Source organism: Bifidobacterium sp. C0047B3, from assembly GCF_056590535.1.
On the sequence record NZ_JBWPWH010000001.1, the window covers coordinates 1 to 57671 of the forward strand.

Annotated in this window: 30 protein-coding genes, 1 tRNA gene, 1 pseudogene and 1 riboswitch (1 of these 33 running past the window's edge); of the genes and pseudogenes, 24 read left to right on the top strand and 8 right to left on the bottom strand. The window is 44.0% G+C overall.

Translation table 11 applies throughout. The annotated features are described in order from the left end of the window. A pseudogene (locus tag AC1EKT_RS00005) lies at window positions 1–390 on the top strand (glycoside hydrolase family 25 protein); the annotation flags it as partial. Here AC1EKT_RS00005 and AC1EKT_RS00010 read toward each other — a convergent pair. Continuing rightward, window positions 376–2472, bottom strand: a complete 2097-nt coding sequence (locus tag AC1EKT_RS00010; RefSeq protein ID WP_481615812.1) for a hypothetical protein — start codon at window positions 2470–2472, stop codon at window positions 376–378. The pseudogene AC1EKT_RS00005 and the gene AC1EKT_RS00010 overlap by 15 nt on opposite strands. Before the next feature lie 93 nt (window positions 2473–2565). Beyond that, window positions 2566–3498 carry a glycosyltransferase family 2 protein gene (locus tag AC1EKT_RS00015; protein WP_481615813.1) on the bottom strand — a complete coding sequence of 311 codons (933 nt, stop codon included), beginning with the start codon at window positions 3496–3498 and terminating at the stop codon, window positions 2566–2568. Between the two features lie 271 nt (window positions 3499–3769). On the opposite strand from AC1EKT_RS00015, the gene AC1EKT_RS00020 reads away from it, so the two are divergent. Beyond that, a complete protein-coding gene (locus tag AC1EKT_RS00020) occupies window positions 3770–5938 on the top strand; it encodes a DUF6541 family protein (protein ID WP_415683666.1) in 2169 nt (722 codons plus the stop codon). 26 nt (window positions 5939–5964) lie between these two features. Here the strand turns inward: AC1EKT_RS00020 and AC1EKT_RS00025 are convergent, their stop codons facing one another. Then, a complete protein-coding gene (locus AC1EKT_RS00025; RefSeq protein ID WP_415687535.1) occupies window positions 5965–7137 on the bottom strand; it encodes an acyltransferase family protein in 1173 nt (390 codons plus the stop codon). Window positions 7138–7210: 73 nt separating this feature from the next. Between AC1EKT_RS00025 and AC1EKT_RS00030 the strand changes: the two genes are divergently transcribed. From AC1EKT_RS00030 to AC1EKT_RS00055, 6 genes are all read left to right on the top strand, one after another. Next, window positions 7211–8056, top strand: a complete 846-nt coding sequence (locus AC1EKT_RS00030) for an ABC transporter permease (RefSeq protein WP_481615814.1) — start codon at window positions 7211–7213, stop codon at window positions 8054–8056. Further along, window positions 8056–9342 (top strand): ABC transporter ATP-binding protein, encoded by a 1287-nt coding sequence (locus AC1EKT_RS00035; protein WP_481615815.1) that lies wholly within the window; start codon window positions 8056–8058, stop codon window positions 9340–9342. The genes AC1EKT_RS00030 and AC1EKT_RS00035 overlap by 1 nt, the downstream gene beginning before the upstream one ends. 77 nt (window positions 9343–9419) lie before the next feature. Next, the gene (locus AC1EKT_RS00040; RefSeq protein ID WP_415683673.1) at window positions 9420–11159 is read left to right on the top strand and encodes a glycosyltransferase; all 1740 of its coding nucleotides are present in this window, start codon (window positions 9420–9422) and stop codon (window positions 11157–11159) included. Next, window positions 11159–12127, top strand: a complete 969-nt coding sequence (locus tag AC1EKT_RS00045; RefSeq protein ID WP_481615816.1) for a glycosyltransferase family 2 protein — start codon at window positions 11159–11161, stop codon at window positions 12125–12127. Before AC1EKT_RS00040 ends, AC1EKT_RS00045 begins: the two co-directional genes overlap by 1 nt. A 115-nt stretch (window positions 12128–12242) precedes the next feature. Continuing rightward, the gene (glf, locus tag AC1EKT_RS00050; RefSeq protein WP_481615817.1) at window positions 12243–13484 is read left to right on the top strand and encodes a UDP-galactopyranose mutase; all 1242 of its coding nucleotides are present in this window, start codon (window positions 12243–12245) and stop codon (window positions 13482–13484) included. A 238-nt stretch (window positions 13485–13722) separates the two neighbouring features. Further along, window positions 13723–13807: transfer RNA gene (locus AC1EKT_RS00055), tRNA-Ser, on the top strand. Between the two features lie 99 nt (window positions 13808–13906). On the opposite strand, the gene rfbB is transcribed toward AC1EKT_RS00055, so the two are convergent. Continuing rightward, window positions 13907–14998, bottom strand: a complete 1092-nt coding sequence (rfbB, locus tag AC1EKT_RS00060; RefSeq protein WP_480033346.1) for a dTDP-glucose 4,6-dehydratase — start codon at window positions 14996–14998, stop codon at window positions 13907–13909. A 205-nt stretch (window positions 14999–15203) separates the two neighbouring features. Here rfbB and AC1EKT_RS00065 point away from each other — a divergent pair, with 205 nt between their 5' ends. From AC1EKT_RS00065 to AC1EKT_RS00080, 4 genes are all read left to right on the top strand, one after another. After that, on the top strand, window positions 15204–16289 hold the full coding sequence (locus AC1EKT_RS00065; protein WP_481615818.1) for a DMT family transporter: 1086 nt from the start codon (window positions 15204–15206) through the stop codon (window positions 16287–16289). A 117-nt stretch (window positions 16290–16406) separates the two neighbouring features. Continuing rightward, window positions 16407–17420, top strand: a complete 1014-nt coding sequence (locus AC1EKT_RS00070) for a ribose-phosphate diphosphokinase (protein WP_481615819.1) — start codon at window positions 16407–16409, stop codon at window positions 17418–17420. 139 nt (window positions 17421–17559) lie between these two features. Further along, on the top strand, window positions 17560–17898 hold the full coding sequence (locus AC1EKT_RS00075; protein ID WP_415687520.1) for an ACT domain-containing protein: 339 nt from the start codon (window positions 17560–17562) through the stop codon (window positions 17896–17898). Between the two features lie 48 nt (window positions 17899–17946). Further along, on the top strand, window positions 17947–19311 hold the full coding sequence (locus tag AC1EKT_RS00080) for a DUF711 family protein (RefSeq protein ID WP_481615820.1): 1365 nt from the start codon (window positions 17947–17949) through the stop codon (window positions 19309–19311). A gap of 380 nt (window positions 19312–19691) precedes the next feature. On the opposite strand, the gene AC1EKT_RS00085 is transcribed toward AC1EKT_RS00080, so the two are convergent. The 3 genes from AC1EKT_RS00085 to AC1EKT_RS00095 form a co-directional block, all read right to left on the bottom strand. Further along, a complete protein-coding gene (locus tag AC1EKT_RS00085; protein WP_481616226.1) occupies window positions 19692–20480 on the bottom strand; it encodes a peptide ABC transporter permease in 789 nt (262 codons plus the stop codon). A gap of 114 nt (window positions 20481–20594) precedes the next feature. Next, entirely contained in the window at window positions 20595–21590 is a 996-nt protein-coding gene (locus tag AC1EKT_RS00090) for an HhH-GPD family protein (RefSeq protein WP_415687846.1), read from the bottom strand. Window positions 21591–21623: 33 nt separating this feature from the next. After that, window positions 21624–22271, bottom strand: a complete 648-nt coding sequence (locus AC1EKT_RS00095) for a tRNA (cytidine(34)-2'-O)-methyltransferase (protein ID WP_415687514.1) — start codon at window positions 22269–22271, stop codon at window positions 21624–21626. Between the two features lie 311 nt (window positions 22272–22582). Between AC1EKT_RS00095 and rpoB the strand changes: the two genes are divergently transcribed. The 9 genes from rpoB (at window position 22583) to thiD (ending at window position 48658) form a co-directional block, all read left to right on the top strand. Further along, window positions 22583–26131, top strand: coding sequence for a DNA-directed RNA polymerase subunit beta (gene rpoB, locus AC1EKT_RS00100; protein ID WP_481615996.1), 3549 nt, complete (start codon window positions 22583–22585; stop codon window positions 26129–26131). A 70-nt stretch (window positions 26132–26201) separates the two neighbouring features. Beyond that, window positions 26202–30221, top strand: coding sequence for a DNA-directed RNA polymerase subunit beta' (locus tag AC1EKT_RS00105; protein WP_415683688.1), 4020 nt, complete (start codon window positions 26202–26204; stop codon window positions 30219–30221). Between the two features lie 566 nt (window positions 30222–30787). Then, window positions 30788–32059 (top strand): AMP-dependent synthetase, encoded by a 1272-nt coding sequence (locus AC1EKT_RS00110; RefSeq protein ID WP_481615821.1) that lies wholly within the window; start codon window positions 30788–30790, stop codon window positions 32057–32059. A 384-nt stretch (window positions 32060–32443) separates the two neighbouring features. Next, window positions 32444–32785, top strand: coding sequence for a type II toxin-antitoxin system RelE/ParE family toxin (locus AC1EKT_RS00115; RefSeq protein ID WP_480033364.1), 342 nt, complete (start codon window positions 32444–32446; stop codon window positions 32783–32785). Continuing rightward, entirely contained in the window at window positions 32785–33135 is a 351-nt protein-coding gene (locus tag AC1EKT_RS00120) for a helix-turn-helix domain-containing protein (RefSeq protein ID WP_415687865.1), read from the top strand. Before AC1EKT_RS00115 ends, AC1EKT_RS00120 begins: the two co-directional genes overlap by 1 nt. Window positions 33136–34045: 910 nt before the next feature. After that, window positions 34046–35800, top strand: coding sequence for a SpaH/EbpB family LPXTG-anchored major pilin (locus AC1EKT_RS00125; RefSeq protein ID WP_481615822.1), 1755 nt, complete (start codon window positions 34046–34048; stop codon window positions 35798–35800). Between the two features lie 504 nt (window positions 35801–36304). Then, a complete protein-coding gene (locus AC1EKT_RS00130; protein WP_481615823.1) occupies window positions 36305–37708 on the top strand; it encodes a class C sortase in 1404 nt (467 codons plus the stop codon). Between the two features lie 142 nt (window positions 37709–37850). Further along, the gene (locus tag AC1EKT_RS00135; protein ID WP_481615824.1) at window positions 37851–47543 is read left to right on the top strand and encodes a hypothetical protein; all 9693 of its coding nucleotides are present in this window, start codon (window positions 37851–37853) and stop codon (window positions 47541–47543) included. Window positions 47544–47737: 194 nt separating this feature from the next. Then, on the top strand, window positions 47738–48658 hold the full coding sequence (thiD, locus tag AC1EKT_RS00140; protein ID WP_481615825.1) for a bifunctional hydroxymethylpyrimidine kinase/phosphomethylpyrimidine kinase: 921 nt from the start codon (window positions 47738–47740) through the stop codon (window positions 48656–48658). A 260-nt stretch (window positions 48659–48918) separates the two neighbouring features. On the opposite strand, the gene thiM is transcribed toward thiD, so the two are convergent. After that, window positions 48919–50496, bottom strand: coding sequence for a hydroxyethylthiazole kinase (gene thiM / locus AC1EKT_RS00145; protein WP_481615826.1), 1578 nt, complete (start codon window positions 50494–50496; stop codon window positions 48919–48921). Next, window positions 50486–50597, bottom strand: a riboswitch (TPP riboswitch). Its footprint overlaps the gene before it by 11 nt. A gap of 568 nt (window positions 50598–51165) precedes the next feature. Here thiM and AC1EKT_RS00150 point away from each other — a divergent pair. The 3 genes in view from AC1EKT_RS00150 to AC1EKT_RS00160 are tightly spaced (at most 43 nt apart) and all read left to right on the top strand, a layout consistent with a single transcriptional unit that may run on beyond the window. Continuing rightward, window positions 51166–51963 (top strand): hypothetical protein, encoded by a 798-nt coding sequence (locus AC1EKT_RS00150; RefSeq protein ID WP_481615827.1) that lies wholly within the window; start codon window positions 51166–51168, stop codon window positions 51961–51963. 43 nt (window positions 51964–52006) lie between these two features. Further along, window positions 52007–56722 carry a PD-(D/E)XK nuclease family protein gene (locus AC1EKT_RS00155; protein WP_481615828.1) on the top strand — a complete coding sequence of 1572 codons (4716 nt, stop codon included), beginning with the start codon at window positions 52007–52009 and terminating at the stop codon, window positions 56720–56722. A gap of 2 nt (window positions 56723–56724) precedes the next feature. After that, window positions 56725–57671: the start of an ATP-dependent DNA helicase gene (locus tag AC1EKT_RS00160; protein WP_481615829.1), read on the top strand. 3331 nt of this gene lie beyond the right edge of the window; the window shows 947 of its 4278 coding nt (coding positions 1–947); it begins with the start codon at window positions 56725–56727; the stop codon falls past the right edge of the window.

The window sequence follows — 57671 nt, forward strand, 5'->3', positions numbered from 1 at the left end:
CCTGTTGCTGAAGAGGAGAACATGGGTGGCGGCTGGTGGCGTCAGCGTTGCCAGAATGGTGATGTTTGGACGCATGGTAAGGATAAGAAGTTTGTGATTCAGTTTGAGCTTCGTGATTCTTACTATGATCATCGTGGCGCCGGTTGGCTTGGTGCTCCTGTTGCTGAAGAGGAGAACATGGGTGGCGGCTGGTGGCGTCAGCGTTGCCAGAATGGTGATGTTTGGACGCATGGCACAGACAAGAAGTTCGTTATCATGTTCAATCTTCGCAAGGATTATTATGCGCGCGGTGACTTTAAGAAGGTCGGCGCACCTGTAGAAGACGAGCATAATGATGGCAATGGCTTATGGCATCAAAAGTGCCAGAAGGATGTTCTAGAAGCCCACTGATAGCATTTGGCTCCATGCAATAAAAGCATCTGGATTCGTGTATTGTATTTCATTCGCAGCTTCTGTGTGATTTGCAAATACAAGCAAGAATCCTAATACTATCGTTAATGTAGTGCATGCAACGATTAGAGTTTGAGTAGACATTTGGTTCCTATTCAATTCGATATTGTTGCATGCATTTTCTTTATCTAATTGCAACTGCGCATCTTGATTAGCTGAGCAATTTCTTCTAGCAAAACCAATAGATGCAATAATCATAAGAATTATTATTGAATCGCAATAATAACGGTAAAGGCTGCCGCCTAAGCAGTAGTTTACGTAGATTAACATAATCGAGAATGTTATTCCGCTTAAGCACATTATGTATTCGATTTTTTGCATATACTTGCGTCTTATTAAGAAAATGCCCCAAATAAGTGGTATTGATAGCAGACCAAATGTCATGTGATTAAAGAAACTATTTCCATAATCCGAAATGTTTGAGCTGGTTATTGTAATATACGGGAATTCCGTATCTATGCTTAGTGGCTTTATAAAGAAGTTTATTAACAAGTCTTTGATTTTTAGAGGGTCAAAGGCTATACGATTAAATCGCAAGTCAAAATTTGTTAATTGTTCTTCGTTACCAAAGTTAAAGAATGAACCAAAACGCAAGTAGTTATATACTAAGATTCCAGCAAAGCCAGCTATTGCAGGAGTTAAGAAGCTTAAAGCTGCAGATACTTTATTTACTACACTTCTGGAGTTGTTAAGCAGTAAAGCAATGAACAATGGTGCTATAAACGCAACTGTTGAAATGCAAGAATTTGGTCTACAACCGCATTGCAAAGCTAAGCTTAATCCAGCTAAAGCAAATAATGCGTACTGAGCAAATTTAGTCTTAAGTCTTACGGCTTTCAATGATGCGTAAACAAATAATGTTCCGAAAAATATAGCGCTTACCATAGGAATGTAGTAAATCGATGCAGATGCTTGCAGATAAAAAACAAGGCATCCAAATGGTAAGGCTGCTCCTATAAGCAGCATTGAGCAGTAGTTTATTCGTACTTCAAAGAATGTTATTATTTCTTTCCACAATGCAAATAATGCTGGTATTGTAATTGCTGCAAATAATGTTGTGACCATTATTGCGCTCGGCATCCAAGCTGGGAACAAAGCGTTAAACGGCAAATAAGTTAAAATAAACGGTACTATTCCAAAGTAGCAATAATATTTGCCATTATGCAGCACAACATCCCATATTGCAGGAGTTCCCTCGCGCACTAATTGCATTCTTTTGCCAATGCTAAATGGGTTTGTTGAATGCAATAAGCCATTTGGTGGGTCTTGTAGCAAAGATAGTGATCCTTGTTTCCAAGCTTTTAACTGCTCTGTATATGGGTTTCCGTCTATAAAATCGTATTTATCGTAAGAGAGTGGGACGCGTATTCGATTATAAGTGTTTAATCGTAGCCAAATATACAGTGAGAATCCGGTTACTATTGCGCACAAAGCCCAAAAAATTATGGTTTGAGCTCGATCTCCTTGAGTATAGGCTATTTTGTGCCATTTTTTCTTACGTATAGTTATAATCGCGGATCCAAAAACGAATAATATAGCCCATTTCGCATAGTTTATGTGCAACTTGTATTTTGGATTAATTGTTATATTTTTAACAACGATTCCGTTTGGCGTTTCATTAAAGTGTAATTTTATTTTGTTTAGTTTTCCGTGACTTTCTAAACGTACTTTAGTTGTATTGAATTTTCCTGTTGTTATTTTAAATTGGCTAGCTAAAGCGTATCCAGGAGCTACACCAAAGTCTTCTAATTCTACGCTTCCAGTTACATAATAAACTGGTTTTGTCTGTTGTAGCGAAATCTCTAATGTTTTGCTGTACGTGTTTAAGTTTGTGAATTCTACATCTGCGCCATTTTTAGATATATGTACGCCGTCATTTTTGTATTTTGCATATATTTCATCACGGTTTGCGTTTGTAGAGTCTTCTGCTTGTTCAGCTTTTACTTCTTTTACTGTGTTTAAATTTATGCTTTGTGTTTTAAATCCTAATTCGGATGCTTGAAATAAGTTACTAAAAAACATTAGTGTTATTAGTCCGCTTATAACAAAGCACACTATATATGGCAAATAAGTTTTTAGTTTAGGATTGTTTTTTATGACGGCTCGCACAGGTTGCTACTTTCTATTTCTTTTTATGTAATCAAAAAGGTTTACTTGTTCTATAAAACGTTTGCGCTCATTTTTGGCTAAAATCTCAAGAATAATTCCGGAAATAAAGAATAGTAATCCTGCAATAATTAGCATTACAGCACCAATTAGAGTAGGGAAGCGTGTTACTAGGTGTGTGCGCCAAAATTCTATGAATGGAAGCATGCATGCTCCTACTCCGCACAGTGTTATTATTACGCCAAGTGTTCCAAAGAAAGGCATTGGTTTGTATTCGCGAATCATGTGAAAAATAGTTGAGAGCACTCGAATACCGTCTCCAACTGTGTCTAGCTTGCTAACTGATCCTTCTGGGCGGTCTCGATACTGAATCGGCATTTCGTACAGTTTTATATTGTTGTTAAGCGAATGAATTGTCATTTCTGTTTCAACTTCAAATCCGCGCGAAAGTACAGGATAAGTCTTTACGAATGAAAAAGAAAAAGCGCGGTAGCCTGTCATAATATCAGTTACTTTTGCGTGGAAAAGCGTGTTGATTGCGCCTCTAACTAAACGATTGCCAAAGTTGTGGAATGGTCGCTTGTTTTCTTGAAAATATGTTGAACTTAAACGGTCTCCAATAACCATGTCATATCCGTCAACAATTTTTGCAACCATAGCTGGTGCCGCTTCAGCAGGATATGTGTCGTCGCCGTCTGCCATTACGTAAACATCTGCGTCTATGTCTTGGAACATTGCACGAATCACATTGCCTTTGCCTTGTCTTGGCTCTTTACGAACCACAGCACCTGCTTCTTTGGCTATTTTTGCAGTATTGTCCGTTGAGTTGTTGTCGTACACGTATATTGTTGCTTCTGGCAATGCAGTTTTGAAGTCTTGTACAACTTTTTTAATAGTAATTTCTTCGTTGTAGCATGGTATAAGCACTGCGACGGAAGTCATAATGTATCCCCTCATAACTGTAAATGGCGTGTGCTTTGGGTTTTAAACAACCTTTTTAGTTACTGGCACATCAATGTTATTTTACTCATTGTTGTGGATTGTGCGCTTGTTTACAAAAGTTGCATGCTGTGCTGCGTGTACAAACTAATAATATTCCGTTGTGCATGTTTTAAACTTTGTAACATTATTTTACGGTGAGGGAACGCGATACAGTGAATAGTAGCAAATTGTAAACAGTAGTACTCGTTGTAAAAGAAAGGGCCTCTAAATCATGGTAGGTTCTAAAGTTTTAACATTAGCCATGTTCTTATCATCGTTTATTTGTATGGCAATATTTCTTTACCTACCAGGATTTTTAGTTTTAAAAAGTCTTCGCAAAAGCAAAATGGTGAGCCTATTTTTTGCTCCTGCGATTACATTGGCTTTTTATGGCATCTACGAGATTTTACTAAGTAAAGCAAGTGTTTACGGATCTTGGATCACAATAGTCTTGCCAATTACTTTTGTGTGCTTGTCATCTTATGTTGTGCCTATTCTTCTGCGCAAATGGCCATTAAAAAAAGATTCAAAAAGCGATAACAATAATGTACAAGCGGATGCTGCAGATCAAGCTGTAGAGCTTGCAAATAAATCTGCAATGGATTCAAATGGAAATATTGTAAATCGTGCATTGCACTCAAAGTGGGCAATTGCATGGCTGTATGTAGCAGTAAGCGCGGTAATTGTTTTTATTATTTTTCTTATAGAAATTGGCGGATTGTCTACATATTCACAGCTTTACGATAACGCTTGGCATATGAGTATTATTCGTAAATTCCTAACTGTTGGAGACTACTCAACTCTTAATTCGGGGAACATCATTGCAACAGTTGGCTCAAAGTTCTATCCAACAGGTTGGCATTCGCTAATGGCATTAACGGCGTCTGCTACTGGAGCTTCAATACCTGTAGTAATCAATGCGGGAATTGTGCTGATTCTTACTGTTGTGTACCCAACTTCTATGTTTATGCTTGCTAACGCGCTTTTTGCAAAGCACAAGCGATTTGTTTTAGCGATGTCTTTAACTCCTTTGCTTTTTGCCATTTTCCCATGGCGATTCTTAGTATTTGGATCTTTGTATTCCAATCTTTTATCTTTTGCTATTTTGCCTTTAGCAATCGTTTTATGCATAAAATTATTGCAACCAGAAGATTCTTTGCGAAATCGCTTAGAAACATTTGCATTTTTGTTTGTTGTTTTAGTTGGAATAGCAGTTACACAGCCTAACTCAGTGTTTACAATGGGCGTACTTGTTGCGCCATATATGTTCTATTGTGTTCCGCAATATATTGCTCAATTTGTGCAAAACAAAAAGCAGCGCACATTGTATTCGGGTATTGCGATTGTGCTGCTATTTGTTGCAATTGTTGCTGTGTGGTTTGGATTGTATAAAGCGTCGTTTATGCAGCGCACTGTTACATGGCAATGGCCTGCTATTGAGCGCAAAATTCAATCTGGTATTGATGTTTTATTTGTTGGATTCCACAATGCTGAACCGCAAATTTTCTTAGGATTGCTTGTCATTGTTGGAATTATTTACACAATATTTCATCGTGAGTTTTTGTGGATTAGCTGCGCGTACGCAATCATGTGCGTTTTGTATATGCTTGCTGCTGCAAGCGATGGGCGCGCAAAGGCGATTCTAACTGGATTCTGGTATCACGATTCCTACCGTCTAGGAGCTTCTGCCGTATTCTTTGGCGCTGCTTTAGCTGCATTGGGTATGTGCGTATGCTTTGACGTTATACGCAAAATTAGCGACGGTGTGCTTGCGGATTATTCTCAAAACAATAATCGCAAGATTTTAGCTGTGGTACTTTCGTGCGCATTATTGTTTATAAACTATTTCCCAACCTACTATCTTTCTGGTAGAGATGGCAAAGTTATTACTGCGTTTGGTGCAATAGTACGTGATGTTCGTTTTTGGAATCGCGTAGAAAAACCTAAGAGCTATGATGCAAAAGAATCTGCTTTTGTAAAGAAAGTTTTGAAGATTGTTCCTAAAGGCTCGTTAGTTCTTAACCAGCCGTATGACGGCAGCATATACGCTTGGGGTGTTGACGGCTTAAACGTGTACTACAAGGCGTGGGAAGGCAACTGGATGGGTGCTCCTACAGAAGATAACATGCTTATTTCTGCTCGCCTTAACCGTATTAACAAAGATTCTAAAGTATGCGCTGCTGTAAAGCGCGCAAAGTCTAGTTATTTGTTGATATTAGATAGAAGTGACTATAAAGTTGATGAATCCGATTCCAACTATATGAAGTCAATGTATGCAAGCTACGAGATTAAAAAGTGGAAGGGCATTGACAAAGTCAATGATAAGACTCCAGGTTTTAAGTCTATTCTTGCGCAAGGCAATATGCGATTGTACAAGATTACAGCTGATTGTAGCGAGTAATCTTTTAATCTAAAATGCATAAATGGCTATGCGGCAGATTTGGCACTTAACTTGCAAACTGCTGCATAGCTTAATTTGCATAGCGGAGTAACAGCAATCTTATAAAGCACAAAGCTTATTGCAAGCAAAATAACGTACGATATTACAATAAGCAATGCGTTGCAAGCTACCTCGTATGGCATAGCGCGATTTGCCAGAGGCGTGTGGAATACGGCGTGCCAAAGCAAAGGTTTTATTAAAAAGTTCTCGTGAATTAAATAAACTCCAAATGTAGCAGGAGATACTTTGGCTACGATTGTGCCGAATTTAGAATATGTAACTGTAGTTCTGTTAAAGCGTTGTGCACAATACAAAAACCATGTGGCTCCAACGATTACAGAAAGCAGGGGGGATGCTCCTGGGCCTGCAATAAAAAGATTGCCAGGGTAATTAAGCACTCTTGTAAGAATAAATCCTCGTTGAACAGCGCAAGTGCCAATAACGCACAATGCGTAGCATAGTAATGTGACAGCGCAAGCCGTTAATACGCTTATATTAGCAAGATGATTTTCGTATTTGCGAATAAACGCGCCAATCATGTAAATCGAAAGCAAATACGCTACATCGTTAAAGTATGGAATTTGAGGATTAGCAAACTTCCACAGCAGTGTTATTACAATAACAATCGCTATAAGCCCAATTGTCTGCTTTTGGTTTAAAGCATTAAAAACAATATTTACGTAGGGCGCAATCAGCATAAGAACAAAGAAAGCAGTAATAAACCAATAATTGTTAAAAATGATTGGGAAAAGCGATCCAACTACGTTTCGAGTGGAAAGATAACCGCATAATTCTTTAGGCAACATTGCGCGCATTAATCGCGATAATAGCGCGTAAACAGCTACGCCTAATACTGAGTAGAAGAATACTTGCGTCCACAATTTTGCCAGTCGGCCAGTTTGCTTAGAAAGCATTCGTGAAAAATCGTTATTGCTCAAAAAGTATGCAGAAATAAGCACAAAAAGAGTAACGCCAATTTGGCCGCTCATAATAAGTGACTCATGGGCTGCAAAGCGCAAAGAAGTGTGGGGAAGCGTAACGCTTTTACCATCTGCGGCAAAAAAATGCGTAGCAACAATAAGCAACATTGCAATAATTCGAAGCCATTCAAAACGCCAATCGCGCATCGGTGCGGCTGCAGCTGTTTTTTGCTGGTTCATAATAATCCTCATAATTCTGTGCGCAGTAAAGCAGGTTAAACAAATAGTATCTAACTGATAAAATATATATCTTGTGAAAAACATTGTAGATAAGTTGCGTGAAAGATACCACTATTCGTGGGTGGTTCTTAAAGAATTGGTAAAAACAGACTTTAAGTTGCGCTACCAAGGTTCCTTCTTGGGTGTTGCGTGGTCGGTTTTGCGCCCACTCATGCTGTTTTGCGTAATGTATGCAGTGTTTGCAAAGTTTTTGCGAATGTCGGATGGCACGCCAACCTATCCAGTTGTGCTTTTGCTTGGCATTAGCGCATGGCAGTTCTTTGGCGAGGCCACTTCGATTGGTTTGCGCGCGGTGGTAGACCGTGGAGATTTGCTGCGTAAAATCCATTTTCCAAACTACATTGTGGTGGTTTCGGCAACTGTTGGAGCGTTAATCAGTTTTGCAATAAATCTTGTTGTTGTTATTATTTTTGCAATATGCTCGGGTGTGCAATTTACATGGTGGCTGCTGCTAGTGCCGCTTAATTGTATTCAACTTTACGTTCTTGCGCTAGGAATAACCCTGCTTCTTTCTACAATGTACGTGTATTTTAGAGATATTGCACATTTGTGGGATGTTGCTCAACAAGTTCTTTTCTATGCTATGCCAATTATTTATCCACTTAGCATGGTTATTGGTAATAACTCTTTAGGAAGATGGGGAACGGTTATTGCAAAAGTGCAGTTACTTAACCCTATTGCACAATGTATTCAAGATTTGCGCCACAATCTTGTAGCACCTCTTACTCAGCCTACTGTGTGGAATCTTGTCGGTTCTCCGCTATTAATGATGGTTCCAGTAGTGCTAACTGTACTTTTGTGCGTACTTGGCGTATACACGTTCCGCAAGTACAATCGTAAGTTTGCTGAGGTGATGTAATGAGCGAAGTCAATTTAGAAAATACTAAAGCAGTGCAAGATATTCAAGAAGATATTCAAGAAGACGATTCTCGCCCAGTTGTGCTTTCTGTTGATCATGTTGGAAAATATTTTAAACTACCAACCGAGCAGGCAAGTGGCTTAAAGCAGGCGTTTATTAATTGGACGCGCGGAATTAAAGGATACAAAGAACAGCATGTTCTGCGCGATATTAATTTTACAGTGCGCAAAGGCGACTTCTTTGGCATAGTTGGCCGCAATGGAAGTGGAAAGTCCACTTTGCTTAAGCTTATTTCGGGAATTTACGTTCCAGACTCCGGTAAAATTCGTGTAAATGGTAAATTAGTGCCATTTATTGAGTTGGGCGTTGGATTTAATCCAGAATTAACTGGTCGCGAAAACGTGTTTTTAAATGGAGCACTATTAGGTTTTACGCGCTCGCAAATAGAAAACATGTATGACGATATAGTGCATTTTGCAGAACTTGAAGAGTTTATGGATCAAAAGCTTAAAAACTACTCTTCTGGCATGCAAGTGCGTCTTGCATTTTCAGTTGCAATTCAAGCTCAGGGAGATATTCTAGTGCTTGACGAAGTTCTTGCAGTGGGAGATGAAGCTTTTCAAAGAAAATGCGATGAATATTTTGCAAAAGTCAAAAAAGATGCTAACAAAACAGTTATCCTTGTTACGCACGATATGAACGCAGTAAAGCGTTATTGCAATAAAGCTGTTCTTATTAAGAATGGCGAAGTGATTGTTAACGGAGATAAAGACGATGTTGCAAATCGTTACACTCTAGAAAATCTTTCTAGCCAAAATGGCGGAGAAAGTGAAGATAGTTATGCTGTTGGCTTGAATGAGCGAGTGCCATTTATGCGCATTGTTCCTTTGAGTAAGCAGTTGCTTAATTGTAAAGAAAAATTCCGTTTTGCTGTTGAATATGAATTCAACGAACCTGGAAAATATTTTATAGCTGTAGCAATGCACGACATAAAACGTGGAGGAATCACGTATGATTCTGGAGCAGATAAAATTGAGCTCGAAGGAACAGGAAGACAAAAAGTTGAATTTGAAGTGCCTCTTAAAATTTTAAATAATGGCGAATTTAAGCTGGTTGCCTCTCTTCGTACTAGAAGCAAAACTGAGCCTGGATTAACAGATATGGTTGCGTTTACTAACGACAGTAATTCGTGCATGTTTGCTGTAAGGGATAATCAAAATAAAGATTATGCACTGCTTAATGACAATGCAATGACTTTTACTTGCTTAAAGCATTGTAAATGTTAGCTTTATTTGTAGTTAGCTTACACGTGTTTAACAAAGACTTATAACAAAAACAAGCTAAAATTAAGGGTGTTTTGGTAATGAATTTCTTTAATCTAGATGTTAATGCAAAAGCTTATATAGAATCCTTAAGCGAGCGTCAACGCAGGCTTATTGTGGGCGCTATAAACTATCATTCACTAACTGCACCGTCTAGAACTTTGCAATATCAAGTTTACATGGGTCAAAAATGGCAGTATCCGCGATTGACTGATTTTTCAGTTTTTGACGGTGCTTGTACAAAAAACGAAGGATTACAACCAATCGCAACTTTTAGTGCACAATCAACTGTTAAAACTAATAGCGAATACACAAAAGAATTTTGGAATGAAGGCAAGCTATTTAAGGATAATGACGTTAGGTATTTGTTGCTGACACCAGATGACGCAACTGACGATGATGTGATGTCTCACTGGGCTTCTGATACGTTAAAGCAGCACATTTACAAAGAGTGTGAATTACACGCACCTTCTATGTTTGATGTTGTTAGGGAAGTAATGCGTAAAAAACGCGAGTGTGATTCGAAGAAACTTGTTGAAGAGTATTGTCCTTGGAATAAAAAGAAGTTTGATTATGTTGCAAATGCTCACCAAAGAGAAATTGCAAAACAAGAAAATTGGGATTTATCAAGCATAAAAGATGCTAAATTGGACTGTATTTCTCCTGCTAAAAGAGTTGAAGGAGCTAAAAAAGCTATTATTATAGGTTTGCATTGGTTGCAAGCTGGTGGTGCAGAAAGATGGGCTGTAGAAACAATAAAACTTGCTAAAAAAGCTGGTTTTATGCCAATTGTTATCACAGATAGAGACGGTCACCAGCCGTGGATTACAAAAGATTTCTGTGATGATGCTCTTGTGTTACCACTTACTCCACCAATTAGAGAATATTGGGCGGATGTTCCACTCTTAAGATCTTTGTTTGAGCAATTTGACATTAAAGCAATAGCAATACACCATTGCCAATGGCTTTACGACCATATTTGGTGGGTTAAACAATTCTTCCCAGAAACACATATTATTGATTCGCTGCATATTGTTGAATACATAAATTGTGGAGGATATCCGCACGAAGCTGTAACACACGATAAGTGGATTGATTTGCACCATGTTATTTCTCCACAACTTGAAAATTGGTTACATAATGTGCATGGTATTGAATCTTCCAAGATTGTTGACGCTCCACTTATTGGTCTTACTGCTGGAATTGGAAACGATTGCGTATCGCCGAGAAAAAATAAAAATGTTCTGAATGTTGCTTTTGTTGGAAGAATTGCAAGACAAAAACGTCCAGAAGCGTTTGTTCTTGTTGCAAAAGCTTTAAACAAAAAATATCCAGGAAAATTCCACTTTATTTTGCATGGAGATGGTGAATTAGACACATTTGTTTCAGAACTTATATCTAGGTATGGTCTTGAAAACGTTATTGAGCGCAGATCTATGAAAATTTCAGCTCAAAAAACGTATGATGATGCGGACGTGCTACTTATTAGCTCTGTAAACGAGGGTATTACGCTTACAACTATTGAAGCGCTTTCTAATGGAGTTCCAGTAATTTCATCGGATGTTGGGTCGCAAAAAACTGTTATAGCAAAAAGTGCGTTATTGCCAAGAATGACTTCTAGTTTTGTTAAAGCGTCTGTAAAGGAATTGTTTAAGATTATGGAGAATGATTCATATCGTTCATTATTGTTAAAAGAAGAAGTTGAAAAATTGCGCAATTTTGCAAAACTCGAATCTGCAGAAACGTTATTTACTAAGTTATTTGAAGAATGGAGCAAGTAATGTCAAATGCTCAAGTAGTGGATGCTAATAAATCAAAAGATAGCGTTAATGTTGCGGCTGTTGTAGTAACTTTTAACAGGTTAGAGAAACTAAAAACCGTATTGGCTTCGTTAGAATCTCAAACGCGACTTCCAAATCAACTAATCATTGTCAACAATGCTTCAACTGATGGCACAGATAAATATTTGCAAGAGTACACTCGCGATTTTGCGAATGGTCATTTGGGGAATCGAGTAAATCTTACTGTTGTAAATTTGCCAGAAAACGTTGGTGGTGCAGGCGGATTTAGTGCTGGTATGCGTAAAGGCTACGAGCTTGGCGCAGATTTCGTGTGGATTTTTGACGACGATGGCTACCCTCAGCCACAAGCTTTGGAAAAGCTTCTAGATGGATTTAATGCTGCCGTAGGTGAGCTTGGTGCGGATGTTCCGTATGCTTGCTCAATGGTTAAGTTTGTTGATGGATCAATATGCGAAATGAACAATCCAGTACCAACGTGGGATTGGGGAAGGCTTATTGCTAAAGGATTTAACAATCTCGTTATGGTTACAAGCTGTTCGTTTGTGTCGGTGCTTATTCCTCGTTGGGTTATAGAAAAGTACGGATTGCCATTTAAAGAATACTTTATTTGGTTCGATGATGCTGAATATACGTTGCGAATTACGCGCGTGTGCCCTGGAGTGCAGGTGCTTGACAGCGTAATCGTGCACGATATGGGCGCGAACAAAGGCGTGAACTTTACAATGATTGACAAAAAGAATGCTTGGAAATTCGCATACGGCGTGCGTAATCAAGCATCTTACCGTTTGCATCACGAAGGTAAAGCAAAATACTTGCTTTTCTGCGCAAATGTAGTTCGTCAAATGCGAAGAGGACATGTTGAGAGAAAGTTGCGCCGCAAAATGATTGGTCAAATGCTAAAAGCAATTAGATTTAATCCAAAAGTTGATTTTCCTAAAAATAAGTAGCGCAACAAGCGAAATGCTAGGTTAATAACTGGGATAAATTAATAACTGGAATAGCTTAATAACGGGAATATATAAAGCATAATTTCAAAATAGACGTATCTTATAAAGGAATAAAATGTACGAAAAAGCAAAATCAGCAACTTACCCAGATTTAGTAGTTGTTGGAGCAGGATTGTTCGGCTTAACTGTAGCTCAGCAAGCAGTGGAGCATGCGGGCGCTCGCGTTGAAATTATTGACGTTCGAAATCATATTGGCGGCAATGCCTACTCGTATTTTGACGAGCGAACGGGAATCGAAATTCACAAGTACGGCGCGCACCTTTTCCACACAAGCAACAAGCGCGTATGGGATTATGTTAATCGTTTTACGTCGTTTACTAACTACGTGCATCGCGTGTACGCAACGCACGACGGCGAAGTTTACCCGTTACCAATCAACTTGGGTACAATTAACCAGTTCTTCCATGCACACTACACGCCGGAAGAAGCGAAGGCTTTGATTGCAAGCCAAGCAGGGGAGTTTGCTGGCAAAGATCCGCAAAATTTGAACGATAAGGGCATTAGTTTAATTGGACGACCTTTGTATGAAGCGTTTATTAAAAACTACACAGCAAAGCAGTGGCAAACGGACCCTTCCGAGCTCCCTGCCGGAATTATTAAGCGCTTGCCTGTGCGATTTAACTACAATAATCGCTACTTTAAAGACACTTGGGAAGGATTGCCTACGGACGGCTACACAGCTTGGATGCAGCGCATGATTGACGATCCGCGTATTCACGTTTCGCTTGGCGTAGACTTTTTTGACGAGTCGCAGCCGTTTAATAAGCGTGCGTTGGCGGAGGCTGGAGTGCCGGTTGTTTATACCGGTCCGGTTGATAGGTATTTTGACTATGCGCTCGGTGAGTTGAAGTGGCGCACTGTGGACTTTAAGGAAGTGCGTTACGAGGAGAGCGACCACTTTGGCTGCCCAGTTATGAACTATTCGGATGCTGATGTGCCATTTACGCGCGCGATTGAGTTTAAGAACTTTAATCCGGAGCGCGAGGAAGTTGTCGGAGAGGCTAGTGGTGAAGCTAGTGGTGATGCTGATTTTGAGCCAGGAAAGAGTGTGAAAGCTGGGGAAACTGTAGTGTGGCAGGAGTATTCTCGCGCTGCAACTCGCGACGATGAACCTTACTATCCTGTGAATACTGATGCAGATAAAGCATTGTACGCGCGCTATGCGGAGCTTGCTGCAGCTGAGCCTCGCACGGTTTTCGGCGGTCGCTTGGGAACTTACAGCTATTACGACATGCACAATGTAATCGACATGGCTTTGCGCGCTTACGAATCGCAAGTAGCGCCGCTGCTTAAGTAGTCTCAACTTTCGTCGCTGTAAAATTTCTGCCGTTTTTTCGTGCAAAAACGACTTTTCCTTTACTCGCGTGTAAAGTTTCTGCCGTTTTTTCGCGCGAAAACGACTTTTCCTTTACTCTCGTGTAAAGTTTCTGCCGTTTCGGCGTGTCAACGCGCGTATTAATTTGCAATATCCCAAATTCGTGGTATTCTATTTAAGTTGTTTGCTTATCAAGCGATTTGGTTGTTAAGTTAACATTGGAGAATTCGCCTAGTGGTCTATGGCGCACGCTTGGAAAGCGTGTTGGTGTAACAGCCTCACGAGTTCGAATCTCGTATTCTCCGCGCCTAGGGTTTCTAGCCAATCGCTAGAAGCCCTTTTTTCATGCCGAAAACCCGATTGCCGCTTAACCTAATTTTGTCACTCAATTTCGTCACCCAAATTCAGTGCCCTAATTCAGCGTAATGCTGCTCAACTTGCGCTTTAATAGGCTTCCATAAATCAGCGTGAGAGTCATACCACGATATTGTTTCTTGCAAGTCTTGCTTCAAATTGTTGTGCTTAGGTTCCCATTTTAATTGCGTTCGAATTTTCGTAGTATCTAGTGCGTAACGCCTATCCTCGCCTATTCTGGGATTTACATACGCTATATTTGTTTCCGGCACGCCCATTAGTTGCATCAAAATCCGCAAAATATTTATGTTGTTAATTTCACAGTTGGCACCGATATTATATGTTTCACCGATTGTTCCACGCGTTAGAACGTGCCATATTGCGTCGCAATTATCTTCAACATAGATCCAATCGCGTATCGAATCTCCTACGCCGTACAATTTTGCTGGCATATTGCACATAATATTTGTAATTTGACGAGGAATAAACTTTTCAATATGCTGTCGCGGCCCGTAATTATTGCTGCTATTCGAAATAGTTGCGCGCAAACCGTAAGTTCTACACCATGCTTTTACCAGCAGGTCGCCTGCAGCTTTGCTTGCAGAATATGGACTAGACGGACAATATGGGCTTGACTCGTCAAATTTAAGCACGCTGTCAATAGGAAAATCTCCGTAAACTTCATCTGTACTTACTTGATGGAAACGAATATTATATTTGTGTGCAAATTTAATGAGTGTATGCGTTCCTAAAATATTTGTGCTTATAAATGGGTCAGAAAACTCGATTGCATTATCGTTGTGTGATTCTGCAGCAAAATTTACGATTGCGTCGATAGCAGGAAGTGTTGTTCCTTCTGCCGTTTTAATTGGATTATGCGGATCTAATAGCTGATCAACTATATTTTCGTCTCGAATATCTCCGCGAATAAAAGCGTACCGGTTGTTTGCAAAATCTTGAGGTAAGTCGTAAAGATTTGCCATATTCCCAGCGTAAGTAAGCAAATCAAGTACCGTAACAGCAACCGTTGTATGATGTTTAGCTATGTAATGCACAAAATTAGAGCCAATAAAGCCTGCGCCGCCAGTAACTAAGATGTTGTGTGGTTGAAAAGTATTACTGCTTGATGCGTAGTTGTGCATGTTACCGCCTTCATATGGCTAGTGCGTCGATTTTGTTGTTTAATACGCGCATTTTGAATTGTAATTTTTTAATACTATACATTTCTCTCGTGTGCGCAAGTAGAGTATGTTTCTCTAAAGTGTTGTTTATAAGCAAATTAGTTGAGTAGATGTGCAATAATTACTGCATGTTTGCTTGTTTTGGGGATGCGAGGTGAATCTAATAATGGTTAAGTTTTCTTGGCGTAGCAGTGCGCGTGATTTGGATTCATCAAATATTGGTGCTACTGGTGCATCTTCAACAAAAAAGCAACAATCTTCAAAATTGCAATCAACAGGTTCAAAGACTTTTGACACATCAAAAGCTGCAGCAAAAGCAATCGAAGGCACTCCAAATAAACCTAATCCAGCGTTAAATCATTCTACAAACGCTATTCTTGTAGGAATATTTTTAACTCTTTTAGGTGGCGCATTTTGGGGTGCAAACGCAACAGTTTCGAAAATCCTCATGTCGACGTATCACGTATCTCCTTTGCAAATCGCTTGCGTTCGTCAAATTGCTGCTGGCATGTTATTTGCCATTACTGCCGCAGCGTGCACTCCGCGAAAGCTTACTGGAGCAGTCAAATCTGGTCGCACATGGATTTCGATGGCGTTTACTGGCGTAGTTTGCGTGCTTCTTACGCAAGTTTCGTATTTATGTACTATTGATTGGACTAATTCTGGCACTGCTACTGTGCTTCAAAGCCTTAACTTACTGTTTGTTTTGGTTTATGTGTGTTTACACACTCGCCGCGTGCCAACTATGCGCGAAACTATTGGAGTTGTGCTAGCTTTTGCAGGAACTGCTTTAATGGCTACAGGTGGTAATCTTTCTTCACTATCTTTGCCTGTTATGGGTTTGCTTTGGGGTCTTGCAGATGCTGCGTCTACAGCGGCGCTTGCTATTATGCCTGTGAAATTGATTGCAAAATGGGGAAATCTGACTGTTAATGGCATTACGTTTATTATTTCGGGTCTGATTATGCTCCCGTTTGTGCGACCGTGGGAAACGATGCCTGCATTAGATTTGCGCGCTCTGCTGCTTTTTACTTTTACTGTTATTGCTGGAACTTTTGGAGCATATTGGCTGTTCTTAGAGGGCATTATGCGAGTCGGTTCAGTTCGTGGCACTTTGCTTGGAGCTAGCGAGCCTGTTACTGCTGCAATTACTGCTGTTATGTTTACTGGAGCTGTTTTTTCGTGGGCAGATTTTGTGGGATTCGGGCTTATTTTCGTAATGATGATTTTGCTTTGCAAGCGTAGTTCTTAATGATTTTAAAGTAACGCGTTAAAATAAAACGCTTGTTGTGTCGTACGAGGCGCACAAGCTGCTAAAATAAAAAGCGACTATGTCGCGCAACACCAGTTTGCAAACGGGAAGGCAATTATGTCAACAATTCTTGAAGGCAATCCAAAAAAGCAGATGATGTTAGTTACGGGTCGCGCATACCCAGAACTTGCTAATGAAACTGCACAGTATCTTGGTATTGATGTGCTTGAGACTACTGCCTACGATTTTGCGAATGGCGAAATGTATGTGCGCTTTACTCAGCCTGTTCGTGGTTCAGATGTGTTTGTGCTTCAAGCGCACACGAGTCCTATTAACAATTGGATTATGGAACAGCTGCTTATGGTCGATTCTTTGCGACGTGCATCTGCTCGCAGTATTAACGTGGTTGCGCCGTTCTTTGGATATTCTCGCCAAGATAAGAAGCATCAGGGACGTGAGCCTATTACTGCTCGCTTAATGTTTGACTTATTCCGCGCTGCTGGCGCCACGCGCATTTTGACTGTTGACATGCACGCAACTCAAGAACAAGGCTTCTTTGACGGACCTGTTGACCACTTGACTGCTATGCCTGTGCTTATTGATTATGTGCGAAACTCTATGAAACTCGACAACGCAACTATCGTGTCTCCTGATGCTGGACGTATCAAAGTTTCTGAGCAATGGGCTGCAAAACTCGGAGATTTACCTCTTGCTTTTATTCATAAAACGCGCGATATTACGCGCCCTAACCATGCTGAAGCTCACGGAATTATCGGTGAGATTAAAGGACGCGATTGCATTGTTGTAGACGATATGATCGATACTGCTGGCACTATTTGCGAAGCTGTACGCACTTTGCGTGAGGCTGGAGCAAAATCTGTTACTTTGGTTGCAACGCATGCTTTGCTTTCCGGTCCTGCTGTTGAGCGTTTGAAAGCTGCTGGCGCTCGCGAAATCATTGTGACGGATACAGTTCCTGTGCCTGAAGAGAAGCGTCTTGATAATATGACGGTTCTTTCGATTGCGCCGCTTCTTGCTGCTGGCATTCGTTCCGTGTTCCGCTCTGGATCGCTTGTGTCGCTTCGCAACGCGCTTCCGGAAGATATGAAGCAGCATAATATTTACGCATAAAAACGTATAAAAGCGCATAAGAATGTATAAAAGCGCATAAAGTGCATAATACATAAAATTAAAACAAATAACCGCATAATTCGCGTTAACGCATAAACTTTATGCATTAACAACGGGTTCAAAACGGCAGGAGGCAAATATGGTCGCCAATAACACAACAGCAGTTGCAGAAAATAATGAATCGCAAGAAGCGTTGCAATCTGATGCTTCCAGAGCGATTATTACAGTCGTTGGCTGCGATACCGTTGGTATTATCGCGAAAGTTACTTCGCATGCTGCCGAGCATAATGTAAATATTTTGAATATTTCTCAAACAATTGTCGACGGATTCTTCAACATGATGATGATTGTTGACGTGTCTACTGTTGATTGCGAATTTGGTGACTTTGCTGCAGGATTAGAAACGCTAGGAAACGAAATTGGCGTGCGTATTCGCTGCCAGCGCAGCAATATTTTCACTGCAATGCACAGAATTTAAAACTCGTAGCAATCTAAAGCAATCTAAGTAAACGTAAGGAAGTACACAATGCTCAACCTGATGGAAGTAAGCGAAACTAATTCGATGATTGAGCAAGAACAGCTCGACGTTCGCACAATCACCATGGGAATTAACCTACTAGATTGCGCTTGCGAAAACTTGCAGGATGTTTGTAACAAAATTGAGGAAAAAATCACACGTCTTGCGAAAGATTTAGTAAAAACCGGTAACGATATTTCGCGCGACTACGGAATTCCAATTGTAAACAAGCGAATTACCGTAACTCCAATTTCGCTTGTTGGAGCGTCATCTTGTAAAAAGCCTGAAGATTTTGTGCAAATTGCGCACGCATTAGACAGAGCAGCACACACTGTTGGGGTTGATTTAATTGGTGGCTATTCTGCGCTTCCAGCAAAGTCGATGACTGCAGCAGACCGCATGCTTATTGAGTCGCTTCCGCAAGCCTTAAGTGAGACGGAAATTGTGTGCTCGTCTGTGAATGTTGGCTCAACGCGAACCGGTATTGACATGGATTGCGTAGAGCTGCTCGGACGCACGATTAAAAAGATTGCTGAAGCTACAGCTGGAAACGATTCTTACGGTTGCGTTAAATTCGTGGCTTTTTGCAATGCTCCGGACGACAATCCGTTTATGGCAGGCGGTTTCCATGGTGTAACTGAAGGCGATGCTGTGATTAATGTTGGCGTGTCTGGTCCTGGCGTTGTTTCGAGTGCACTCGATGCCGCTAAAGGAAAAGACTTTGCTTTTCTGTGCGAAACTATTAAGCGCACTGCGTTTAAGATTACTCGCGTAGGTCAGTTGGTTGCGCAAGAGGCTTCTCGTAGGCTTGGTGTGCCGTTTGGAATTATAGACTTGTCGCTTGCTCCAACTCCTGCAGTTGGCGATTCTGTTGGCGAAGTGCTTGAGAAAATCGGTTTGGATCAAGTTGGTGCTCCTGGCACAACTGCAGCTCTCGCTATGCTAAACGATCAAGTTAAGAAGGGCGGCATTATGGCAAGTAGCTATGTTGGCGGCCTTTCTGGAGCATTTATACCTGTTTCGGAAGATGCAAATATGATTGCTGCTGCGAAGTCTGGCTGCTTGACTATTGAAAAGCTTGAAGCAATGACTTGCGTTTGCTCAGTTGGTCTTGACATGATTGCAATTCCTGGAAATACTTCCGCTGCAACGATTTCTGGCATGATTGCGGATGAATCTGCAATCGGCATGATTAATCAAAAAACTACCGCTGTGCGAATTATTCCAGTAATTGGAAAAGGTGTAGGCGAAATGGCGAACTTCGGCGGATTAATGGGATATGCGCCGATTGTGCCAGTGAATCAAACAAGTTGCGAAGCTTTCGTAACTCGCGGTGGGCGCATTCCTGCTCCAGTACACAGCTTCAAGAATTAGCGTGCGCTTTGACCGAGCTTGAAATCACAGGATTTCAAGCTCGGTCAAAGCGGAAACTCGCTTAAGTTGGAAGTCCGGGGGACTTCCAACGCGAGTTTCGTAGCGAGCTTATTCCTCACGGCTATTGGTAGCCGTTCGGCTGATTTGGCATGTGAAGCACACCGTGCTTCACATTTGAGCCAAATCACGCTTTGAGTGAGCTTGAAATCCTGTTGATTTCAAGCTCGGTCAAAGCGCTGCGCGAGCGTCACCGTTTTTTCGTTACTGGTGCAGTCGTCAGCGCAAATGCCGGAGAACATGCGCGCAATTGGGGACTTACACCCCACATAAGTCCACAAAAACGAGCGCAGCGTTTCGGCAGGTCGTCGCACGCATAAATCCTACTGCACATTAATGATCACTGGCTCGCTGTGAAGCCCTTGTACTCGTTTATGCTCAATGCGCAAAACGTAAGTTCCGCGATTCACTTTCGGCAAATCCTCATCAGCGGTGCAGCCTTTGCCGGAAGTGGAATTAGTGTTCCAAGTAATTTTCTTCTCAAAATGGTCGCCTTTTGCCATAAGAAGAGGTCTCAAAGACACATCGCATACGTCTGAACGCCATACTGCGTGTGATAAGTAGTCAACGCTCTTACTGGCGTCTTTAAAGTCTTTGCTGTCTTTCTTTTTATTATCTTTAGTTGCTTGCTTACCTTGCGTAACTTCTTCACTACTATTAACAGTTAGAACAGCATTCATATCCGATGCGTCAATAAGGCAAGAAGAGTTTCCTTCGTACACAAATCGTTCTGTCAACTCAACGCTACCGCCCATAGGAACAGTTTGTGACTTAGTAGAAAGCTCAAGACGAATATCTTTATCAGTGCAATGAGGTGTTAATCCAACAGGACGAGGGTCTGGCACTGGTTGACGAACAATAGTAACTTCATGACCGGCAATCGCTTTACCAATAGCGGCAATACCCTTGCTCAAGCTAATAACACAAAATATTGCCAACATAAGCAAAAGCAAAAAAGCAATACCGACAACAATCCTGCGGCGACGATACATTCTTCGTTTTGTTGCGTTCATGTTACGTACGGGTTTGCGCATCGGGTTGCTAACCGATGTTTCGCCCGCATTGCGATGCGGCTTACGTGGTGACGTAGTTGGCATTGACATACTTACCATTGTAATACATAAGTCGATGAGATGAACTGTACTCACTACACAAGGTAGACTCTCATACAAAGTAATTAAGCTGTTAATTAAAGAGTTACAAAAGCAGCGTAATGAGTTAGTTACTTAAGGTAATGCTAAAGTGCCATCTGGCAATATAGTGATAAGACTGTCATGATCGAGCGAAGCAATGCATTCGTCAAGTTGTGTTTGATTCGACCATAAATTGTTGATCTCGCAACGTTGCAATACCTGCTGTTTTTTATGTGCTTCACGCAATGCCTGCAAAATAATGCCGCGCACTTGCCGATTAGTGGCGGCAAAATGCTGCTGGGGGCGGGTATGGCGGCCAAGACCTGGAAATCCAGCAGCTTTGAAACGGCACCATGTTTGCAAAGGGCATGCAGTGCATTGCGGAGATCGTGCTGTGCAAATGGTAGCACCAATTTCCATAATTGCCTGATTCCAAACGGATGAAGTGCAGGTAGTGTTGGTGGTGTTAGTAGCGTTAGCAGTGGCAGCAGTAACATGATTATCTTCTGGCAATACTGCGGCAGCAAGCTCGCGGTCAGATTGCGTTGTGCTGCCACCATGCGATTCAGTTCCAGTAAAAGCGCGCATAAGTACGCGGCGAATATTTGTATCAATCACCGCAATGTGCTTGCCATAAGCAAAGCTGAGTATTGCACTTGCTGTGTAATCGCCTACACCTGGCAAGGCAATAAGTTCTTCATAGGTGCATGGCAGCTTATTGCGATATCTTGTTGCTACAACTTGAGCACAAGATTGTAAACGTAACGCGCGTCGAGGGTAGCCGAGGCGACCCCAAGCTGTAATAATTTCAGCACTCGTAGCGTGAGCTAGTGATTGTGCATCTGGCCAAGTTTGCATCCAAGTGAGCCAATAGGGTACAACGCGGCTCATTTGCGTTTGCTGGCTCATTACTTCACATACAAGCACACCCCAAGGGGTAGTGCGCCCAAACCTCCAAGGCAAATCGCGTGCGCAACTATGCCAAAAAAGTGCAACATTATCGCGCGTAAGTGTTGCCAATTCGCGCAATGGCTGAGAAGTTTCTTCGGGGAGATGTTCTTCGGGGAGAGATTGTGAATCTTGTTGCATGCTTAATTATGTAAACGTCGTATACTTTCGTGATTACTTTCCGCCGGCGAAACCGAGCTGCCTCCACGCTTCATACACTGCAATAGAAGCGCAATTTGTAAGATTCAAACTACGCAGCGACGGGCGCATAGGAAGACGCACTTGCTCTGCCACGTGTGGACCAGCCATAACATCCATTGGATCAGGAATATCTCCTGGCTCTGGTCCAAAAAGCAGAATATCGTTCGGCTTATATTCAATTTCAGTGTAAAGTTTCGTAGCATTCGCAGTAAATGCAATAATTCGCGAATTTGGCATTGACTCAACTAAATTCTCAAAATTCGGGTGCAAAACAACGTGAGCCATATCGTGATAATCCAGGCCTGCGCGACGTAATTTAGTATCGTGCAAATTAAAACCAAGCGGCTCAACCAAATGCAAAATAGTGCCAGTTACAGCGCAAAGTCGAATTGCGGAACCTGTATTTCCTGGAATACGAGGTGAGTAGAAGCAAAGATGAGGGGTGTGCGTTTCTGCGCGCGCTGCGTCGTCGGCGCTGAGCATTGCGTCCATAACGCTAATTGGATTTCCATGAGCGTCGGTTACAAGTTCGTCTGGACCATAATTTGATTTGCGGTAGCCGTACTCGTACATTTGCTCTACGCGGCTTGCTGCTTCTTGCGTATTCTCGCTGTTATTCATGCTATTCCTTAGCTTTTTAAGTATCTTTACGTAACTTCGTAATCGTAACGTATTTAGTTTACTCGCAACTTGCACATTACTATTGCGAGCGTTCGTTATTGGTGGGGAAAAGTCCGGAGTTTTTGGTAGAGTAGACAGACTGTGTAAGGTGTGTCATATAGCGGGCATGCTCATGGAACCGAAGAAGGCGCCCGCGCATCGCAACTTGCTTATTTGGCAGTTTCGTTTGCCGCGATTTTCTTTAGTTTTTCAAAGATTAAATAGTTAACTAGCGAGTGATAAAGGAACGTCCATTGGCTGCTGAACAAGCTATGACGAGCACCACGAAAGTCATCGCACGTGCTGACGAACATGATATTAAGTTGCATAAAGCGTCAGATCGTGTGAATTTTGGCTCCATTTGTGAGCCTATTGATGTGCCATACCTCCTCGGCGTGCAAACCGACAGCTTTGATTGGTTGATCGGTTCTGAACGCTGGAAGAAGCGCGTTGCAGAAGATGAAGCAAACGGAACTCACACCGTGCCTCATGTTTCTGGTCTCGACGAAGTCTTCCAGGAGATTTCCCCAATTGAGAACTTTGCTGAGACAATGAGCCTCACATTCTCTGATCCATACTTTGAAGAGCCACGCCACACTGTGCTCGAGTGCAAGGAAAAGGATTACACCTATTCTGCTCCACTTTATGTGAACGCTGAGTTTGAAAACGGCGAAACTGGCGAAATTAAGAGCCAGACTGTTTTCATGGGTGATTTCCCATTGCAAACTCCTCACGGCACCTTCATTATTGGTGGCACCGAACGAGTAATCGTTTCGCAGCTTGTGCGCTCTCCAGGCGTGTACTTCGATCGTACACAAGATCGCACTTCCGACAAGGATGTTTTCGGTGCGAAGATTATCCCAAGCCGCGGTGCATGGTTGGAATTTGAGATCGACAAGCGTGACGTTTTAGGCGTTCGCGTTGACCGCAAGCGTAAGCAGTCTGCAATCGTATTCCTTATGGCTATTGGCATGACGAAAGACGAAATTGCAGATGCTTTCCAAGGCTATCCACTTGTTTTGGATGCGCTCGCAAAAGAGCCTATCGAAACGCAAGACGATGCACTTACCGATTTGTATCGTAAGATTCGCCCTGCAGATACTGCAACTCCAGAAGCTGGTCGCAATCTTCTCGATTCCTTCTACTTCAACACAAAGCGTTACGATTTGGCTCGCGTTGGTCGCTATAAGATCAACCGCAAGCTCGGTATTGAAGCAGATTACAGCGATCGCAGCTTGAACCGCGAAGATATTATCGCAACTATTAAGTACTTGGTAACGTTGCATTCCGGCGAAAAAACCTTCCCAGGTAAGCGCGACGGTCAAGACGTGCAGTTGCGCGTTGATGTTGACGATATCGATCATTTCGGCAACCGTCGTATTCGTCAGGTTGGCGAGCTTGTGCAGAATCAGCTTCGTACTGGTTTAAGCCGCATGGAGCGCGTTGTGCGCGAACGTATGACAACTCAGGATGCGGAAGCAATTACTCCACAGTCCTTGATCAATATTCGCCCAGTAAACGCAACTATTAAGGAATTCTTCGGAACTTCCCAGCTCAGCCAGTTTATGGATCAAAACAATCCTTTGGCAGGCGTTACGAACAAGCGTCGTCTTTCCGCACTTGGTCCTGGTGGTCTTTCTCGCGATCGCGCTTCCATGGAAGTTCGAGACGTGCACCCATCCCACTTCGGACGTATGTGCCCAATCGAATCCCCAGAAGGTCCAAACATCGGTCTTATCGGTTCTTTGGCAACCTTCGGACGTATCAACCCATTCGGCTTCATCGAAACCCCATACCGCAAGGTTATTAACGGTCATGTAACTAACGAAGTCGAATACATGACTGCAGACCGCGAAGCTGAGCACGTTATTGCCCAAGCAAACCAGGAACTCGACGAAAACGGCAACTTCGTTGGCACTCAAGCACTTGCTCGCGTGGACGAAGAAGAAGCAGTCGATGTGCCTGTAAGCACTGTAGATTACATGGACGTTTCCCCACGCCAGATGGTTTCTCTCGGCGCTTCCTTGATTCCATTCTTGGAGCACGATGAAGGCCACCGCGCATTGATGGGTACGAACATGCAGCGTCAGGCTGTGCCGCTTATTAAGTCCGAGCGACCACTCGTTGGTACCGGTTCTGAATGGCGTGCAGCAGTTGATTCTGGCGACGTAATCTTGGCTGAGAAGCCGGGCGTAGTAACTTACGTTTCTGCAGATATTATTCGCGTTATGAACGACGATGGAACTCAGTCCAGCTACAAGCTTTCCAAGTTCCAGCGTTCTAACCAGACTACTTGCTACAACCAAGTGCCGCTTATTAAAGACGGCGAGCGCGTTGAAGCTGGTACAGTTTTGGCAGATGGTCCTGCAACCGAAAAGGGCGAACTTGCATTGGGTAAGAATTTGCTCGTTGCGTTCATGCCTTGGAACGGTTACAACTACGAGGATGCTGTGATTATTTCCCAGCGTCTTGTGCAAGACGATACGCTTTCTTCTATTCACATTGAAGAATACGAAATCGACGCTCGCGAAACCAAGCTTGGTTCCGAAGAGATTACTCGTGACTTGCCAAACGTTGGCGAAGACGCGATTGCAAATCTCGACGAGCGCGGCATTATTCGTATTGGTGCTGAAGTCGAAGCTGGCGATATTTTGGTTGGTAAGGTAACTCCTAAGGGCGAAACCGAGCTTACTCCAGAAGAGCGTTTGCTCCGCGCAATCTTCGGCGAAAAGAGCCGCGAAGTGCGCGATACTTCTTTGCGCGTGCCACACGGCGAAACTGGTACTGTGATTGCAGTTAAGGAAATCACTCGTGAAGACGCTGAAGACGACGGTGACGAGCTTCCAAACGGCGTGAACCAAATGATTCGCGTTTACATTGCTCAGCATCGTAAGATTACGCAAGGCGATAAGCTTTCCGGTCGTCACGGCAACAAGGGTGTTATTTCCCGCATTTTGCCAGAAGAAGATATGCCATTCTTGGCTGATGGTACTCCAGTTGACATCATGCTTAACCCGTTGGGCGTGCCTTCTCGAATGAACTTGGGTCAGGTGCTCGAGCTTCACTTGGGTTGGATTGCTCACGCTGGCTGGGATATTAACTTGGATCCAGACTTGGAAGCAGCTTGGAAGAAGTACGTGCCGCAGGGTGCTGAGCATGGCGATCCATGCACTCCAGTTGCAACACCAGTATTCGACGGCGTGCGACCAGAAACTTTGAAGGGCTTGCTTTCTACAACACTCGCAAATCGCGATGGTGACAAGCTTGTTGGCCCAGATGGTAAGGCAACCTTATTCGACGGTCGTACTGGTGAGCCATTCCCGAAGCCAATTTCTGTTGGCTACATGTACATTTTGAAGCTGCATCACTTGGTTGATGATAAGATTCACGCACGTTCCACTGGTCCTTACTCCATGATTACCCAGCAGCCGTTGGGTGGTAAGGCTCAGTTCGGCGGTCAGCGCTTCGGCGAAATGGAAGTGTGGGCGCTTGAGGCTTACGGTGCTGCTTACACATTGCACGAAATGATGACTACGAAGTCTGATGACGTCGACGGTCGTGTGCGCGTGTACGGTGCTATCGTCAAGGGCGATAACCTGCCACCAGCTGGCATTCCTGAATCATTCAAGGTGTTGCTTAAGGAAATGCAGTCGCTTTCCCTTAATGTTGAAGTGTTGAACGCTGAAGGCGTCGCAATCGACATGAAGGATGAAGAGGACGACCCAGTTTCATCTTCCGACGATCTTGGCTTCAATATTGGCGCTCGACCAGATTCGTCCGCCAAGGAAGATCAGATTGCTGTTGAACCTGAATACCAGTGATTCGGTAACGAACACTACTTTAAGAAATTAAGAAACGTTAAAAACAATTTCATGAGACAGGACGATAAGAGTGCTGGACGTCAACGCATTTGACAAACTGAGGATTGGACTGGCAACCGCCGAAGATATCCGTAGCTGGAGCCACGGCGAAGTAAAGAAGCCAGAAACCATTAATTACCGTACCCTAAAGCCAGAGAAGGACGGTCTGTTCGGTGAGCAGATCTTCGGTCCAACTCGCGACTGGGAGTGCGCGTGCGGCAAGTATAAGCGCGTGCGCTTTAAGGGAATCGTGTGCGAGCGATGTGGTGTAGAAGTTACACGCAGCCGCGTTCGCCGCGAACGCATGGGTCATATTGAGCTTGCAGCTCCGGTAACGCACATTTGGTTCTTCAAGGGTGTGCCAAGCCGTTTGGGCTACTTGCTCGACATTGCACCTAAGGATCTTGAAAAAGTAATCTACTTCGCAGCCTACATGGTTACGAAAGTCGACGAAGAGCAGCGTCACCAAGATCTTCCAGATTTGCAAGACGAATTCGATACAGAAATCGGCAACCTTCGCAAGCGTCGTGATAACGAAATTGAAGCGCGCGCTAAGAAAGTTGAAGAAGACTTGCACGAGCTGGAAGAATCTGGCGAAGGCAAAGGTGCTGCAAGATCTAAGTTGCGCGCTAGCGCAGAGCGCGAAATGTCTGCTATTCGCACTCGCTACGACGAGCAAATTCAGCGTTTGAACGCAGTGTTTGATCGTTTCAAGGGCTTGCGTGCCGGCGATATGGAAGGCGACGTCGACTTGTGGCGTGAGATGGAAGATCGCTATGGCGACTACTTCGAAGGCTGCATGGGTGCTGAAGCTATTAAGAAGCGTTTGCAAGATTTCGATTTGAAGTCTGCTGCCGAAGAGCTTCGCGCAGAAATTGACAACGGAACCGGTCAGCGCAAGGCTCGCGCTTTGAAGCGACTGAAGGTTGTAAACGCATTCTTGACTACTGGAAACAAGCCAGAAGCTATGGTTTTGGATGTAATTCCAGTAATCCCACCAGATTTGCGACCAATGGTTCAGCTCGATGGTGGTCGTTTTGCAACTTCCGATTTGAACGATTTGTACCGTCGCGTAATCAACCGTAACAACCGTTTGAAGCGACTTATTGAGCTTGGTGCTCCTGAAATCATGCTTAATAACGAAAAGCGCATGCTTCAGGAAGCAGTCGACTCGCTCTTCGACAACGGTCGCCGCGGACGCCCAGTAACCGGCGCATCCAACCGACCATTAAAGTCGCTTTCCGACATGCTTAAAGGTAAGCAAGGCCGATTCCGCCAGAACTTGCTCGGTAAGCGTGTTGATTACTCTGGTCGTTCCGTAATCGTCGTTGGCCCAAGCCTTCGCATGCATCAGTGCGGTTTGCCAAAGCCAATGGCATTGGAGCTTTTCAAGCCGTTCGTTATTAAGCGTTTGGTGGATCAGGGCTTCGCTCAGAATATGAAGAGCGCAAAGCGTTTGGTTGACCGTGGTGACTCCGAAGTTTGGGGCGTGCTCGAGGAAGTTATTTCCGAGCATCCTGTGCTTCTTAACCGCGCACCTACACTTCACCGCTTGGGTATTCAGGCATTCGAGCCGATTTTGGTTGAAGGTAAAGCAATCCACCTGCCACCACTTGCCTGCGCAGCATTCAACGCAGATTTCGATGGTGATCAGATGGCAGTGCACCTTCCGCTTTCTGCAGAAGCTCAAGCAGAAGCGCGTACTTTGATGATGGCTTCCGACAATATCTTGAAGCCAGCAGACGGTCACACCGTTACAATGCCTTCTCAGGATATGATTTTGGGTCTTTACTACTTGTCTACCGTAATTGACGGAGCAAAGGGCCAGGGTCGCGTTTTCTCCTCGCTTGCTGAAGCTGAAATGGCTCTCGACAAGCATGAGATTGATATGCAAGCTAAGGTGTTGATTCGAGTTCCTGCAGACTTCGTATTGCCAAAGAATTGGGAGCCTGCTGAGCTTAAGGTTGTTGACCCTGAGCCAGGCAGCCCAGACGTTGTGCGCGAAGAGCGTTTTAAGGACGGAACTGTACTGTTTGCAACTTCTTGCGGACGCATTTTGTTCAACGGAACCTTGCCAGTCGACTATCCGTTCGTAAACGAGCAGGTGCCAAAGGGCGTACTTTCTAAGATCGTCGACGAAATCGCAACCCGCTATTCTACAGCTCAAGTTGCAGCAACGCTCGACGCTTTGAAGGATCTCGGCTTTACTCGCGCTCCTTGGTCTGGCGTAACAATGGCATTCTCCGACATTGTGCTTCCTCCAAATCGCGAGCAAATTGCGCAAGATTACGAGGATCAGGCTGCAAAAATCAACTCTCAATACGATATGGGTCTTCTTACAGACGAAGAGCGTCGTCAAGAGTTGATTAACTTGTGGACTGAATGCACCGACAAGGTTGCAGACGCAATGCGCGAAAACTTCCACGACGACAACAATGTGAACATCATGGTTCAGTCAGGCGCACGTGGTAACTGGATGCAGATTCGTCAGATTGCTGGTATGCGAGGCCTCGTGGCTAACCCTAAGGGTGAGATTATTCCTCGACCTGTTAAGTCAAACTACCGCGATGGCTTGTCTGTGTTGGAGTACTTCATCTCGCAGCACGGCGCTCGTAAGGGCTTGGCAGATACTGCACTTCGTACGGCAGAATCTGGCTACTTGACTCGTCGTCTTGTGGATGTTTCGCAGGAAGTAATCGTGCGCGAAGAAGATTGCGGCACTAAGCGCGGTCTTATGATGAAGATTGCTGATCGCGACGAAAACGGCAATTTGACGCTTGTTAAGGCTGCTGACGGTGGTCCATACTCGCGCTTGCTTGCTGCAGACGTAATTGACCCTGCTGACGGTACGACAGTTTTGGCAAAGTGTGGAGATGCGCTTTCTATGGACGTTTTGCGTGATTTGGTTGCGCACGGCGTTGAGGAAGTTAAGGCGCGTTCTGTGCTTACTTGCGAATCCAAGCGTGGCGTTTGCGCAAAGTGCTACGGCTGGTCCTTGGCTACGAGCCGACTCGTAGACGTTGGTGAGGCTGTTGGTATTGTTGCAGCACAGTCCATTGGTGAGCCTGGTACGCAGCTTACGCTTCGTTCCTTCCACTCCGGTGGTGTTGCTTCGGCTTCTGATATTACTCAGGGTCTTCCTCGTGTTACGGAGCTTTTCGAGGCTCGTACTCCTAAGGGTGAGGCTCCAATTGCTGAGTTCCCAGGCGTTGTGAAGGTTGAGGATACTGATCACGGCCGTCAGGTGACTTTGACTCCAGACGACACTACGATTGAGCCAATCGTTTACCCAGTGACGCGTCGTGCGCCAATGCTTGTAAAAGATGGCGACCATGTTGAGGTTGGTACGCAGCTGATTGAAGGTTCTGTGGATCCTAAGAAGATTCTGCGTATTCTTGGTCCGCGTGCGGCTCAGGTGAACATCGTGGAAGAAGTGCACAACGTGTACCGTTCTCAGGGCGTTGATATTCACGATAAGCACATTGAAGTTATTGTGCACCAGATGCTTCGCCGTATTACGGTGATTGATTCTGGCGATACGGATCTTCTTCCAGGTGAGCTTGTGGATCAAGCAAAGTTCCGCGAGGCAAACTTGGCTGCTGTAAAGAACGGCGGAAAGCCTGCTGCTGGTCGACCAGAGCTTATGGGTATTACCAAGGCTTCGTTGGCTACGGATTCTTGGCTTTCTGCAGCATCGTTCCAGGAGACTACGCGCGTGCTTACTGAGGCCGCCTTGAGCCAGAAGGAAGATGACCTTAAGGGCTTGAAGGAGAACGTGATTATCGGTAAGCTCATCCCAGCTGGTACCGGTTTGGCGCGTTACCGCAATGCTAACGTGGAGCCGGATCCTCAGGTTCGCGACTCTATTTATCCAAACTTTGGTTTGGGTGGTGCAGATAGTACGCCTTCGAACTTCGGTGAGAGCGATATGGGTGATGTTGACTTCTCCAACATTGATTTTGGCGATATGAAGCTCGGCGACGACTTTAATCCAGATGACTTCCTTGACGATCAGGGTGGTCAGAGCGATTATGGCGACGAAGCTGAGTGATTGCGCTGGTGTGCTGCTTGGTGCGTGCTGAGCGCGTTGCGTTTGGTGAGTGCTGAATGGCGCTAATCTGATATAAAAATGGGGCTTCAAGCTTTCGGGCTTGAAGCTCCTTTTTGTTGATGGGCAGCGCGACGACCTGCCTGAGCGCTGCGATTTAGCGCGCGAAGGCAACTCGGAGCGCCGAGCTTGCTTAGGGTTGAAAGCACAGTGTGCTTTCAACGCGAGTTTCGCAAGCGAGCGCGCAATCTGCGCGAGCATTAACTGCGCGCGTAACGCATGTTTCCGATTTTTTGTTACTGGTGCAGTTGGCGTTCTGCGTTAGTAACGTTTAATGCCGTTTTTTCGTTACTGGTGCAGTTGGCGTTCTGCATTAACAACGTATAATGCAGATTTTTCGTTACTGGCGCAGATTGCATACTGCGCGCGTAACGCATGTTTCCGATTTTTTGTTACTGGTGCAGTTGGCGTTCTGCGTTAGTAACACATGAATCATCCTTAAATACCTTTTAACCACAATGCTGTAAATTTATTGCTTATGTATCGTATTCTCAAATAACCTCAGTGGTATGCCTAAAACTAACAATGAAATGATACATATTATAAAAGATGCTGAAATAGAGCATCGATGCATCATACCTATTCACGCAGCTCAAAAACAATATGCATACAGACGCGTGAAAAATGGTACTTTTGTGCGTACTTTTCGCAATCTTTACGCGCAAACTGAGTACTGGCAGAAGCTATATACTTCAGAACGCATACGTCATGTAGTGATTTCTCTGATGGATCTTTATCCGGATTGGAAGTTTACTGTTACGAGTGGGGCAGCTTTATTAGGCTATGATGTTGTTGAAGATTATGACACGCTGTTTGTTGGTAGCAAATACAATTCGCAGAACACTAATTTACAAACACTTCCAACGCAGATTTATATTCGCTCAAAAACTAACAAATCTACGCACGATAATCCGCAATTGCATCGTATTAGCGCAACCGGAAAGGAGCAGGATGCTACTAGCGACGACGTGCGTATTGTGCAGCCGAGTCGCAAGTATGATGGTCAGCTTATTACACTTCCGCATTTAAGCGACAGAGTAAGTTATGAGATTAGAAGTCATATTGTTGACAAAAGTACGCTGCTTTTTGATGCTGCTAACAGTTTGAGTTTTAGGGCTGCTTTGCCGATTTTTGATTCTGCTGCGCGCGATAACGTGAACTTTAACAAGGTTCTTGAGATTTGCGGAAGAAGATACGGTGGAAGAGATGGTGTTGGTGTTGTTAGTGTTGGTTTTAATGGCGCGGTTGGCAATGGTTTTGTCTATAGTGATGTAGCTGGTTTCGGCAGTAATGCGGATCCTATTTTTAGGTTGCGTCGCCTTTGTCTTTTTAAGAATGGTCTAAGCGAGAATGGCGGAGAGTCTTTCGCGCGCGGCACGATGATTGATCTTGGGTTTATGGTGCCTGAGTTGCAGCATGAGTTTGTTGCGCCTAATTCTAGGGTTAAGTATAGGTGTGATTTTTTGTGGAGGGTTTCGGGCGGTGGTCTGATTGTTGGTGAGCTTGATGGGTATGACAAGTATTTTGTTGATTCGACTAATTCTACGCATGCGAATATCAACTTTAATTCTTCGTTTGATACTCAAATGTTGCGTAATTCCTACAATCAGGCCGCTATTAATCGCAATATTGATAGGCAGGCGGAGCGTGAGTCGGTGCTTTTTAGGGAGTGCGGTGTGAGTAAGATTGTGCGCTTTAATTTTGCGGATGTTGTTGGCGTTAAGAATCTTGAGCGGAAGCTTGTTGAAGCTGGTGTGCCGCGGATTATGCGCGTTGGATGATATCGAGCGCGCAATCTGCGCGAAAGCAGGTCGTCAGCGCACGCCAGTCGCAACCTAGTTTCTAAAGCGCAACCACGCAACTCTGCCCTGCCTTCGTCAATCGAGACGAAGGCAGACCTCGCTTGCAGTGAAAGCACACTGTGCTTTCAACCCTGAGCAAGCTCGGCGCTCCGAGTTGCCTTCGCGCGCTAAATCGCAGCGCTCAGGCAGGTCGTCGCGCTGCGTGCGTGTCTGATTTTGCCTACTTTCGGACACTGGCGCAGATTGGTTTCTGCGTTAGGGTTGCTGGTTGCTTGTTTTGACAATGGTTGCTTGTTTTGACAAGATGTATACAAGCGATTATGCTATATATAACATAAACAGGGGGTTGGGGAATTGTTTGATGTGATTTTTTACAGTGATAAGGATGGTGATAAGCCAGTACGTGAGTTTATTAAAAGTTTGGATGTTAAGTTGCGAGCAAAGGTGGTTTCGGATTTGCATCGTTTGGAGATGTTAGGAAGTGACGCAAGGGAGCCGCTTAGTAAGCATGTTGGCAACCATATTTTTGAACTTCGCACTATTTTAGGTAGCAACATAGTGCGTATTTTATACTTTTTTGATGCTAATAAAATTATTGTTGCCACCAATGGGTTTGTTAAAAAGCAGCAGAAAACTCCGCGTAGTGAAATATTGGTAGCTATGCAGAGAAGGGCTGAATATTTTAATAGAAAGATAGGCTTGTGATGAAAAAGCAAGAGTTGCAGGGAACGCAAGTATGGCAGGGAACGAGTGAAGTACAGGAAACGCGAATGAATGATTTGCATGAACTCACGGATGAGCTTATTAAGGATCCTGAATTCAAGAAGGAGTATGATGCTCTTCAGTCGGAAAGAGATTTGACTATGTCGCTTGTGATGGCTAGGAAAAAGGCTGGTTTGACTCAGGCTGAGCTGTCGGAGAAGACTGGTATAAGTCAGTCGGATATTAGCAGGTTGGAAAATGGTTCGAGGAATCCGACTATTGCGCTTTTGAATCGTATTGCAAATGCTTTGAACGCGACTTGTAGGATTGAGTTTGTGCCGAATGCGCGTTGACGTGTTTTAGCACTGTGATTTAGCGCTCAACTTTCCTTGTGTCTTCCAAACGAACTTGTCGGAAATTCCGACAGGTTGAATTTTTGTTATGAATATAAAGAAAGCGTAATGCAGCTTCAAGCAAGAGCAATTAATTATCATTTTTTGGATTGTTGGTCGGCAGATTACGCTTTCTTAAGAAATAAAGAAAGCGTAATCGTTTGCGCGCTTGTGTTGAAAGCCCAGCATAATTTCTAAAGCACAGCCATACTAACCTGCCCTGCCTTCGTCTTTATTGACGAAGGCAGACCTCGCTTGCGTTGAAAGCACACCGTGCTTTCAACCTTGAGCAAGCTCGGCGCTCCGAGTTGCTTTCGCGCGCGCTGTGCTGCGCTCAAGCATGTCGTCGCGCGCGAAAGCACACTGTGCTTTCAGCATTGAGTCGTCGCTACCGCATTGGGTCGCTTTTCGCGCTACGCTTGAGCGAAAAGCGAGTCAATGCGACACGCCGATTTGGTTTTTGAGAAAAAAAATTAAAACGCACAAAAAGCGACTGAGTTAGTAATTTGTCACCCCTAAAACCCGTTAATTTTCAACGATTCTTGTACCGGGGGGGGGGTGGGTGCTTAGAGATATAAACATTTGACTGTGTTATACTGCACGCGATTTTCCGTCTAAATATCGATTAATATTGTATTTACTCATGGTTGAGCGTTATCGCACATTGCGAAAAATAGCTAAATAATGAAGGTTGCAGTTGTATCTGCGTTCGCATCTGTGCGTTTGCACATTTGCTGTCGTCGATGCAATTGTAAGTATGTCATAATGACACAATTGTCATTATGTCATAACCTTTTGTTTAGCTTGTAACTTGCTGTTGAGGCTAAATAAAGATGTAAGACGATTCGTTTACTTATTGAAGAGAGGGAATATGCGTCTACAGACTTCAAAGTTAAAGCGCGCTGTTGCCGTACTAGCAGCTGCGTGCACACTTGGCACCTGCTGCATCGCCGGATCCATCGCGTGGGCTGGTAATCCACAGGATACACCTGCTCAAGGTGAAGACACCGCAAATATTAAATCTGACCAGGCTACTTCTATTACCATTTACAAGTATGAAGGTCCTGAGGGTTCTGTTAGGAATAATGGTAAAAAGCAGACTATTCCAGATAAACAAAAACCAATTTCTGGCGTGAAATTCAAGCTTACTCCAATCGTTGATGCTCAAGGCAACAAGATTGATTTGTCTCAGACGTCTGGTTGGAAAGCCATCGAGAAATTAGAGACTGAAAATAAAACTGCTGCTCAGGCTTTGACTGGTGCTAAGTTGAAGGTTTCTGAGACCACTGCTGACATTAAAGAACAAGCAACTGGTGATGATGGTTCTACAAAATTCGACCTTGGCAAAACATACGGCTTGTACTTGGTTGAGGAAGACTTGGCTAATAGCAAGCCTATGAAAGAAGGCAAGCCTATTAAGGTTACCAAGCAAGTTAACCCATTCCTTGTAACGGTTCCTCTTCCAGATACGCAGACTCACACTTGGATTTACAATTTAAAGATTTATCCAAAGAATGACGTCAGCACCAACAAGGTGGAGAAGAAAGCTCAAGCTGCTCCAAGCAAGCCATTCATTGACGGTACTAAGACGACTATGGGTTGGGATATTTCCATCCCGCTCACAGCTATCAAAGATGGTGGCAAAGCCTATACCAATGTTTCCTTCACTGATCCAATTAACACAGATTTCTTGAACTATAACAGTGTTAAGGATGTGAAGGTTGTTAGTAAAGATGGCAAAACCTCTGAGACTTTAGTGACAAGCGATTATGAAGTTGAAGGATATTCTTCAATTGGCGAATCTCCTAAGAAGGTAGATGACTTAACTACTGCTGACAATCTCAAGACAGTCAAGTGGATTCGCGTTAAGCTAACTAAAGCTGGTTTAGCTAAGGCTTCTGAAAAAGTTGGCGGTAAACTTACAGCAACAGTTGTAACAACAGTTATTAATCCTGGAAATATTAAGAACTACATAAACACTGATGTAGATGGAGTTGCAACCGGTGATGGAGATAAAACTCCTGGCTGTGTTCCAACTAAGGATAAGCCATGTAATGAAGATCCAGATCATCCTCACGAAGGTGAAGACACCACTAATTTCGCTACACTCACCATTGATAAGATCGGCTTGAGTGATAACGAGAACAAGGACAATGGTAAACCTTTGAAGGGCGCAATATTTGATGTGTATGAAGCTGCTGCAGGTAAGAAGGTAGACGACCTTAAAGGTAAGACAGTTGCTGAAGCTGGCGCTGATTTAGTAAGTGGTGAAGGCAAAGTTCGTACAATGGCTGCAACTGATGATAAAGGTAAGGCTTCTGACTCCTTCTTCGTTGGTAATGGTTCTACTGTTTCGCACGTTTATTGCGCAGTTGAAACTAAAGCTCCAGATGGATTCAAACTTGATAATACGCTTCATTGCGTGAATCTTACTGCTGGAACTGATGCGAACAACACTTTGAAGATTGATAACGCTAGAGCAACCGAACTCGACAAGATTCTTGCCAACTTGCCTATGACTGGTGCTCGTGGCTTGGTGATTTTGACGGTTTGCGGCATTGTTGGTATCGCTGGCACGTTCTTCTACATTGTGATGAAGCGTCGCAAGGAGCAAGAACAGGAGTAAAACTCGCTCGACTGGTTGAGTGGCTTGAACGATTGTTCAGTTGATTTGCTCTGCCGGTTGCACAGTTTGTTGCGAAACAAGCTATGCAACCGGTTTGAGCGGATTAGTTGCGCAGTCAGGTTGGAGCGCAAACGTCGGAAATTCTCCGTCAAAGTTCCTGAAGCTTTGCATCATTGCTCTGCAAACGTTGATTCTGTAGCTTTGCAGTTTTGCTTCTGCAAAAAGTGGTTTTGTAGCTTTGCAGTAATGCTTTGCTAACGGTGATTACTTGTTGCTTAGTGAACTTTAACATTAATGTTCTGCAGACGTTGAGTATTTATTGCTTAAAGAACACTAGCGTCATTGTTACTGCACACATCACACCAAGCACACAAACCACGCACCCACCCGCAGCTTAGTTGTGCGACTTTAGTGGCACTTAGTAAACCACGCAGTTGCGTAACTTTCTGCACGAGTCTATGAGTTTTGTGTTGTTGTTTAGTATGTTGAGAGGCTGGAAAAATTGTGTTCAGCAATAAAAGAGGACTGAGGAAGCTACGTTCTTTTAAGAACAAAGCAGACAGTAAAGCCTTTAACAGCCAAAGCGACGAAGGACGGGAACTTGCGCAAACACAAATTTTCCAGCCTCGTTCAAACCAAAAAACTAAATCAGTTACAAAACTCATAGACGATACTAAAGAATATCGAAAAGAATATCGCAAACAAAATTACAACCAAGAAAACCACTCAAACTCGCGCAACAACGCCAAAAACTGGCACTTCTCTAAATCCTGCGTAATCCCTGCTTTGCTGTTGCTTGCGTCGTTTGCGTCGCTTATTTACCCGCACGCCGCCATGTGGCTGAGCCAGTATCACATGTCGGAAGTTGCTGCTGAGTATGCGAAGCTTATAACTCATGCTGTTCCTGCTCCTCATGAGCAGCTCCGTCGCGCTCGTGAGTATAACAGTCAGCTTTCGTCGGGTGCTATTTACGAGGCAAATACGAACATACCGACTTCTCACGGAGCTACTTCCGATGCGAGTCAGGATTATTGGGATCAGTTAAAAGTGAACGACGACGGGTTGATGGCTCGTTTGCGCATCAAAAAAATTGATCTTGATTTGCCTGTGTATCACGGCACAGAAGATGCCACTCTTCTGAAAGGTCTTGGTCATTTGCGTGGAACTTCGCTTCCGGTTGGCGGCAAGGGGACGCGCTCTGTGATTACGGGGCATCGCGGTTTGGCAAGTGCGGAAATGTTTACAAGGCTGGACGAAGTTGGGAAAGGTGACACTTTTACAATTGAGGTTTTCGACGAGATTCTCACCTACAAGGTTGTTGACAAGATCGTTGTGAACCCTGATGAGACGAAGAAGATTGCAGCCGTTCCTGGTAAGGATTTGATGACGCTGATTACTTGTACGCCTCTTGGCATTAACACGCAGCGCATTTTGGTTACTGGTGAACGCGTGGTGCCAACGCCTGCTGCAGACAAGGCGCTTCGAGGTAAAAAGCCTGATGTGCCGCGATTCCCGTGGTGGATTGTTGCTTGTTTTGGAAGCTTGTGTATTGTTGGCGGATACATTTGGTGGGCTGGTTTGCCTGTAAAGAAGAAAAAGAAAACTGAAAAGAGTGATGATGCTGCGGCGAATGTTACTTCGAATGTTGTTTCGAATGTTGCTGCAGATGCGCCTTCTGTTACTAGCGCAAGCAGCGGTGCAGTAAGCAGCACAGTAAGTAGCGCATCGACAAGCATAGTAAGCAGCACAGTAAGCAGCGCGGATCTTGTGCTCGAGGAAGCTAAGGCGATTGAAAATCGTCCGAAAAAACGACCGAAAGTCAAAAAGTCTAGTTCGCGCAAGAAACGCAAGCGGAGCGGTCACGGCGAAAAGACTTTCGACTGGCTTATAAGCATTCTCGGTTTATGAGCGATTGCTTATAGGCAATAACAAAACTTAATAGAAAAACTTAATAACAACAAAAAACTTAATAGAAAAACTTAATAACAAACTTGCGGTGCCGTGGGAGCGACGCAAAGCAGTGTAAAACAATGCAAAACAGGTGGAAACAATGAAGAGTATTTGGACGATTATGCTAAACGTTCTTGTTCGCATAGGTCAATTGACTCAATGCGCAACTCGTGTAGCTAAACGTACGACTCAGCATATGTACCGTGTAGCTAAGAGTGCGGCTGAGCGTTTAGCTAGTCGCGTGGCTGAGCGTTTAGCTAGTCGCGTGGCTGAGCGTGTAGCTAGTAACGTGGCTAAGCGCGTGGCTAAGCGTTTGTATAAGCGTATAGCTAATTGCGCGAATAAACGCTCGTCTAAACGAGAGTCTGTTTCTGCATATCGTACGTTCACTAGCTCTTTTGCAAGAGCTCTTAAAACTGTTCTTGTTTGCTCTCTTTCGGTAGCAATGTTGCTACCTATTTGCATTACTGCTGAAACCGCAGTTGCTTTGGATAGTGCTAATAATTCCGCTAATAATTCCGCAAATTCTGATCCTAAGTCTGATTCAAACTCTACTTCTAATAATCCAAACTCTAATCCAGACTTATCTGCATCATCTCAGTCTTCTGCGTTACAGGGTTTCGACAATTCACAAGGATCTGTAGATTCAGGGAATACACTCTCTCAATCTTTTAATCCTTCTGCAGGCTCTGGCGCAGGCGTGCCGTTTGCTTCTCCGTTTGCTTCTCCGTTTGACTCTCAAGTTGATTCTCCATTTGGCTCTCCGTTCGGATCTCAACCAAAGTCACTTTTTGAGCGCGCTGCAGAAGAAGAAAGAGCAAAAGCGCAAAGCCGCGACGCTAAGAATTACACAGCTCGCGAATCCTACGAAGAGTATCACCCTGGGTGCAACAAGGATTACGCTTTAGGCGCATGCATTACTACTGACGGCGACGGCGCTGGTTTGCGAGCCACGAACGGCCACGATTTGGATGTTAATAGTCTTGGATACAACTTGGATTCCGGCGACCAATTTATTGGCGCAGCAACAAGACCTCGTGGCCACTACGAGAACGGTCCTGTGCCTGAAGATCCTTCCGGCACGGATCATTACGGCGCAACTTACTTCACTCCGTACCCTAAGGGCACTTTTATTATGGGCCGCTTCCGCAATATGGCATTTAACCATAAGGGTTCCGGCGTCGACAGAATGAACTTGCCTATTGACGACACTGCAGACTTCGTGTTTGTAAAGCGCACGCCTAAGCTTTCCGGCGGTGGCTTTGTGTGGGATGTTATTTTTAACGCTGGCGGCCGTACTCAGGGTGCTGGTGCTGCTTTTAATTACTTTACGATTCCAAAAGGTCAGATTTTAGACAAAGGTAGCGAAGGCGGAAGGCAGTATATTCAGCGAGTTCTTTACAGCGGCAGGGAAGCTACTGCTTTGTATAAGCAAAAGCAAGGCAACAATAATCCTCCTCGCGAAACCTGTTCATTCTCGTGGGATAATCCTAACGGTTTGTGCAGTATTAAAACCGACGGCAACGATTTTGATACTGGAGACGACTTAGTTGCAGCTTGGACTAAGATGAGCGGCAGTAACGACAGTAAGAACGGCAATTATTCTAGGCTCCTTCCATCCGCTATGACAACTACGGATTTGGACAGTAAGGATATTGGTAAGTGCCGTGATGGTCAAGGTTTGGACTGCATTAAGTCCAGTAGCTATGGTGCTTTGGATGAAGGTGATCTTAGAGTTGTCCCTAAAGTTGAAGGAAGCTATAACAGAGGATATAGCCCTGCTTATGTTGCTCTTGTGCAAAATCTTTATCAGTCTATAAAAAGTGACACGCAGCGCGTGTTTGGTTTTGTGAACAATATTAAATCTGGTGAGATTGCTTATACGTACAAGATTCACTTCACTACTACAACTTCTACGAATAAAAAAGACCCATATTGCACTGCTAACAAGGGAGATGGAACAGGTTGCGAAAACTTTTCATTCTTCTACGCTGCAGGATCTTACTTCGGTCATAGAGATATGAGTAGCGGCTTTTATGGTGCTAATGATCCGTTCGGTATGACTAAAGCCAGTAAATACTCCATGACTAATTTTGGACGTGACGCTAACCTTTACATGTACACTGTAATGCATCAGCAGTGGTATGGTGCGCCGCGAATTATGGATATTCAGGCTCCTAGATACCACTTCCTTAAGGGTACTGGTTTGGGCCCGTACAACAGTGACAGCGGTAATTATCTTACTATTAGGCATATTTCATTCTCTAGTGTGTTACTTGGAATAGTAAATAAGCCTTTGGGATACTCAAATCTTATGAACGAGGATCAAGATATACGCTTATTGCCTGATTATTATTCCCCGAATAACGGCTATGCTCGAGGTAATCAGTGGTTCCGTAATCCTGGTATGAACGACCATAATACGAAGGATTCAGAGCCTGGTAGACACAAGCTTGAGCTTAGATATAACGATAGAACGTATCACATGAGCGAAACTCAGGATTTGTGGTATAGGATTATTACGCAAGCGGATGTGTTTAAGCCTTTGCAAACTGAGGAATATGACGAAAATAACAAGACTCCTAAGTATTATTCTTACGATCAGCCGCTTCCTAATCCTCTTATTATTGATGATCGTGATAATAATGCTGGGTTTGTGAATTTTGTTGGTAAGCGTTCTGACTTGTATAAGCAGGTAATGGCTTTCGATCCTAACTTGTTCCTGCCTGTTAATCTGACTGAGTATGGTTCAAGAAATAGGTATGGTTCCATAAGGCAGAAGAAGGGCGCTAATACAAACCCTTATCCGCTTGATGCTAACTATTTGACTGTTAATCCGGATGGAGATTCTAATACTCCGCTTAAGAATCTTGCTGTTTACAAAGCTGAGTGGACGGATAAGTGGGGTGATGAGCCTCGCTCGAATACTCTTCAAGATGCTGATTTAAGCATTGCTGCCAAAGTGCCTATTGTCAGCGTTGTAAATCCTTGCGGACACTCTAAGATTCTTGATGAGTACAAGGATAAAATTACCGGTCAATCTAGGTCTTCTATTCAATTTAGATCCGTAGATAGCGGCGATGATTCTGCTGTGAATGACGATCGTGCAGCTCTTGGTGAGGATCGTGAAGACAGCATGCCTGCATGCTGGCCTAAAGCGCAAGATGCTACTAAGCGTAATGTTTGGTTTGTAAGCGATGCTCCTAAGACGGGTGATGACGGCAAGGAATTGAAGCCTGGCGATCCTGTAAAGCAAGACTTGCATGACAAAGTTTTGGCTAAAATCGATCGTCTTTACAGAACTTGGATGCGCAACAAGTATAGTGCTCAGCTGCAAGATGGCAAGAAACCTAAAGTTTTGCCAAATTACGTGTTTGTAAAGTACGTAAAGATTACGTTCTGGGATAACTCGACTACTGTTATACCTGTTGTATTCCCGTATGTTGATTATGAGAAGCCAACGTTGGATGTAAAAGTGAGCGTAAATAACGGAAATCCTGTTGACGTTCCAGCTGATGGTTTGAAGATTCCTGTTGATAGCAAAATTAAGTTCTGGGTTAAGGGCCATGACGATAAGAGGATTTTGCTTGGCGTAAAGCCGAAGGAAGCTACTGAATACTTTACTAACGATAAAAATAAGAGATTCTTTGATAGTAAAAAAGTCGCTGTGCGCGATGATTTCGATATGATTACCACTCCGCGTAGCAATAAGAATGATTGCGATACCCGCGGCTGCGGCGATTTTACTACAATAAGCTACAATCAGTTCATTCATAAAAATGGCGAGCTTGATAATCAAACGGATCAAGTTGGATGGGTTATTAACAGCGGTAATTCTAAAGATGATGGTTCTCCTACAGTATTAGTGGGTGATCAGACTAGAAATCACGGTGTGCATGATTTGATATTCCACGGTTGGGATGCTGCAGGTAATTCCGTAATAAAGAAAATTAGGCTGATTATTGTATCTCCTGGCTATGGTTTGCCAAACGTTTGGTGGGATAAGAAGCCGAATGGACATTATGTTGGGCGCGTGAATCCTTGGGATGAAGATAAGCGCGTGCGCTCGATTATGGTTAGGATTTGGGCGCGCGGTAAGGAAAAGCCTGGGAAGGAGCACAACTACGATAAGATTTGTCCAAGTGATGGAAGTTGCTACGGCATTGTTATTCAGCGAAACGGTAATAAGAAGACTGATCTTTGGCATCAGGTTAATACTTATAACCACAATAATGATGCTGCAAGCCCGGATGGGTCTAGAGCTGCTGAGGATAGGTCTGCTTTAGAGGACAGAGATGCGGCTGATGGAAAGTCGGCTGATGGCAAGGATAAAGATAAATCTAAAGCTGATGACAAATCTAAAGCTGACGATAAGACTGCTGGCGGTAAGGCGAAAGTTGACAACAAAGCTAAAGCTGATAGCGAAAAAACTGATAATGCCAAACCAGGGGAGAACTCTACCCAAAATCAGCAGGGTAAGCAGGAGCAGCATGGTAAGCAGGATGAGCAAACTAATAAGCCGCAAAATAATAATCCGCAAACTAGCAACAAGCCTGCTTCTTTGAAGATTTCTAAAGCAACTAAGAAGAATGCTAAGAATAAGACAGCTAAGAAGAGCTCTAAGAAGAACGCTAAGAAGCGCAATGTTCCTGGAAAGCGCAGTAAAGTAAGATTTGCTGTGCTAAACGAAGGTGATTCTTCTAAGAATGCGAATACTCAGAAATCTGAAGTACAAAAACCTGAAGTAAGTGATGGTAACAAGCAGAGTGATGCTGCTAATACTGCAGAAAACGGTAGCAAGAACTCCGATAACAAGGACGCCAAGAATTCTGAAGATGCTAAAGATTCTGAAAATAAGTCGGAAGAATCTAAGGGTCAGGATCGAGATGCTGAAGGCGAAGATCGTTCTACTAAAAAAACTGCGAAAACTGATGAAGAATTGCTTAAAGAATACAGTAAGCGCATTATTACAGCAAATCTTGGAGATCATATCAAGGGTTGCACTACTAACGGCGACGATAAGTGCGAAATCACTTTTGATCCTGTAACTGGAAATATTACGATTCCGGAATACTTTGCGGAAATTGGTTCCAGAATTTACGTAGACGTTTACTCTGTGTCGAAAGATAATCCAGATGAGCGTCAAAATAAACTTTGGAAGCTTATGGATCCAGGAAATCACCAGGATTACGAAGAATCCGACCCGCTTCCGCTTGATATTGCGTGGCCAAACGGCTTAGTGCAAGTGAACCCGTTTGAGCTTAATAATAACGAAATTGTTGCAATGCTTTCTTGGATGAGGCACGATAAGCGGAACGAGCGCATTTTCGGCTACCGCAAGGAAGAAATTGGTGTTAAAGACCAAAAGAAGTACGATACTTACGACCAGTATGACGATGGCTTTAATCCTGCAAAAACTCAAGCAAAGTATGCTTATGGTGAAGATAAGCCTCAATACTCATGCGACTCGGAGACGGATCAGCAGTGGAAGCTGTGCTTAGGTGGCGTTACTGGTATTAACAAGATAGGAGATATTAAACAAAAGCAGTACGCCAAAAAGACTCTTTCTTTCAAAAAGTTGGAAGCTGATGACGAGACTATTCTTAACCCGATTGAGCATAAGGTAACGCGTTTCGTTGATATGCGTAAGGACTATACGTGGGGATTAGTAGATAGCAACAAGAAGAGTGTTGATGGGCGAAACGATCCTGGATTTGACGGGCCGCAAAATGGCTTGCATGGAAATCAGAAGTATGGCACGCAATACTTTGTGTACAAGTGGAACATAAACTCATACCGCAAGGGCGGCAATGGTAAGCCGTTAAACCTTCAGGATGTGCTAAAGCTTGTAAAAGGTACGCCTAGTATCAATACGAAAGATGAAAGTAAGCCGCAGCCTTCGCTAACTCCTATGAGCGCGGCGGATAATAGGCAATTTGATGCGTGGCATGATTTGTACCCGATGGCGGTTAAAGATGGATTAGGTTACGCTGTGCACGACGATACATGTGCTGCGTCTATTGCTGCTCATAAAGGTGTTGCGCAAGAAGGTACGTGCCAGTGGCGAAATAAGCTTAATTTAGTTAAGTATACGCCTGAAGATTTTATTATGAAGCGTTCTGCATTCTCTTACGACGCTTCTGTAAATATGAAGAACGGAAGTGAAGTACATATTACAGATAGGCTTGTTGAAAATAAGGGTAGTCAACATTTCGGTACAGAGAAGGTTAGTGAATATGCTATTCACAAGGACTTCCTTATGCCTGGCGGTGAAGATATGAACGGTCAAGCAGATGGCGAAAACATTGGCGACGTTATAACTAAGAATATTGATGTCGATACTATGAACGACTATGACGCGTACGGTGAAGGTACTTCAAAGCCTGAGGGATACGCAAATAACAGGCCGTTCGTGCATGCGCAACTTTATGTGAATAATGGTCAGGTTACGAACGATCTTCTGCTTCGCGATCCTGGTAAGACGCCAGATAACACAACGAACGTGATAAACGTGTGGTTTATGCCGGTTGATAGTGAGAAGCCGACGATTAGTGCGAAGAGTTATCAGAAGTGGGACGGTAAGCCGTGGGATATTCACGGAAGATGCATGCTTAACGGCGATGTGAATAACTGCACTACTGTTGATGCTGATGTTATTACTCTTGATAAAAAAATTTATGCAGGTAAGACAAAAGCTTGGTATGAAGCTGATAATGCCACGATTAATTTACCTGCAGCGTTAAAGTTAGACGATGATTTCAATGCGTACGAATCTGATCAATGCAAAGATGAATGGGTGGATGGTACTGTATTTAATAAGAAATACGTTAATTTATGCAAGATTAGTATAAACAGTAAAGTCCTGCTTGGTAATCTGAATATATATATTAAAGCGAACAACATTCAGTATCCTGACGGTAAAACTTCTAGTCCAATGCTGAAGTTTGTTAGTAACGGCGTTACAAATAAACATTTGCTTAGAAGGTTTGTTGAAAAATACAGAAGTACGGATTTGCAAAATCCAAGCAAAGATAAGCAAACTGTATTTACAATGTATGCTGAAACTACGGATAGTGCTGGAAAGCAAAGTGCCCAAACTGTTGTTGGATGCTTCAAAGCAACGTGGGAAAATGTTATTAAGCCATCTGTTGTTGCATATGATGGTGAAACAGATGAGGTTGCAAAAAAGGATAGATGGCTTAATAACTCACAAAGCCGCGACTATAAGGTTGTAGTTAAATCAGGCTTTGGAGCCAAAAGAATGGTAGTTTACTATCATCCTGCTTCGGAGCTTGAAAAAGCTAAGCAAGCTGCTTCTAATGCTGTTTATGGATCTAGTGCATCTAGTGGAAACCAGAATGAGCCTGACATAGAAAACAGCATTGGTAAAACAATTTCCATCTGTTGGGATAAATCATGGAGTGTATGCTCTGGTACTTCCAAGCCGAAGGAAGTAACGCTTGATCACGATAAAGTTGGTAATGCTGTTCTAACATTCCCTAGCGGTTTCTTAGCTCCAGGAAGCGTGGTTCGAGCGCGCAGCCGTCTTGAGGTTGGTCCATGGACGTATATGCCTGGTGTTAGAAGCCCTGAAGATCTTGCCGATGACTCAGTTAATAGAGACGGAAACAAGACTGCAAGAAGCGGCGGAAGTAGCAGAAGCGGAGGAAATACGCGTGCTGCAAAAGGTAGAAACGCAAAAAGCCGCGCTGCAAAACATAAAGATTCTTACAGAGACGACGCTAGTTCAGAAGATACTCTTGACGTGCTGCCAATGGCTTACGCAAAAGAAAAGCCTAGCGAAGTATGCCGTCCGGATTACTCGAGGGCAAGCGATTGGGAAGGTCAACTTAAGCCGTCTGACTGCGTGTACTTCGACGTTACGATGAAGCGTCAAATAGTGCAAATACACCCAATGTTGCTAAGCGGTCACGAGGAGCGCGCAATACGAATGGATTTGCGTAGCGAAAACAACTTTGCAAACGAGCCAAAGAAGGGAATTTGGCTTCCAAGCGATAGCGAAATCGTTACGAATGAGGATCCAAGGCTTGGTCCTGGTAGAACTATGGTGACGTTCAGGCAGTATGACTATAGTGCTATGGACAATGACCATAAGCCTTTGCATCTGCCTAATTATGATGGCCGCCAAGTAGGAAATAAGCAAGACGTTGCTGTTCTGACTAGAGGCTGGAGAAGCCGCGTGCTCGTTCCAAATCCGCAAGAAAATAAGATTACGCGATTTGTACGATTGCGCGCGCCTGAAAACGTCGATAGCGAGCATGGTGGCGATAGTAAGGGTGCTGCAGACTACTTAGCTGATGCGCCTGCTAGCTTCGATGAAACTAAGGGTGATAAAGCTCTGCGCGTAAAGGATCGTCCGGATGATCCAGGATTTGTTCTTTCGAAAGATAAGAAGTCTCTTCTGTATCTGTACAATGCTTCAACTAAGAAACAATTTGAGCTTAATGATTTGCAAGCTGCGTTGAAGCTTAAGCGTAATGGTACTTTGCACCCAGCAAATGAGTGTGGGAAGTATGTTGATGGAAGTGACTGGGCGTTTGCTGATTGCCAGCCATCTTTGCTGCCGGAAGTAAGAGGTAGCGATAAGGTCGATGGTGAGCATAACCTAAACGGCTTCAGCTTTGATTGGACTACGCACTTATATACGTATGATCCGTCTGAAGACCATAGGTCTGGTGCTAACGGCGCTAGTAACGACAATGGTGGATCTGCTGCTGCAGAAACTTGGTACGTAAACGTCATAGATATGATTTCAAAGGACGGTACTGGCGGTGGATATAAGATTCCTAATAGCGCTGGCGTAACGTCTGAAAGCAGCAATACTGGTCTTTCGCTTACCAACTTCGATGGTGTTGGTGCATGGGGTAGGTCTGGCGCGATTGATAAGAACTTAATCAGTCATAAGGTTCTTAAGAATCCAGATAATGGTTTGTCGGTTATTATGACATATGGCGATAGCTGGGTTGGAGATACTCATAAAACGAGAGGCAAAGAAGGCGGCTGGAATAACGATGCCAATTACGAATTCGTAATGCCTGTGTATCTAGTTCCTGTTGATAACGTTAAGCCAACTGTTGCTGCAACTGCAGGATCGCTTCTAAGCGGGCACACGGATGCTAATAATCCTTACGTTGTGACGATGGAGGAGAAGGACTACGCTAAGCTCACGGTTAATAAAAGTGAGGCTTCGAAGCCAACAAGCGATAAGGATAAGAAGACTCTGTTTGCTGATGTTCACGACGACTACGATAGCTTCTCTGGACTCAGCGACCTTAGTTTGTTCGCGTGCAAAGTCAATGAGGCTGGAGGCGCAACTGATTTTAAGAGCTGCAAGTCAATAATGAGCAATAATGGCTCCGTAAATGCTGCGGCGTTTAAGAAGCTCAAGACTGACGGTAGTGGAGTTGAGTACGCTTTGTATGGACGTGCAAAAGATAGCTCCGGCAACAAGAGTGAAGACTTTGATAAGAACAACATGGGTCGCTTAGTCGGCTACTTCAGCTTCGGATACTTAGTGCGTCCGGTTGCGCTGCCTTACAGCGGCGGCCAAGCTGCAATATGGTTCAGCTTCATGTTCGGCGTGCTGTTGGCGCTGTTCTTGGCATCCGGCGCATTCGGTAGGCGCGGATGGCTTGGCTCGGTGCTTAGCGGCAACGGCTTTGGCGGATTAACGGACAGCAAGCACTGCGACGCTTCGGCTGAAGCGATTCGAAGCGGCAATCTGTTCTTCAAACTCAAGTCAAAGTTCAAGTTCAAGTGGCTTCGGCTGTGATGTGTAAGCGAGCGTTACTTGAGTGGTATGTAAGTCCCCTTTTGCGCTCGCTGGCAATTCTTCGGACACTCGCGCAGTTTGCTTTCTGCATGAGTGTCCGATTTTGCTTGTTTTGGGACACTGGTGCAGTATGCGTTCTGCGTGCGCGACGACCTACTTGAGCGCAAATGTGGCGACGCAATATAATAAAAGTTATGACGCTAGTATCAAGCAAACAGCATGACGAGCAGCATGCTAAATCGCCTATGCAGCAATCAAATCCAATCATTCCGCGCGTGCTAAGCGTAGCTGGCACAGACCCAACAGGTGGAGCCGGGATTCAGGCAGATCTCAAGTCAATTATGGCGGCAGGCGGCTATGGCATGTGCATACCAACTAATTTGGTTGCGCAAAACACGTGCGAAGTTCGCGAAGTATTCACGCCGCCGGTCAGCTTTTTCCGCACTCAACTTTCGTGCGTGTACGACGACGTTACAGTTGACGCGCTAAAAATTGGTATGCTCGGATGCGCTGAATACATTGAAGCTATGCGAGACTGGATGCGCGATAATCCGGTTCCTGTAAGCGTGCTAGACCCTGTGATGATATCGACTTCCGGGAAGCGCTTGCTTGAGGCGAGTGCTGAAAATGCTATGCGAAAATTTATAAGCTGCGTTGATGTTGTGACGCCAAACGTGCCGGAATTGGCGGCTTTGAGCGAATCGCGCGTTGCGGAAAACTTTGAGGAAGCTTGCAATCAGGCGCGCGAGTTGGCTGCAAAAAATAGCGTTGTCGTAATCGTAAAAGGTGGGCACTTAACTGGCGAAGACGTTGGAAATACTGCGGTTTTCCCGGATGGCTACGCAAGCCACGTGCCAAGCGAGCGCGTTGAAACAAGCACAACTCACGGAACTGGATGCTCGCTTTCTTCTGCGTTGGCCACGAAAATTGGGCTTGCTTTGCGAGAGGGTAAGAGTTTAAGCGAGCACGATACCGTACTTCGCGCGCTTGAATGGTCGACTGCGTGGCTTCGCGAGGCGATTGCTGCTGGAAGTGAATTGCATGTTGGGCGCGGAGACGAGCGCGGGCATGGACCGGTAAACCATTCCGTGCGTATCCTTCAGCAAACTAAGTGATACTCGCGCAGCGCGCAATCTGCGTGAGTAACGAAAAACGGCAGAAACTGTGCAGATGTGTACAGTTTCTGCCGTTTACCAGCCAGATTCCGACCAAAACTTTACAGCGGTGTAAAGAAACTGTCGTTCCCGCACCAAAAAACGGCAGAAACTGTGTAGCCGTGTAAAATAAAGGTCGGCTACGCGCCAAAAAACGGCAAAAACTTTACAACGGTGTAAAGTTTCTGCCGCCTACGCGCTATGCTGCGCTCAAGCTAGCTTTACTCAGTAATCACGCGCTTAAGCTCGCGCGCAACTTTCCCAGCATCCTCAGCGCACATAAGCGCCGATACTGTGCAAACTCCGTCAAGCTCAAGACCGCGAATAGGGAACACTGTGTTCTCGTGAATTCCGCCAATTGCCAACGTTTTTACGCCCATAGAGTGCGCAACTTTCGCAACTTCGTTCACTCCGTCAACTCCCAGCGGTGGCACGTCGTGCGCTTTCGTATGCGTTTCAAAAGCGGCACCGATGCCAATCACATCCGGCAGCGGAACGTCGTTTTCTTTGCACTCGCGGTAAGCTTTCTCCATCAAATCTGGTCGCGCGCAAGAAAGCCCAACCATCCACTCTGCCGGCATAGCCTTTCTCGCCTCAACAAACGGCGTATCCTTTTGCCCAACGTGCAAGTTGAAACCAAGCTGAGCTGCGCAATCAACATGATCGTCAATAAACACAGGCACGTCGCCATGTCCGGAATCAATAAGCGCGTGGCGCAACTTCTTCGCTTTAGCTGCAATCTCCGCGTCGTCGGAATACTTATCGCGCAATTGCACAACTGTAACTCCGCCTTCAATCGCCTCCACAGCCACTTCTTCTTCCGGGCGATTTCCCATTCGCGGATCCGTTACCAAATATAGCGTCCAATCCACAGGCTCCACCGTAAACTCAATATTCGTCAAACTAAACATGTCGTTTACGCTAAGAGTTGAAAGCGCATCCATCCACAGCGTGCGGAAAGTGCCGGGAGCTGTGGTTTGGCGAGCTGCCCAAGTTCCAGCCGCTGCTGCGTGCACGTGCGCTGCAACAGTTGCTGCGAGCGGACGTTCCGGGTTTGCGCCAACGTATGCTGCAACCAACGCTCCCAAAGCGCAACCGGTTCCAACTACCTTAGTCATAGCTTTGTGTCCACCTGTTACGCGAGCTAAACATCCGTGAGCGTAAATCGCGTCTTTTTCTCCGGAAATTGCCACTACAGATCCGTATTTTTTAGCTAATTCGCGAGCAGCTTGAAGCGCGTCGTTTACGTTATCGTGAGAATCTACGCCTTTTCCGTTGCTTTCTTTGCCTGCAAGTGCCATTATTTCGGAAGCGTTTGCACGAATTACAGTAGGGTGGTGCTTAATAATTTCGCGTACAAAGCGCGCGCGTGGAGCAAGTGCTGGAACGCCGATTCCAACCGGGTCAAGCACCCACGGAGTATTGGCTTTTTCGCATCCTTCAACGGCTGCGCGCATGTATTCGGAAGTTTCTGGCTGATGGAATGTGCCAACGTTTATGAGCACGCCTGTGGCAATTTGCGCAAGCTCATGCGCTTCTTCTGGATCGGTTACCATAATTGGCGATGCTCCTGCAGCGAGCAGTGCGTTGGCTGTAATGTCTTGCACGATTACGTTCGTGATGCAATGGGTGAGTGGCTGCTGCGTGCGCACGCGTTCGATGCATTGACGCACGTCGTTAAGGAACATGCGTCGGCGTGCGCGTACAGAGAAGCATGTGTCGACTTGCGTTGTTGAGCTTGTGCAGTATTCGTTTGCTTCGTTGCAGGTATTTGTTTTTTCAGTGTTGCATGTTGTCATAATGTTTCCCTTCGCTAGCACTATCTAGATCAGGTTTTACGGATGTAATCTCAGCGCTTGACTTCACAATTTGTTGCAATTGCGCACTCCGAACCATCCTTCGACTATATCTTTTGTTCGTGACTTACGCTCTTTTGCGTTAGCGCTGCGATTTAGCGCGTAGGCGGCATAAACTGCGCGCGTCTGTAAAGTTTTGGTCGGAATCTAGCTGGGAAGCGGCAGAAACTTTACACAGCTGCACAGTTTCGGTCGGATTTTCTTGCGTTCGCGGCATAAATTTTACACGGCTGTAAAGTTTCGGTCGGATTTTCTTGCGTTCGCGGCATAAATTTTACACGGCTGTAAAGTTTTGGTCGGATTTTCTTGCGTTCGCAGCATAAACTTTACACAGCTGCACAGTTTCTGCCGTTTTCCGTTACTGGTGCAGATTGGCGCTCGCGCGGATTACGCGCTCGCTTACGAAACTCGCGTTGGAAGTCCACTGGACTTCCGACTTGAGCGAGTTTCCGCTCCGAGTTGCTTTCGTGCGCTAAATCGCAGCACTTGCAGGAATCTACAAAAATCGCGCCGCATTTTTGCAACTTCTTCTACATATTTTCGCTTGCAACTGTGTAAACATAAATATGGTAAACAATAAGTAGATTATAGAAGTTACGAAAGCGAGATAACATGGCAAACGATTCCACGCTAGAACAAAAGACTCCTCTCACCGCGCGCGAATACGCGACGCGCACAGCAATACGCACGATTGCAATCATCGCATCTGTTTATGGCATGGCTGCTTCGTGGGAAGGCTTGATGACCTTCACTTATTTTACGAATCTTTCTAACCTTATGATTTGCGTAGCTCTTGCTGGATCGCTTTTGCTTGATACAGCTGCATTTATGCGTGCTCGTAATTCTGCATGTTCCGCCGCGCAGCAAGATTCCGCAGCATCTTGCGCATGGTTCGACTCAAAATCCAACGCTTGGTACATTTTCAAATTCATGATGACCATCTCAATTGCTGTCACATTCACTTTGTACCTGTGTTTCTTAGCACCTACCAATAAGCTTGGTTTCGTTGGCGCTTATATGAATAACGGATGCAGCAGCCTTTGCGTTCACGCAGTTGCGCCGCTTCTTGCAATCGCTGATTTTGTGCTTTTTGATTATCGTTTCCGCTCTACTCGCGCACATTTGTATGTTTCTACTGTTCCGCCTCTTGCTTATGTTGCTTATGCTGCTATGCTTAGCGAGTTTGCTGGTGTTCGTTGGGGTGTTCATGCAATGCGCGCGCCTTATAATTTCCTCAATTATGGCGCTCCTGCCGGCTGGTTCGGCTTTGCACCGCAAACTTTTAATGCCACTACTTTGGGCGTTGGAGTTGCGTATTTGTTAATTGTGTTTACTCTTATTTTTATTGGTGTCGGCAGTGTATTTCTTGCTCTTAAGGATGCTCGCGCTCGTGCAATATTAAAAGAATAGTATTGTTGCGCGCCACTATTGCCTAATTGCTAGAATTAAGCGTATGAGTGAGGATACTGCATTACAAGCATTATTTGACGGTACGTTACGCAATTCTTCTGGCAATGTGACTAATGCGTTGCTTGTGTACGGTGCGCCGAATACTGGTAAAACGCAGTTTGCTGTGCGCGCAGCAATTTCCGGCTATAAGCGTTGGTCGCATAATGTTACTGCGATGGCTGTGCAAAATCGTGTTCTTGCTTCAAAAATTGACAATATTATTATTCGTCAAATTGGTGTAAGTAAGCAGTCTCGTCCAGTTGGCACTTTGGCTTCTTTGGCTTTTAATATCATTTCTGCTTGCTGTAAGTTAAAGAATGAGCCTTCGCCTAAGCTGCTAAATGGTGCTGAGCAGGATTCTTTGCTTCGTAAAGTTTTGCGCGCACACATTGAGCATGTTATGCGTGGAGATAATGGTGATTGCAATATATGCGCGCTTTTTAAGGATTATTTTGAAACGTCTCAATGGGTTATTCCATTAACTTGCGCAGTTTCTAATACTTCCGCCACTTCCGCCACTTCCAACACTTCCAACACTTCCAACACTTCCGCCACTTCCGAGCCTTCTGCGCCTTTCGCAACTCAGGCTGCTCAAGCAACTTCTTCGTCTCCAGAATTTTTGGCAGATAGCTTCGATATTAACAACGCTTTTATGCATCAATTGCGCGATATGCTCGCGCGTTTAGATGAGCTTGGTATTAGCGATTTTGAAAGCGAAAATTCAGTTCTTCGCGCTCTTAGTGACGAGCAATCTTACGCCAATAATAGTGATATTTTACAAACGTCTGTGCTTATTAAACGTAGATTAACTCAATGGCGTTTGGCGTTTGCTTTGCGAGCTGAATATCGAAAAATAATTGTCGACACTTATAAATCTTCTTTCCGACTTGACGCTTCGCAACTGTTGGTTGAGGGTGCAAAATCTGCGCGCGAATTAGGCGAGCATGGTTTAGTAAACTCTTCTGAAATTCCGGCTCTTCTTGTAGTCGATGATTATCAAGATATTACTTTGGCTGGCTTGAGTTTTATTGAGACTTTGTCGAAGATTGGCACGCGTTTAGTTTTGCTTGCGAATCCGGATGAATCTGTGCAATCGTTTAGAGGAGCGTACCCGGATTATGCAATTTCTGCAGCTTTGAATGAGTTGAATGCTGCTGAGCAAACTTTAGAATATACGGGTTTTGCCGATTCTTGCGAAAATTCTTGCGAAAATTCTTCCGACAATTCTGCTGATTCTTCTAAAAATTATTCTGCAGATCCAACTTTTGCAAATTATACCCAAGCACCTTCGATGCGTGAATTACTCGCTTCACGCGTTTCTCTTTCGCTTACTTCGCAATATAAAACAGATGTTGCGCTCCCAAATCGCCCTTGGAAAATGCCAAAATTTGCAGGGTCCTTACCGATTGAGCCTATAGAAACCACACAAAATTCTCATCTAAACTCAGACGACACTGTTTTTACAGCGTTATATCGTTCACAGCGTGAGGAATTAGATGCTGTTATTTGGCAAATGAAGCAATCTCACGTAAATAATAAGCGCAAGTGGAGCGATATGGCGTTAATTGCGCACGACAATTCCACGGTTCGTCTTTTTGGCGAGCAACTTCGCGCTTCTGGAGTTCCTGTGCGATACTCGTTAGTAACTCGCCCATTAAAAGATGAGCCGTTTGTGCAAGGTTTATTTGCGCTTATTGAACTTGCGCAATTTGCGCAGCACGGTTTTTCTGGAATTGTTGAGCAAGTAAAACATGGTAGAAGTTTGCAAAATTTGGCTTCGTGGGTGCGTTTGCGAGTTCAGAATATTATGGATAGTCCACTTTCCTCGATTACTAAGAGCGATTCTGGATTTTACGGTGATTTAGACGTTGAAATACCTGCGAAGTTATATTCTGTAGACTCGCTTATGCGTTCTCTTTCCTCTCTTTCGGCTGTTTTAATTGAGAAAAATTGTGAAAATAACAAGAGCTTTGAATCTAATGTGCCTTTGCGAAATCTTGTTCATAACTGGGATTTGTTGCAAAATTCGCTTCATAATGCGCAAAGCAAAGCGTACTTTGAATCTCAAATTTTGGTTGATAATAGTCGTATTGATGGCAGTTCAAATGAGCTTATGCCATTGTCTCTTGATGCGTGCTATTTGCTTTGTGTAGCAGATGTTGCACGTTTTATAGATGATGATTCTAATGTTCGTAATGATTCTACAGTGTTGCAAATATTGCAGAATATGGCACCTCGAAATCCGCACGTTGCATCTTTTGTAAAACTGTGGAAAAACGTGCAAATTCTCGCTTCTCGTATGCACAATAATCCTGATTTGAGTAGTGCTCAATACGCTCTTGGTGAGGCTTGGAATATTTGTCATGTTGCTGAGCGTTGGCAGCGTATGTCTTTACAACATAATTCGGAAGGTTATCGAGCTAACGATCGCTTGGATGCTGCAATGCGTCTTTTTGATTACGTTTCTTCATATGTTTCTTCTGATATCTCGTCAATGAATACGTTTGACGATACTTTTAAACAAGAAAATATTGTAAGTATTGCAGATTTTATAGCTCAAGTTCGTGGCATGGAAATTGAAGCTGATTCTCTTGCTAAAGTAGCGCCTGTTCCAGATGCTGTAACGCTTACTACTCCTGCTGGTTCTGTTGGAAAACATTGGAATCTTGTGTGGATGCCTACTTTGCAACAACGTGTGTGGCCAAATCTTGCTTCTCGTAGCACTATGTTTGGCGCAGAAAGTTTAGCGAATATTATTTTGCATTCTAAAATTTCTGCTTCTAAATTGACTGTGAATGCGTCACTTCTTTCAAATAATGATAAATCTGCAGTTTTTGCCTCGGAACAGCGCAGTTTTTTGTTAGCTATTACGCGCGCAACAGAGCGTTTGTATATAAGCGCGCAATATAGCGATAGTGCTGTGCCAAGCGACTTTCTTTATTATTATTTGCCTGAAAGATACTACAATAGTGAAAATTCGCGCACGCCTTTTACGGAATTTACTACGCCTTTTGCTGGTTTAGATATGGATGTTCGTGGACTAGTGTGTGCTGCTCGTTCGCAAATTTTGCGTGCTTCTTCTATGAAAGAAGAGTTTGGGAATAATGTAGGTAATGCAGGTAGTGCAGGTAATGCAGGTAGTGCAAGTAGTGCAGATAGTTCCGATAGTGCAAGTAGTTCCGATAGTGAGAATAGTAAGTCTAGAAATGCGATTATTGATGCTGCTCAAACGTTGCAATTACTTAAAGAAAATGGAGTATTTTGCGCTGATCCTTTTGAGTGGGATTTTATGAGCGATGTCGATGACTATGTTGATGAGAAATCTTCTGTTGAAAAAGATAATGAAAAAAATAATGAAAAATACAATGAAAAAGCTAGCTCTGCTAAAAAAACTAACTCTGTTGTAAGCTTGTCTCCTTCAGCTGTAGACAGTTTGTGGGCATGCCCTGTGTGTGGATTGGTAAATCGTCAGCTTTTAGGCCCTCAACCCGGCAGTGCAGCAACGTATTTTGGCACGCTAATTCACGAAACTGCAAGGTGGGCAAGCGAAAATCAGCATTACGATATGCCGGAAACTAAGGTTGATGAAACCGAAGTTGATGAAACTGAAGCGACGAATAATTCAGCCGACTATTCGCCTTACTCTCCGCTTGTGCGCCGCAGTAACGCAATCGCAAATCTTATGGAAAAGTATTACTTAAGTATTGCGCCTGAACTTGCAGATATTCGAGATAGTAAGGAGCATTATTCGGCTCTTGCGCGTGAGAAGAATATTAAACGTGCGTTACATGCAATTGCGCAATATTTTGTCACTTCTTACGATCAATCAACATACGCTCTTAACTCAAAAAAGTCAGAAAACGGCATATTAGAATCTCTTACAAAAAGCGAAAAATCTTTAGAAAGTAGCATAGGCAGATTGCAACAAGCGTATTGCGAATTGCAAACAAGCGCGCATTTTGGATTTAATGATATTGCTCGCGTATTGAACAATACTTTTAAGAATGCAAATTTGCAAACCGTTACTACGCATGACTGCTACGAATTGATGGGTGCTTTAGTTGGAGGATGGCCGGATGGTGCAAGTGAAGATATGCAAGTACATATTCACGGTCGAATTGATCGCATGGAAAAGCGCATCAATTCAGATGGTTCCGAGCATATTCGCTTACTGGACTACAAAACAGGAAAGCCTTTAACAGCAAGCGGAGTTTTTAACGATTTGCAGCTAGTTTGCTACCAGCTTGCTTTACTTTTTTCTGATGAGAATCCGCTTATTGATGCATCGAATGCGCCGATTATTTCGCGAAGTATTCTATTTCACGTTGCTAAGAACGATTATCCTGCTCAAGATCATAACGTTGCTGAAAACGTGTATCAGCCGCCGCTTTGCGTAAAAAATGCTTTAAATAATAATCCGCTTGAGCTACGAGTTGGATTCAAAAATATGGCAAGATTGTTAGATTGTCCGCAGCTTGACGATATTGCGAAGAATTGCCCAGAAAATGTAAGCGAAAGCGCTTGGCAGTCGTTTACATCATTAAATCAAAGCGCAAAATGGTCTCTTACTATGATTTCGCGCGTTTGCTATGCTGCTGCGGCAGTCCGTTCGCATAAGATTATTGCGCACCCAACTTCTGAACACTTGAAGTATTGCAATGGAAAACAAGTATGCCCAGCATGCGCAGGTTGTATAGACACTGTATATGAGGTGCTGTAGTTATGATTGATAAAACAAATAAGCAATTTACTCGTAAGAACACCGATAGCGCGGAGCAAGCTGCAGCAATTCAAGCGCCAACAAATAAGAACATGATTATTGTTGCAGGAGCTGGAAGTGGCAAAACGTATACGATGACTCGTCGCGTTATCGACCTTATTGAGCGCGGAGTTGCTCCTGAAAGTATTTTGGGTTTGACTTTTACTAATAAAGCAGCTTCTGAGCTGCTTGCAAGAGTTGCTCAAGCTGTAAGTCAGCATAGTAGCGAAATAAATAAGCTTATCAATAATGGAAATTCTGCATCTTCAAGTGGCTTTTTGAAGCCAGAAGTAATGACATACGATGCCTTTTTCCAGTCAATTGTGCGCCAATATGGTTTGCTCGTTGGATTTGATCAAAATACGCAACCTTTAAGCGATGCAGGTGCGCGCGAATTAATAAAACCTCTAGTAAACGATTATGTTACTAATCATGCGGAAGTGCTGTCTTGGTATAGTTTTGATGCACTTATTGACGACGTGCTTGCGCTCGCAGCAGATATTTCATGCTCGATGATTGGCGTAAATAGCAGGGGAGAGTCTATAGATAGCACGTCTAAAGCTGTTCTAGAAATTCAAAAGTGGAATAACGCTTGGATTGAACATTTGCAAAAAGCAATTAATTGCGCTGAAACTACTGAAATAATTGCAAAAAAGCCTAGCTCTATTAAATTGCGTCGCGGAAAAAACGATTCAGATGAAAAATATTTCGAAAAGTGCGAAAATTACGGAAAAGAATACGTAGAATACCTGAATATTACATTAAAAAATAAGTGTTATGAATCTTGTAATAACTTGCTTGAAGCTGCTGAGAAGCGCAATGCATTACTTGAATTAGTTTTGGCTTTTGATGCAGCAAAGCAGCGTGCAAATATGGCGCAATTTAGCGATTTTACTATTGCTGCATACCG

Coding starts and splice junctions, on each gene's coding strand:
- AC1EKT_RS00010 (WP_481615812.1), bottom strand. CDS start 2,472: ATGTTTTTTAGTAACTTATTTCAAGCATCCGAATTAGGATTTAAAACA.
- AC1EKT_RS00015 (WP_481615813.1), bottom strand. CDS start 3,498: ATGACTTCCGTCGCAGTGCTTATACCATGCTACAACGAAGAAATTACT.
- AC1EKT_RS00020 (WP_415683666.1), top strand. CDS start 3,770: ATGGTAGGTTCTAAAGTTTTAACATTAGCCATGTTCTTATCATCGTTT.
- AC1EKT_RS00025 (WP_415687535.1), bottom strand. CDS start 7,137: ATGAACCAGCAAAAAACAGCTGCAGCCGCACCGATGCGCGATTGGCGT.
- AC1EKT_RS00035 (WP_481615815.1), top strand. CDS start 8,056: ATGAGCGAAGTCAATTTAGAAAATACTAAAGCAGTGCAAGATATTCAA.
- AC1EKT_RS00040 (WP_415683673.1), top strand. CDS start 9,420: ATGAATTTCTTTAATCTAGATGTTAATGCAAAAGCTTATATAGAATCC.
- AC1EKT_RS00045 (WP_481615816.1), top strand. CDS start 11,159: ATGTCAAATGCTCAAGTAGTGGATGCTAATAAATCAAAAGATAGCGTT.
- glf (WP_481615817.1), top strand. CDS start 12,243: ATGTACGAAAAAGCAAAATCAGCAACTTACCCAGATTTAGTAGTTGTT.
- rfbB (WP_480033346.1), bottom strand. CDS start 14,998: ATGCACAACTACGCATCAAGCAGTAATACTTTTCAACCACACAACATC.
- AC1EKT_RS00065 (WP_481615818.1), top strand. CDS start 15,204: ATGGTTAAGTTTTCTTGGCGTAGCAGTGCGCGTGATTTGGATTCATCA.
- AC1EKT_RS00070 (WP_481615819.1), top strand. CDS start 16,407: ATGTCAACAATTCTTGAAGGCAATCCAAAAAAGCAGATGATGTTAGTT.
- AC1EKT_RS00075 (WP_415687520.1), top strand. CDS start 17,560: ATGGTCGCCAATAACACAACAGCAGTTGCAGAAAATAATGAATCGCAA.
- AC1EKT_RS00080 (WP_481615820.1), top strand. CDS start 17,947: ATGCTCAACCTGATGGAAGTAAGCGAAACTAATTCGATGATTGAGCAA.
- AC1EKT_RS00085 (WP_481616226.1), bottom strand. CDS start 20,480: ATGGTAAGTATGTCAATGCCAACTACGTCACCACGTAAGCCGCATCGC.
- AC1EKT_RS00090 (WP_415687846.1), bottom strand. CDS start 21,590: ATGCAACAAGATTCACAATCTCTCCCCGAAGAACATCTCCCCGAAGAA.
- AC1EKT_RS00095 (WP_415687514.1), bottom strand. CDS start 22,271: ATGAATAACAGCGAGAATACGCAAGAAGCAGCAAGCCGCGTAGAGCAA.
- rpoB (WP_481615996.1), top strand. CDS start 22,583: ATGACGAGCACCACGAAAGTCATCGCACGTGCTGACGAACATGATATT.
- AC1EKT_RS00110 (WP_481615821.1), top strand. CDS start 30,788: ATGCCTAAAACTAACAATGAAATGATACATATTATAAAAGATGCTGAA.
- AC1EKT_RS00120 (WP_415687865.1), top strand. CDS start 32,785: ATGAAAAAGCAAGAGTTGCAGGGAACGCAAGTATGGCAGGGAACGAGT.
- AC1EKT_RS00125 (WP_481615822.1), top strand. CDS start 34,046: ATGCGTCTACAGACTTCAAAGTTAAAGCGCGCTGTTGCCGTACTAGCA.
- AC1EKT_RS00135 (WP_481615824.1), top strand. CDS start 37,851: ATGAAGAGTATTTGGACGATTATGCTAAACGTTCTTGTTCGCATAGGT.
- thiD (WP_481615825.1), top strand. CDS start 47,738: ATGACGCTAGTATCAAGCAAACAGCATGACGAGCAGCATGCTAAATCG.
- thiM (WP_481615826.1), bottom strand. CDS start 50,496: ATGACAACATGCAACACTGAAAAAACAAATACCTGCAACGAAGCAAAC.
- AC1EKT_RS00150 (WP_481615827.1), top strand. CDS start 51,166: ATGGCAAACGATTCCACGCTAGAACAAAAGACTCCTCTCACCGCGCGC.
- AC1EKT_RS00155 (WP_481615828.1), top strand. CDS start 52,007: ATGAGTGAGGATACTGCATTACAAGCATTATTTGACGGTACGTTACGC.